At 51.4% G+C, this 57,671-nt stretch carries 52 protein-coding genes and 2 pseudogenes (2 of these 54 only partly in view); 23 read left to right on the top strand and 31 right to left on the bottom strand.

Annotated elements, in window-relative coordinates:
• The 8 genes from PXC00_RS01050 to PXC00_RS01015 all read right to left on the bottom strand — a co-directional run.
• A protein-coding gene (locus tag PXC00_RS01050; RefSeq protein ID WP_275844653.1) for a glycoside hydrolase family 18 protein crosses the window boundary here: on the bottom strand, positions 1 to 103 show its 5' portion. The gene continues 920 nt to the left of window position 1, outside the view; only the first 103 of its 1,023 coding nucleotides appear in the window; its start codon is at positions 101 to 103; its stop codon lies beyond the left edge, outside the window.
• Positions 104 to 124: 21 nt separating this feature from the next.
• Entirely contained in the window at positions 125 to 1,984 is a 1,860-nt protein-coding gene (locus PXC00_RS01045; protein ID WP_275844654.1) for a beta-N-acetylhexosaminidase, read from the bottom strand.
• A gap of 163 nt (positions 1,985 to 2,147) precedes the next feature.
• Positions 2,148 to 3,890 (bottom strand): glycoside hydrolase family 35 protein, encoded by a 1,743-nt coding sequence (locus PXC00_RS01040; protein WP_275844655.1) that lies wholly within the window; start codon positions 3,888 to 3,890, stop codon positions 2,148 to 2,150.
• A 15-nt stretch (positions 3,891 to 3,905) separates the two neighbouring features.
• Positions 3,906 to 4,892, bottom strand: coding sequence for a sialidase family protein (locus tag PXC00_RS01035; RefSeq protein WP_275844656.1), 987 nt, complete (start codon positions 4,890 to 4,892; stop codon positions 3,906 to 3,908).
• Positions 4,886 to 5,887 carry a glycoside hydrolase family 130 protein gene (locus PXC00_RS01030; protein WP_275844657.1) on the bottom strand — a complete coding sequence of 334 codons (1,002 nt, stop codon included), beginning with the start codon at positions 5,885 to 5,887 and terminating at the stop codon, positions 4,886 to 4,888. Before PXC00_RS01030 ends, PXC00_RS01035 begins: the two co-directional genes overlap by 7 nt.
• 103 nt (positions 5,888 to 5,990) lie before the next feature.
• On the bottom strand, positions 5,991 to 7,493 hold the full coding sequence (locus PXC00_RS01025; RefSeq protein WP_275844658.1) for an ABC transporter substrate-binding protein: 1,503 nt from the start codon (positions 7,491 to 7,493) through the stop codon (positions 5,991 to 5,993).
• Positions 7,494 to 7,553: 60 nt separating this feature from the next.
• A complete protein-coding gene (locus PXC00_RS01020; RefSeq protein WP_275844659.1) occupies positions 7,554 to 8,489 on the bottom strand; it encodes a carbohydrate ABC transporter permease in 936 nt (311 codons plus the stop codon).
• Positions 8,490 to 8,510: 21 nt separating this feature from the next.
• Complete coding sequence (locus PXC00_RS01015; RefSeq protein ID WP_275844660.1) at positions 8,511 to 9,434, bottom strand: ABC transporter permease; 924 nt, start codon at positions 9,432 to 9,434, stop codon at positions 8,511 to 8,513.
• A 445-nt stretch (positions 9,435 to 9,879) separates the two neighbouring features.
• On the opposite strand from PXC00_RS01015, the gene PXC00_RS01010 reads away from it, so the two are divergent.
• The 5 genes from PXC00_RS01010 (at position 9,880) to PXC00_RS00990 (ending at position 13,220) form a co-directional block, all read left to right on the top strand.
• Positions 9,880 to 10,797: a dihydrodipicolinate synthase family protein gene (locus PXC00_RS01010; protein ID WP_275844662.1), complete on the top strand. Its 918-nt coding sequence runs from the start codon at positions 9,880 to 9,882 to the stop codon at positions 10,795 to 10,797.
• A 138-nt stretch (positions 10,798 to 10,935) separates the two neighbouring features.
• On the top strand, positions 10,936 to 11,070 hold the full coding sequence (locus PXC00_RS01005; protein ID WP_316935042.1) for a hypothetical protein: 135 nt from the start codon (positions 10,936 to 10,938) through the stop codon (positions 11,068 to 11,070).
• Positions 11,071 to 11,108: 38 nt separating this feature from the next.
• Positions 11,109 to 12,074 (top strand): IS5 family transposase, encoded by a 966-nt coding sequence (locus PXC00_RS01000; RefSeq protein ID WP_316935202.1) that lies wholly within the window; start codon positions 11,109 to 11,111, stop codon positions 12,072 to 12,074.
• Positions 12,075 to 12,150: 76 nt separating this feature from the next.
• A complete protein-coding gene (locus tag PXC00_RS00995; protein ID WP_316935041.1) occupies positions 12,151 to 12,366 on the top strand; it encodes a hypothetical protein in 216 nt (71 codons plus the stop codon).
• Positions 12,363 to 13,220 carry an IS3 family transposase gene (locus PXC00_RS00990; RefSeq protein WP_316935040.1) on the top strand — a complete coding sequence of 286 codons (858 nt, stop codon included), beginning with the start codon at positions 12,363 to 12,365 and terminating at the stop codon, positions 13,218 to 13,220. Before PXC00_RS00995 ends, PXC00_RS00990 begins: the two co-directional genes overlap by 4 nt.
• Positions 13,221 to 13,308: 88 nt before the next feature.
• On the opposite strand, the gene PXC00_RS00985 is transcribed toward PXC00_RS00990, so the two are convergent.
• The 3 genes from PXC00_RS00985 to PXC00_RS00975 form a co-directional block, all read right to left on the bottom strand.
• On the bottom strand, positions 13,309 to 14,520 hold the full coding sequence (locus tag PXC00_RS00985) for an FprA family A-type flavoprotein (protein ID WP_275844822.1): 1,212 nt from the start codon (positions 14,518 to 14,520) through the stop codon (positions 13,309 to 13,311).
• Between the two features lie 18 nt (positions 14,521 to 14,538).
• Complete coding sequence (locus tag PXC00_RS00980; RefSeq protein WP_275844823.1) at positions 14,539 to 16,446, bottom strand: acyl-CoA dehydrogenase family protein; 1,908 nt, start codon at positions 16,444 to 16,446, stop codon at positions 14,539 to 14,541.
• Between the two features lie 141 nt (positions 16,447 to 16,587).
• Positions 16,588 to 16,998 carry an RrF2 family transcriptional regulator gene (locus PXC00_RS00975; RefSeq protein ID WP_275844824.1) on the bottom strand — a complete coding sequence of 137 codons (411 nt, stop codon included), beginning with the start codon at positions 16,996 to 16,998 and terminating at the stop codon, positions 16,588 to 16,590.
• A gap of 230 nt (positions 16,999 to 17,228) precedes the next feature.
• Between PXC00_RS00975 and PXC00_RS00970 the strand changes: the two genes are divergently transcribed.
• From PXC00_RS00970 to PXC00_RS00960, 3 genes are all read left to right on the top strand, one after another.
• Positions 17,229 to 17,840, top strand: a complete 612-nt coding sequence (locus PXC00_RS00970; protein ID WP_275844952.1) for a TetR/AcrR family transcriptional regulator — start codon at positions 17,229 to 17,231, stop codon at positions 17,838 to 17,840.
• Between the two features lie 61 nt (positions 17,841 to 17,901).
• On the top strand, positions 17,902 to 19,695 hold the full coding sequence (locus tag PXC00_RS00965; RefSeq protein ID WP_275844825.1) for an ABC transporter ATP-binding protein: 1,794 nt from the start codon (positions 17,902 to 17,904) through the stop codon (positions 19,693 to 19,695).
• Positions 19,692 to 21,446, top strand: a complete 1,755-nt coding sequence (locus PXC00_RS00960) for an ABC transporter ATP-binding protein (protein WP_275844826.1) — start codon at positions 19,692 to 19,694, stop codon at positions 21,444 to 21,446. Before PXC00_RS00965 ends, PXC00_RS00960 begins: the two co-directional genes overlap by 4 nt.
• A 53-nt stretch (positions 21,447 to 21,499) precedes the next feature.
• On the opposite strand, the gene PXC00_RS00955 is transcribed toward PXC00_RS00960, so the two are convergent.
• The 6 genes from PXC00_RS00955 to PXC00_RS00930 form a co-directional block, all read right to left on the bottom strand.
• Complete coding sequence (locus tag PXC00_RS00955) at positions 21,500 to 22,501, bottom strand: YdcF family protein (protein WP_275844827.1); 1,002 nt, start codon at positions 22,499 to 22,501, stop codon at positions 21,500 to 21,502.
• Between the two features lie 175 nt (positions 22,502 to 22,676).
• Entirely contained in the window at positions 22,677 to 24,110 is a 1,434-nt protein-coding gene (locus PXC00_RS00950) for a glycoside hydrolase family 1 protein (RefSeq protein ID WP_275844828.1), read from the bottom strand.
• A 6-nt stretch (positions 24,111 to 24,116) separates the two neighbouring features.
• Positions 24,117 to 25,463 (bottom strand): 6-phospho-beta-glucosidase, encoded by a 1,347-nt coding sequence (locus tag PXC00_RS00945; RefSeq protein WP_275844829.1) that lies wholly within the window; start codon positions 25,461 to 25,463, stop codon positions 24,117 to 24,119.
• Between the two features lie 31 nt (positions 25,464 to 25,494).
• Positions 25,495 to 26,805 (bottom strand): PTS sugar transporter subunit IIC, encoded by a 1,311-nt coding sequence (locus PXC00_RS00940; protein WP_275844830.1) that lies wholly within the window; start codon positions 26,803 to 26,805, stop codon positions 25,495 to 25,497.
• A 29-nt stretch (positions 26,806 to 26,834) separates the two neighbouring features.
• Positions 26,835 to 27,134, bottom strand: coding sequence for a PTS sugar transporter subunit IIB (locus PXC00_RS00935; protein WP_275844831.1), 300 nt, complete (start codon positions 27,132 to 27,134; stop codon positions 26,835 to 26,837).
• Positions 27,135 to 27,137: 3 nt separating this feature from the next.
• Positions 27,138 to 27,461 carry a PTS lactose/cellobiose transporter subunit IIA gene (locus PXC00_RS00930; protein ID WP_275844832.1) on the bottom strand — a complete coding sequence of 108 codons (324 nt, stop codon included), beginning with the start codon at positions 27,459 to 27,461 and terminating at the stop codon, positions 27,138 to 27,140.
• 271 nt (positions 27,462 to 27,732) lie between these two features.
• Here PXC00_RS00930 and PXC00_RS00925 point away from each other — a divergent pair, with 271 nt between their 5' ends.
• From PXC00_RS00925 to rpoN, 4 genes are all read left to right on the top strand, one after another.
• The gene (locus PXC00_RS00925; protein WP_275844833.1) at positions 27,733 to 30,414 is read left to right on the top strand and encodes a sigma 54-interacting transcriptional regulator; all 2,682 of its coding nucleotides are present in this window, start codon (positions 27,733 to 27,735) and stop codon (positions 30,412 to 30,414) included.
• Positions 30,415 to 30,492: 78 nt separating this feature from the next.
• Positions 30,493 to 30,762: an HPr family phosphocarrier protein gene (locus tag PXC00_RS00920; protein ID WP_275844834.1), complete on the top strand. Its 270-nt coding sequence runs from the start codon at positions 30,493 to 30,495 to the stop codon at positions 30,760 to 30,762.
• 1 nt (position 30,763) lies between these two features.
• Complete coding sequence (gene ptsP, locus PXC00_RS00915) at positions 30,764 to 32,404, top strand: phosphoenolpyruvate--protein phosphotransferase (protein WP_275844835.1); 1,641 nt, start codon at positions 30,764 to 30,766, stop codon at positions 32,402 to 32,404.
• 30 nt (positions 32,405 to 32,434) lie between these two features.
• A complete protein-coding gene (gene rpoN, locus PXC00_RS00910) occupies positions 32,435 to 33,796 on the top strand; it encodes an RNA polymerase factor sigma-54 (protein WP_275844836.1) in 1,362 nt (453 codons plus the stop codon).
• A 174-nt stretch (positions 33,797 to 33,970) separates the two neighbouring features.
• On the opposite strand, the gene PXC00_RS00905 is transcribed toward rpoN, so the two are convergent.
• From PXC00_RS00905 to PXC00_RS00880, 6 genes are all read right to left on the bottom strand, one after another.
• The gene (locus tag PXC00_RS00905) at positions 33,971 to 34,810 is read right to left on the bottom strand and encodes a carbohydrate ABC transporter permease (RefSeq protein WP_275844837.1); all 840 of its coding nucleotides are present in this window, start codon (positions 34,808 to 34,810) and stop codon (positions 33,971 to 33,973) included.
• Positions 34,807 to 35,679 (bottom strand): carbohydrate ABC transporter permease, encoded by an 873-nt coding sequence (locus PXC00_RS00900; RefSeq protein ID WP_407654342.1) that lies wholly within the window; start codon positions 35,677 to 35,679, stop codon positions 34,807 to 34,809. The genes PXC00_RS00905 and PXC00_RS00900 overlap by 4 nt, the downstream gene beginning before the upstream one ends.
• 143 nt (positions 35,680 to 35,822) lie before the next feature.
• Complete coding sequence (locus PXC00_RS00895; RefSeq protein WP_275844839.1) at positions 35,823 to 37,178, bottom strand: ABC transporter substrate-binding protein; 1,356 nt, start codon at positions 37,176 to 37,178, stop codon at positions 35,823 to 35,825.
• A gap of 176 nt (positions 37,179 to 37,354) precedes the next feature.
• Positions 37,355 to 39,154: a sensor histidine kinase gene (locus tag PXC00_RS00890; protein WP_275844840.1), complete on the bottom strand. Its 1,800-nt coding sequence runs from the start codon at positions 39,152 to 39,154 to the stop codon at positions 37,355 to 37,357.
• The gene (locus tag PXC00_RS00885) at positions 39,138 to 40,706 is read right to left on the bottom strand and encodes a response regulator transcription factor (RefSeq protein WP_275844841.1); all 1,569 of its coding nucleotides are present in this window, start codon (positions 40,704 to 40,706) and stop codon (positions 39,138 to 39,140) included. Before PXC00_RS00885 ends, PXC00_RS00890 begins: the two co-directional genes overlap by 17 nt.
• A 381-nt stretch (positions 40,707 to 41,087) precedes the next feature.
• Positions 41,088 to 41,918: a hypothetical protein gene (locus PXC00_RS00880; protein WP_275844842.1), complete on the bottom strand. Its 831-nt coding sequence runs from the start codon at positions 41,916 to 41,918 to the stop codon at positions 41,088 to 41,090.
• Between the two features lie 283 nt (positions 41,919 to 42,201).
• On the opposite strand from PXC00_RS00880, the pseudogene PXC00_RS00875 reads away from it, so the two are divergent.
• Positions 42,202 to 42,318: pseudogene (locus PXC00_RS00875) on the top strand (helix-turn-helix transcriptional regulator); the annotation flags it as partial.
• A gap of 839 nt (positions 42,319 to 43,157) precedes the next feature.
• Here PXC00_RS00875 and PXC00_RS00870 read toward each other — a convergent pair.
• Both PXC00_RS00870 and PXC00_RS00865 read right to left on the bottom strand, forming a co-directional pair.
• Positions 43,158 to 43,571, bottom strand: a complete 414-nt coding sequence (locus tag PXC00_RS00870; protein WP_275844843.1) for a hypothetical protein — start codon at positions 43,569 to 43,571, stop codon at positions 43,158 to 43,160.
• Positions 43,571 to 43,933, bottom strand: a complete 363-nt coding sequence (locus tag PXC00_RS00865) for a PadR family transcriptional regulator (protein WP_275844844.1) — start codon at positions 43,931 to 43,933, stop codon at positions 43,571 to 43,573. The genes PXC00_RS00870 and PXC00_RS00865 overlap by 1 nt, the downstream gene beginning before the upstream one ends.
• A gap of 276 nt (positions 43,934 to 44,209) precedes the next feature.
• Here PXC00_RS00865 and PXC00_RS00860 point away from each other — a divergent pair, with 276 nt between their 5' ends.
• Together PXC00_RS00860 and PXC00_RS00855 are read left to right on the top strand one after the other, a co-directional pair.
• The gene (locus PXC00_RS00860; RefSeq protein WP_275844845.1) at positions 44,210 to 44,944 is read left to right on the top strand and encodes a DUF6973 domain-containing protein; all 735 of its coding nucleotides are present in this window, start codon (positions 44,210 to 44,212) and stop codon (positions 44,942 to 44,944) included.
• A gap of 102 nt (positions 44,945 to 45,046) precedes the next feature.
• Positions 45,047 to 45,754, top strand: coding sequence for a DUF1361 domain-containing protein (locus tag PXC00_RS00855; RefSeq protein ID WP_275844846.1), 708 nt, complete (start codon positions 45,047 to 45,049; stop codon positions 45,752 to 45,754).
• A 37-nt stretch (positions 45,755 to 45,791) separates the two neighbouring features.
• Here the strand turns inward: PXC00_RS00855 and PXC00_RS00850 are convergent, their stop codons facing one another.
• Both PXC00_RS00850 and PXC00_RS00845 read right to left on the bottom strand, forming a co-directional pair.
• Entirely contained in the window at positions 45,792 to 46,001 is a 210-nt protein-coding gene (locus PXC00_RS00850; protein ID WP_316935039.1) for a hypothetical protein, read from the bottom strand.
• A gap of 49 nt (positions 46,002 to 46,050) precedes the next feature.
• Positions 46,051 to 46,413 (bottom strand): hypothetical protein, encoded by a 363-nt coding sequence (locus PXC00_RS00845; RefSeq protein ID WP_275844848.1) that lies wholly within the window; start codon positions 46,411 to 46,413, stop codon positions 46,051 to 46,053.
• On the opposite strand from PXC00_RS00845, the gene PXC00_RS00840 reads away from it, so the two are divergent.
• The 3 genes from PXC00_RS00840 (at position 46,388) to PXC00_RS00830 (ending at position 48,454) form a co-directional block, all read left to right on the top strand.
• On the top strand, positions 46,388 to 47,464 hold the full coding sequence (locus PXC00_RS00840; RefSeq protein ID WP_275844849.1) for a P-loop NTPase: 1,077 nt from the start codon (positions 46,388 to 46,390) through the stop codon (positions 47,462 to 47,464). The genes PXC00_RS00845 and PXC00_RS00840 overlap by 26 nt on opposite strands.
• Positions 47,465 to 47,706: 242 nt before the next feature.
• On the top strand, positions 47,707 to 48,042 hold the full coding sequence (locus PXC00_RS00835) for a helix-turn-helix domain-containing protein (RefSeq protein ID WP_316935038.1): 336 nt from the start codon (positions 47,707 to 47,709) through the stop codon (positions 48,040 to 48,042).
• 1 nt (position 48,043) lies between these two features.
• Positions 48,044 to 48,454 (top strand): site-specific recombinase, encoded by a 411-nt coding sequence (locus tag PXC00_RS00830; RefSeq protein WP_275844851.1) that lies wholly within the window; start codon positions 48,044 to 48,046, stop codon positions 48,452 to 48,454.
• 69 nt (positions 48,455 to 48,523) lie between these two features.
• Here the strand turns inward: PXC00_RS00830 and PXC00_RS00825 are convergent, their stop codons facing one another.
• The 3 genes and pseudogenes from PXC00_RS00825 to rlmD all read right to left on the bottom strand — a co-directional run bounded on the left by PXC00_RS00825 (position 48,524) and on the right by rlmD (position 50,901).
• The gene (locus tag PXC00_RS00825) at positions 48,524 to 48,862 is read right to left on the bottom strand and encodes a VOC family protein (protein ID WP_316935225.1); all 339 of its coding nucleotides are present in this window, start codon (positions 48,860 to 48,862) and stop codon (positions 48,524 to 48,526) included.
• A gap of 66 nt (positions 48,863 to 48,928) precedes the next feature.
• Positions 48,929 to 49,483: pseudogene (locus tag PXC00_RS00820) on the bottom strand (GNAT family N-acetyltransferase); the annotation flags it as partial.
• A 269-nt stretch (positions 49,484 to 49,752) separates the two neighbouring features.
• Positions 49,753 to 50,901, bottom strand: coding sequence for a 23S rRNA (uracil(1939)-C(5))-methyltransferase RlmD (gene rlmD, locus PXC00_RS00815; RefSeq protein WP_275844852.1), 1,149 nt, complete (start codon positions 50,899 to 50,901; stop codon positions 49,753 to 49,755).
• A gap of 202 nt (positions 50,902 to 51,103) precedes the next feature.
• Between rlmD and PXC00_RS00810 the strand changes: the two genes are divergently transcribed.
• Both PXC00_RS00810 and PXC00_RS00805 read left to right on the top strand, forming a co-directional pair.
• Entirely contained in the window at positions 51,104 to 52,090 is a 987-nt protein-coding gene (locus tag PXC00_RS00810) for a FliG C-terminal domain-containing protein (RefSeq protein ID WP_275844853.1), read from the top strand.
• Between the two features lie 10 nt (positions 52,091 to 52,100).
• Positions 52,101 to 52,877, top strand: a complete 777-nt coding sequence (locus PXC00_RS00805; protein WP_275844854.1) for an SDR family NAD(P)-dependent oxidoreductase — start codon at positions 52,101 to 52,103, stop codon at positions 52,875 to 52,877.
• A gap of 445 nt (positions 52,878 to 53,322) precedes the next feature.
• Here the strand turns inward: PXC00_RS00805 and recQ are convergent, their stop codons facing one another.
• On the bottom strand, positions 53,323 to 55,203 hold the full coding sequence (gene recQ / locus PXC00_RS00800; RefSeq protein WP_316935037.1) for a DNA helicase RecQ: 1,881 nt from the start codon (positions 55,201 to 55,203) through the stop codon (positions 53,323 to 53,325).
• 489 nt (positions 55,204 to 55,692) lie between these two features.
• On the opposite strand from recQ, the gene PXC00_RS00795 reads away from it, so the two are divergent.
• From PXC00_RS00795 to PXC00_RS00785, 3 genes are all read left to right on the top strand, one after another.
• Entirely contained in the window at positions 55,693 to 55,908 is a 216-nt protein-coding gene (locus tag PXC00_RS00795) for a hypothetical protein (RefSeq protein WP_275844855.1), read from the top strand.
• 276 nt (positions 55,909 to 56,184) lie between these two features.
• Positions 56,185 to 56,625 (top strand): divergent PAP2 family protein, encoded by a 441-nt coding sequence (locus PXC00_RS00790; RefSeq protein WP_275844856.1) that lies wholly within the window; start codon positions 56,185 to 56,187, stop codon positions 56,623 to 56,625.
• 193 nt (positions 56,626 to 56,818) lie between these two features.
• On the top strand, positions 56,819 to 57,671 hold the beginning of the coding sequence (locus PXC00_RS00785) for a glycoside hydrolase family 35 protein (RefSeq protein WP_316935036.1). Its footprint extends 911 nt past the window's final position; 853 of the gene's 1,764 nt are visible here — the first part of the coding sequence; its start codon is at positions 56,819 to 56,821; its stop codon lies off the right edge, out of view.

The following is a 57,671-nucleotide window of genomic DNA, read 5'->3' as shown; positions in this document are numbered from 1 at the left end:
TACCGGCGGCAATATTCAAGTGGGTCAACTTCTGCGCATCGTCCGCCGTCATATCCTTGACGTTTTCATTGATGCAGTAGCCTGCCAGAATTTCATTCGGCATTTTTTATTTCCTCCTGATTCTTTAAACACAGGCACAGTCCCGTAGGAATGCACACAGGTCCTGTATGGTAGTGCGGATGCGGTTAAGCTCGCTTTCGCGATTGCGCATCCGCCACAACTCGCCGAAACGGCGCAGCCACAACTCCAGCTCCACGGCAAGGGTACCGCAGTCCAGCGCAAGCGGGGTGTCTTCCACATGGTAGGCGTATTTTTTAAGCGCAAGGCAGGCGGCGTTCATCAAAGCAGCGCCGCGCGCCGCGCAGAGAAACTCCTGCAGATCTGTGCGGCGTGACTCCGGCGCGGTGAAGCCGACCAGTTGCTTTTCCAGCTCCCGCATCTTTTTGTAACCGCTGAGTGCTTTGTCCGCGTCCATATGCAGGATGCGTTCGCAGTCCTGCTGAGCACGCGCAACTGAGAGCAGCTGCGACTCCCGCCAGCACACCACATCCTGCCAGGTACCGACCTGCAGCATTTCCAGTTCGGTGAGCAGTTCCATCAGCTGCTCGGACGCCTCGCCAAACTCCAATCGGGCGTAAGCGCGGCCGATTTCCGGCCAGTCGCGCCGGTCGTCCGGATTCCAGGACAGGGCAGCGCCGGTCGCCATGCCGGGCATGGAGCTGCCGAACAGATTGATGTGTCCGAAATCACCCCAGTCGGTGTTGAGCATTCCCTTTGCACCGTAGCGGGTGCCGTACTTTGCCATCTGCAGGATATTTTCATACGCACCGTCCAGAATATTCATCATCATGTTCCAGCCGCACACGCCGGGGCAGACCATAAAGTCAATGCCGGACTCTGCAATGGTTTTGACTTCCTGTTCGTTGATGTTCCGCCCATAGTTCCAGTACAGGCAGGTGGTGCCTTTGGGCAGCTCGCGCAGGTACTGCGGACTTTTCAGAATGATGTCACTCCAGAAAAAGACCTTTTTGCCCTTACTCTGCACATAGGCGATAATCTCTTTGAGAAAATCCACATAAACGCGGTCTTTGCCGACTTTTTCGGCAAGCGCCGCACTTTTGCCGCAGCCAATGTCAAAGGTTTCGTCGCAGCCGATGTTAAACTGCTTGGATGTAAACAGCGGCAGGTACTGGTCCAGCAGGTCTTTCACAAGCTGCAGGCTTTCCGGATTGGAAGCGTCCAGCGTGTGGTGCGCCATGCGGTCATACCACGCGAACGGTGCTGCGTCATCAATTTCCAGTTCGCAGAAACGGCGGAAGGTCTTGGTTTTGAGAATCTCATAAAGATGGCCGAACGTCGCAATGGACGGCACCAGCTCAATGTGGCGCGCGCGGCAGTATTCGTCCAGCTCCAGAATCTCCTCTGCGGTCAACGGGTCTTTGCCTGTCCATGCTTCGCTGAAGCCGCGCCACGCGAAGGTATGCTCCACGTAAATCTGCAGCTGATTGATTTTATAGAAAGAAAGGCGGTCGGCAAGGTCTTTCAGAGTTTGCAGCGTGGGCACCTGGCCGCGCGTCACGTCATAGAAAAAGCCGCGCGTCTGCAGGCCGGGCGCATCTTCCACCACCAGACCAGGCCACTGCGCGCCGCACTGGCGCACCAGCTGGCGCAGGGTCTGCAGCCCCCAAAAAAGGCCGGCACTGCCGCCGCTAAGCTCTGCCCCCGCCGAAGTGACCGTCAGGCGGTACGCACCCGCTTCCCCGCCCTCGGTCAGGCGGAGAAAAAGCCCCGGGCCGACCGGACGCGCCGCTTTCTCAATGGACACTTCCGTGCAGACAGCGGCGCACAGTTCCGTGCGGAATTGTTTTGCCGCGTGAAATTGCTCACTGCCGCAGGCTTCATCCAGCGTAATGACGAACTGTGGGCCTATGAAAAATGATGCACCGGTTTCCGTTATTTTTTTCGGAAGCGGAAGAAATTTCATGAGAATCCATCTCCGTTCATCTTATTAAATTTGTCAACAGTATACCATACTGTCTGTCCTTTTTCGGCTTTCCCGCAGCGGATGCGGGAAAAACCGTTTTCTGCAAAGAATCAGCCGCCTCCGGCGAAAAATTTGGAATCGAAGTGCTGCGCGGCCGCGTCTTCTACCCTAAGCAGCGCTCTCCCGTCAAGTGCAGCACCGGGTGAGCGCCGCCCTCCAGGTCAAACACCAAAATTTCATTTCGTCCCTTGTGCAGCAGCGGCGCAGGCAGATACAGCGTTTTCTGCGGTCCGATGTTCCAGTACCGGCCAAGGGAAAATCCGTTGACAAATACACAGCCTTTGCTCCAGCCCGCCGCGTCAAAGTACGTATCCGCCGGCTCCTGCGTTTCCAGATAAAAGCGATAAAACGTTGGCTCGTGCTTGGAAGCCTCCCCGCGAAACGGAATTTGTTCGGGATTATCCAAAGCAAGCGGATACATCTGCCAGCCAAAGTGCTTCTGGCAGCCAAGCAGAACACCATCAAGAATCCCTTTCCGCTGTGCCGTGTCCGGGCCGTAGTTGACGCGACCCATATTCTCCACCAGAATGTCGAGCGTATTGCTTTCTTGCGGCAGGGAAAGCACAGCAGACTGCTCTTTCCCCTCGCGGTACAGCGAAGCGGAAAATGCGCCGTTTACAAAAAACATTGCGCGGTCGCGCAGACCGCGAATTTTTAGCTCACAGGAAGCGCGCGGGCCACTCACGCGCGTGCGATACAGCACAAAACCAAAGGACTGCCCCAGTGCCTCCATCGAAAGCGGCACCGCGCTGCTGACCGGCGTGGAAAGTGCGTCCAGACAGTGGAAAAGTCCCTGTGCACCATCCAGCGACAGCGAACCGAACGCCCTTCTCGGCAGCGGCGGCGGCAGCGTCTGCAGGGCCGACGCGCCGTGCTTTGCCAGCACACTCTGAAACGAAAAGTATTTCAGTGTCAAATCACCCTCTTCGCTGACCGGCGCGTCATAGTCGTAACTGGTCACATCCGGTTCATAGGCTTCCTGCTGATTGGCGCCGCTGTAAAAGCCGAAGTTGGTACCGCCGTGGAACATATACAGATTGACAGACGCACCGCTTTCCAAGATAGCGTCCAGTTCCTTTGCCGCATCGTCCGACTCGCGCCGGATGTGCGGTGTGCCCCAGTGGTCAAACCAACCGTTCCAATACTCCATGCAGACCAGGGGTGCATCCGGCTGTACACGCCGAAGTTCGGCAAACGCGCCGCAGCTTCCGGAACCGAAATTGACAGTTTTCAGGACGTCGGGCAGGGTGCCGCCACGCAGAAGCTCTTCTGTCGGGCCGTCTGAGGTAAACAGCAGTGTGTCACCGCAGCGCTTTCGCAGCGCATCGCGCAGCCACACCAAATAGGCTTTGTCATCGCCGTAGCTGCCATATTCGTTTTCAATCTGCAGGGCGATGACCGGCCCGCCCTGCCCACAAAGCAGCGGATGCAGGCGGCGGAACAATTCATCATAATAGCTTTCCACACGCTGCAGGAACGGCTTGTTGCAGCATCGAACCTCCATCCCCTCCACGTTCAGCAGCCACGCGGGCAAACCGCCGAAATCCCACTCCGCACAGATATACGGGCTGGGCCGCAGAATGACCTGCAGACCAAGTGAGCCGGCGGTGCGGATGAACGCCTCCAAATCCGCAACACCCGTAAAGCAAAATTGACCGGGCGCAGGTTCGTGCAGGTTCCACGGCACAACGGTTTCCACCGTATTCAATCCGCAGGCAGCCAGCTTCTGCAGGCGGTCTTTCCAGTAGGCGGGTACCACGCGGAAATAGTGAACCGCACCGGACAGGATCCGAAACGGCTTTCCGTCCAGCAAAAAGTGGCTGCCTTCCACAGCAAATCGGTGCATAAGCGCATCCTTTCCTTACTGATTCTGAAATGCCCAGAACGCAATATTTTTTCGTTGATAGGTGTAAGTAACCAGCAGTTCGTGTCCGTCCCAGCAGATGTCGGGGTAGGAATACTCCCCGGGCGCATCTTCCAAAGTAAACACATTCCGCCAGCTTTCGCCGTTGTCTTGTGAGCAGGCAAGGGTCAGCGGTGTGCGGGGGCCACGGTCTGCTCCCACCGGATTATAAACCAGGTAAAGGCTGCCGTCCGGCACGCGCGTCAAGCAGATACCGCTGTTGTTGTTCGGCAGGTCGGTTGCGTAAGCCGGGCACCAGGTTGTACCTTCGTCCTGAGAATCACTGCGGTAAAGGCACCCCTCCGAGCTGCGCATGAGCATATGCACCTGTCCCGCGCCGGACTCCCACAGTGCAGGCTGAATCACACCGCGTGCCCGTCGCTCCTGCTCTGACATCGTGTCCGGAAAGCCAACCCTGATTTCCGCACTTTTGTGCCACGTGCTGCCCCGGTCATCCGAAATATCCGCAAAGCAGCGCCACTCGCCCTCCTCCAAGGACGCAGGCGCCAGCCACCGCCCGCTGGGAAGCACCAACAGGTGGTTGCGCACAGGGCCTCGCCCGCCGACGTCGCCGGTAACCAGTTCGCGCGGCGCAGACCAGGTCTGCCCGCAGTCTGTGGAAACCGTCAATCGTGTCGACCATGAAGGAATACACTTCCCTACTTTATAAAAGAGCAGCACCGCGCCGTCGTCCCGTACAAAAAGCACCGGATTCCAATGTGGCAACCCCGCCTGTGCAGCAATTTTTCGTGGCGCGGACCAGACACCGTTTTCGCAGAATGTCCCCCAGATAGCTACATCCTCCGCGCCCTCATATGCCCCACCGAACCAAACGCACAGCAGCCGCCCGTCCGGCAGGGCAGCAATGCTGGAAGCGTGACAGCTCGGAAACAGCGCCGAATCCGGCACCAGAAGCTGCCTGCCCATGTAGGAAACGTTCAGCATGTTCCCATCTCCAGCGGATACTGCTTCATGTATGCAAGCAGGGTATCGACTGTGGTAAAGGCAAGTCCTGTCACGGTGTCGGCACAGCCGTAATAAATGGCAATGCGGCCGGTCGCCGGGTCAGAAAGCGCCGCGCAGGGGAACGTGACGTTCGGCACATCGCCCACGCGCTCGTAAAGCTCCTGCGGCCCCAAAATATAAAACCGCGAGCGGTGCTTGACAATCCACGGCTTATCCAAATCCAGCAGCGCGCAGCCCATGCGGTACACAAAGCCGTTGCAGGTATTGATAACCCCGTGGTAAATCAGTAGCCAGCCCTCGTCCGTTTCCAGCGGCGTGGGGCCGGGGCCGATTTTTTTGGACTGCCACGCGGTGCAGTCCTGATTCACTGCGCCCATGACGTAGCGGTGCTTTCCCCAAAACGTCAGGTCCGGGCTGAAGCTGCAGAAAATGTCGCCAAACGGCGTGTGGCCCGTATCGCTCGGCCGACTGAGCATGGCGTAATGCGCGCCGATTTTTCTGGGAAACAGCACACCGTTGCGGTTGTACGGCAAAAAGGCATTTTCCAGCTGGTAAAAGGTCTTGAAGTCAAAGGTATAGCCGATGCCGATTGTTGGACCGTGGTACCCGTTGCACCAGGTAATATAATAGCGATCCTCCAAAAAGCAGACGCGCGGGTCGTAACGGTACTCGCGCGCGGTAACCTCCGGGTCGCCCTCAAAATGAACCGGTTCGGGCGAAATGTTCCAGTGAATGCCGTCTTCGCTGAATCCGGGGTAAATGTCCATGCTGACACCGCGGCTGTCGCAGCGGAACACACCGGCAAAGCCGGAGCCAAACGGCACCACGGCGGAATTAAAGACGCTGTTTGACGTGGGAATCGCGTTGCTTTGAATCACGGGGTTGCCGCTGTAGCGCCAAACCGGTGCGGTGCAGCCGGCAGGCCGGTCCTGCCAGGGGATATTTTTCAACTCTGTGCCTATCAATTTACTCATACAGTCATCTCCAGTTGGTTTCTTCACAGAAATTCAGGATACAAAAAGTGTGCAGAGGGAGTTTCTGCACAGCTTTTCGGTTCAAAGGTTATGAAGTTTTGCCTTACGATTTTTTCAGGAATGCGTTGACCTGCGTCTGCTCTTCTTTCAGCAGCTCGTCCACACCATTCTGTTTCATGCCGTTCAAGAAAGTGTTCAGTGTCGTGTTCGGGTCAACCGCACCCAGCACCAACGGGCCTTGGTACTGCTGAATCACATTGCTCAACGCGGCAATCTGGTTCTTCATCTTGCTGTCGTCAAAGGAGTAGCCGAGCAGCGGGTTGTCGATCGCCTGCGCATTCCAGTCTTTGTAGGACTGCGCAATGTCTTTCGGGTAGGTGTTGACCCAGTCCTGGTTAAATACGTTGCCGAACTGCCAGCCCATGTCGTAGCCGTAGGCTTTGCTGGTCTGCTTGACCTGGCCGTTGTCCAGGGTATAGTGCGTGCCCTCAATGCCGTGACGCAGCAGGTTGCCGACGGTCTTGTCTGTATTGACAAGGTTGAGGAACTTCAGCGCAGCTTCTTTGTGCTGGGAGTTTGCGGAAATGCACTGGAAGTTGGAAGCGCCCTGGAACAACACCGGCGTCAGCGGGACGTAGTCCTCGTTGTGACCGACTGTTTCCGAATATGTCTTTTCGTAATCCGGCGCATAACCGATTACCCAGGAGAAGAGGCGGCCTGCTTTGTCGTCTGCGTTGCGGGTATCGTCAGAATAAGTCTGCGGGTTCTGCGGCAGGTAGCCTGCTTTGTACCAGTTGTGCAGTGTGGTGCAGAAGTCTTTAAATTCTGATGTTTCGTACTGGTTAAAGACGGTGTTTTCCTTCTGGTTTGCAAACACGGTCTGACCGGGAATGTTAACCGCGCCGACGTTCGGGCCGGCTGCCATGGTAAAGTTGGCAACGCCCCACAGGGACGCAGGGTCCAAACCGGTGATGCTCGGCGCTTTCTTGTGCAGCTCGCTTAGAACGCTCTCCAGGTCTTTCCAGCTTTTTACCTTGCTGTAATCGATGCCGTACTTGGTGGCAATGTCTTTGTTGACCATCAAGCCATACTGCATACCGTCTTCCTTATAGTTCGGGATGCCATACAGGGTACCGTTGACCTTTGCGCTGTCCCAAACCTTCTGCGGAATGGCCGCAACGGTTTCGGGTGCGTACTTTTTCAGGGTGGCTTCGTCCAACTTCATGAAAGCGCCCGTGGTGGCAGTCTGGGTGTAATTCGGGGTGCCCCAGGTTGATGAGAAGCAGATGTCGTAATTTTGACCGGAAGAAATGATTACCGGCATTTTGGTGCCGTACTCGCCCGCCTCAAAGAAGTGTGCGTTTACCGTCACGTTGATCTTTTTCTTGAGATACTCGTTCAGTTTGTCAATCACCTTGGACTGGTCCGGCTCAATGGAATCCAAATACATATACCACTCCAGCGTGGTGGTGGCGCCGGTGTCCGACGTTTTCGCACCGGAGGCCGACTTGGTGGAACCGCTGCCGCAGGCGGAGAGGGAGAGAACCATCGCCGCGGAAAGCACTGCACTGACTGTTCTTTTCATTCGTGTTGCTGTTCGCTTCATTACTTTTTTCCTCCTTGTAAATTTCTATATTTTCATGTAAAACATAGACTCCAAAAGCACTCAGCCCTTTACGCTGCCGATGGTAATGCCGCGCACGAAGTATTTCTGGAAGAACGGGTACGCAAACAGAATCGGTGTCATAATGAGCACGGTCAGCGCCATGCGAACACTGTCGGTCGGCATATTCAGCGCCATGCGTATGCCGTCCGCCGAACTGGAAAAGGTGGAGTTTGTCGTCAGGAAGTCCAGGTTTGACTGCATCTTCTGCAGCAGCACCTGCAGCGGTTCTTTTGCCGCCGTATTGATGTAAAGCAGACCGGTGAACCAGTCATTCCACAAGCCGACCAGCGAGAACAGCCCGATGGTGGCGAGCGCCGGCTTGGCAATGGGAATGACAATCTTAAAGAAGATTACCCATTCGTCAGCGCCGTCGATTTTTGCCGCTTCCACCAAAGAGTCCGGAATGGACTGCGTGTAAAACGTACGCAGGATGATGGCATTCCACGCGCCGCACAGAGTGGGTAAAAACAGCACCAGAATGTTATCACCCAAGTGCAGAAGGTTGGTGTTTACAATGTAGGACGGAACCATGCCGCCGGAAAACAACATGGTAAAGAACAGATAAAACGTAAGCTGCTTGCGGTACTTAAAGTCTTTCCGGTAAATCACATAAGCAATCATGCCCGTGACCACCACGGTCAGCACAGTGCCGGCCAGCGTAACAAACAGTGAAACCCCCAGGGAGTTTATCAGCTGCTGTGAGCTGCCGAAAAGGTACTTGTAGCCGTCCAGCGACCACGACTGCGGAATGAAGCTGTAGCCGATTTTCTGAATACTTTCGGTGCTGCTGAACGACACAATATATACCAGCACCACCGGTGCCAAAAAAATGAGGGACAAAACAATCATTACGACATTTAAAATGATATCGTGCAAAAAGACCTTCTGGCCAACTCTGGCCACTTTGGCTCCAAATTCGTCCGAATTTCTATCCATAAATGCTTCCACTCCCTTTCGTCAGAACAAAGCGTTTTCGTTGTCGATCTTCCGGATGGCCGCATTGGCCAGCAGAATCGTCACGAATCCGACTGCAGACTGGAACACGCTGGCAGCAGCGGACATATTGACGTTGCCCATCGACTGCAGGGCATTGTAAACGTAAACATCAATGGTTTCCGTCGCCGGATACAACTGCCCCAGATTTAAAGGCATCTGATAGAAAAGGCCGAAATCCGAGTTGAAAATGTGCCCCAGCGCCATGATGGTGGTAATCACCATCATCGGCTTTAAGGACGGCAGCGTAATGTACCAGATCTGCTGCCACTTGGATGCGCCGTCCAGAATCGCTGCTTCGTAGTATTCTGTGCTGATGCCGCAGATGCACGCCAGATACACCACGCTGCTGTACCCGATACCCTTCCACTGACTAACCAGAATTAAAATGGCCGGCCAGTAGTTCGGGTCGGAGTAGAAGTACACGGACTCCTTGCCGAGCATATGCAGCACCGAGTTGATGAAGCCGTTGTTGTTGAGCAGCGCCAGACCGATGTAGGACATGATTACCCACGACAGAAAGTTCGGCATAATAGAAATTGTCTGGTAAATTTTTGATGCCAGTGGGCGGCGGATCTCATTGAACGCCAGCGCCAGCATGACCGGCAGCACAAGCCCCAAAAGGATAAACAGAAAGTTGTACCCCAGTGTCAGCTTGGTAATCTGCCACGCCGTGTTGGACGCAAACAGAAACTTGAAGTTGTCGAAGCCGCACCACGGGCTGCCCAAAAGGCCCTGCATGTAATTATAGCTCTTAAATGCAATCACGATGCCGAACATCGGCAAATATGCAAAGAAGAAGAGCAGGATGACCCCCGGCGTTGCCAGCAGAAACAGCTGCCAGTGTTTTTTGAACTCTTTTCTGAACCCTTGACCAAAATGCAACATTCTCACTCCTCAGGAAACTTTCAGTACTTTGCATCGCTTTCCATTACGGGATTATTTGGAAATTTAATGTGAAAATTGAACAATTCTTTGTCTGTTTGTTCCTCTTTAATAGCAATTGTATCATCTTTCCGTTGAGAATACACCGGTAAGTTTTTTATAATCCGTGTACTTTTTTTCAAAATCGGGCTTTGCGTGCTTCTTTTCGGCACGTGGGTTTTCTGTTTTTGCAGAATGGAAGGTGCTAACCCGCAAATTTTCAAAATGAATTTTTATATATTGAATTATTCAAATTCATTCATAGATCCGTCATAATGCCCCTGATTAGAAGTAGTGGATGCAGCGCCTTTTGTGAAACGCCTCAAACAAGACCTGCACACGTTGACAACCCTGCAAAATTGTGCTAGGGTAAGCCGCAAAGAATGCAACGAGCTGGGAGGCACTTTTTATGAGCCACATCAAAAACGGCACTTGGGCAACCATGCTGACCCCTTTTACTGACGACAACCGCATTGACTTCTATGGAATGGAAAAGCTGCTGGCGTACTACGCGCATAAAGAGATTGACGGTATTTTTGCGCTGTGCCAATCCAGTGAACTGTTCTTTCTGTCCCCACAGGAGAAAGCGGACATCCTGCAATTTGTTGTGCAGCACACGCCGAAATCCATACAGATTATTGTTTCCGGAAATACGGCTTTTACACTTGCGGAACAGACAGAAGAAGCCAACCGCCTATACAATAGCGACTGCAGCGCCTATGTGGTGCTGCCAAACCGCTTTGCTGCACCGGAAGAATCCGACGATGTGCTGCTGGAGCGACTCTCCCGCTTTGTTGATGCCGTGCCCGATATACCGCTGGGGCTGTATGAGTGCCCATACCCGTACAAACGCCTGGTAAGCCCGAAAATTCTGCGGTACTGCGTGCAGACTGGGCGCTTTGTTTTCATGAAGGACACGTGCTGCGATTTGCAGCGGATACGCGAACGCCTCGATCTCCTCTCCGGCAGCGGTATCAGCCTGTTTAACGCCAACGCCGCCACCCTGTTGGAAAGCCTGCGGATGGGCGCAAGCGGATACTGCGGTGTGATGACCAACCTGCATCCGGAGTTTTACGTTTGGCTCTGCCGGCACTTCCGCGATGAGCCAGAGAAAGCCGAGCAGGTGCAGCAATACATCGGCACCTGCTCGGTCATTGAGTACCCGCAGTATCCGGTAAACGCCAAGTACAGCCTTTCGCTGCAGGGCGTGCCAATCGGTCTGACCAGCCGCACAAAGGATGCCGGCAAGTTTACAGCATCCAATAAGCTGGAAGTTGAACAGTTTACAAAACTGTCTGCGCTGGCGCGTGGATGGCTGCAGATTTAAGCTTTACACGAAGTGCCGGATATCAAAAAGAGCCGTCCCGCAAAGCTGCATGGCAGTTTGAACTGCCCCAGTAAAAACGGACATTGCAAAAAAGCCTCCCATCGTAGGATAATTAAACTACGAAGGGAGGCAATTTTTATGAAAAGAAGTTGGACGAATATAAAAGCATTTGAGCCGAAAATTCTGGCGATGAGGGCAGCAGGAAAAACGAGACAAGAAATTGCAGATGAATTAGGATTAAGGCAACACCGCACAGAAAAAAAGCTGCGGTAAGAAGCGAGATATGATAAAATAGGTATATGGATAAGCAGATGAGTATGTCAGCTCTGTGCGATGAACTGGCACAGGCGCGTACGAAGAAAAAAGAATTTCTCGAGCAGATTGAGCGCATCGTTCCATGGGGGAAATGGGTGGCCATGATCAAGCCGTGCTACTACAAAGGAGAGCACGGAAACAAGCCCTATGATTTGGAACTGATGCTGCGGCTGTATCTGCTGCAAAACCTATATAATCTATCCGACGAAGCAACGGTGGCTGAAACGATCGACAGTCGTGCCTTTTCGGATTTCTGCGGCGTGGAATCAAGCAATCAGGTGCCGGACGGGGATACGCTGGGAAGATTTCGTAATATTCTCATACAAAACGGTTTGCAGGAGCAGTTGTTTGCGCAGGTGGCAAATTTGCTGCAACAAAAGGGACTGCTTCTGAAAAAGGGTACCATTGTGGATTCCACCATCATAGCCGCTCCGTCCTCCACGAAAAATCAGGAGAAGCAGCGAGACCCGGATGCACATCAGGTGAAGAAGGGCAATGCGTGGCACTTTGGCTACAAGGCACATGTTGGGGTGGATAAGGATAGCGGGCTTGTTCACACGGTTGAGGTAACGGCCGCCAATGTCCATGATGTCGCCATGACCTCCAAACTGCTGACCGGAGAGGAAAGCGTTGTATACGGAGACAGCGGATATTTGGGAGCGGAAAAGCGCGAGGATGCCATTATAAAGAACAATGCTGGCAAGCGTATCCGTTACAAGTTCAATCGTCGCCCATCGCAAATCAAAAAGGGTTCCAACAGGTCGCAAGCCCAACTCAAGCGCAGAGAGCACGAAAAGTCATCGGTTCGTGCCAAAGTAGAACATGTTTTTGCCGTTGTGAAAGGTCTGTTACGGTACCGAAAGACGCGATACCGAGGTCTGCAAAAGCAGACCGCCAAACTGAATATGATGTTTGCGTTGGCGAATCTGATTCTGGCTGACAGGCCCTGCCTGTCAGTCTGATTGCGTTTGCCTTCGCAGATATAATTGGGAGAGTTCCTCGCTGTTTGCCGCCTTTGGCAGATGGCGTGGATTTTTTATGCCATTGTGCGGTGTTGCCTTAAACAAAATTCAGATAAAGAACTGGATTAACCGACACAACAAAGAAGCAGATCGTGAAGAAGCAGGACTTTCGCCAAAGAGACGGGGGCGTAAGCCTGCCGTCACATTGCAAGAATACAAATACGAGAACAAACGGTTAAAAATGGAGAATGATTTGCTGCGGGATTTTCTTCACGCTGTTGGAAGGAAGTGAAAGCTGCCATAAAATATGAAGTAATCTATTGTCGCAGTGAGAAATATCCGGTAAGAATCATGTGCAAATTCTTTGGGGTATCGCGCAGCGGCTACTACGACTATGTAAAGCGCCGTGAATTACTGCCACGTAATACAAAACTTGCTGGACTCATAGCGGAGTGTCAGAAAAGCTGTGGTAAAACTTACGGTTACAGACGAGTTCAAATTTGGTTGGAACGTAAGAAATCTTTGCATTTCAACCCTAAAACGGTTCTCCGCATCATGAATAAATATGGTTTGCTCTCTGAAATACGTCGTCGTAAGAAGTACAAGCAAATGGGACAGCAACTTCACAAATATGAAAACGTGTTGAATCGAAACTTTGTTGCCGACAGACCTAATCAGAAATGGGTAACAGACATCTCATACATACACACGGCCCAAGGTGTTCTATATCTGTCTATGATTCGCGATCTCTTTGACAACAGCATTGTCGCCTACAAGACCGGAACCGAACAGACGGTAAATCTTGTTTTGAATACAATCAAACTTGCTGTGGAAAAAGAAGCGGCCGCCGGGGAGTTGCACCTCCACAGCGACCAAGGGTTTCAATACACCTCACAAGCATATTTCAACCTAACCAAAGAGTACGGCATCACACCATCTATGTCAAGACGTGGTAACTGCTATGACAATGCATTGGCTGAAAATTTCTTTTCCATTCTTAAAACTGAATGTATTTACCGCCATAAGCTTTCCTCTTTTGATGAAGCAAGACAACTGATCGATGAATACATAGATTTCTACAACAATGAGCGCATCCAAACAAAAACGCACCTGACACCACTTGAAAAGCGGCATCAGGTTGCGTAATCTTACAATATTCTACGACAGGGCTTTTTATTCTTTGTCCATTAACTCTGGGGCAGTTCAGTTTGGGGACGGCTCTTTTCTGTATTTTTTAGTTCATGGAATCCAAAATCGCCGTGACAAGTGCTTCAAGCTCCGGCTCCTTGTCTGCGCTGAGGGAGGAAGCCATGGTTACGCGCTCGTTAAGCACGGTCATGTTTTTCATCTCTTCGTTCAGGAATTTCTGCATCAGGTCACCGGACTCCGCTGCCCAGGTGCCATTCTCGATGATGGCAACCGTACGGTTCTGCACATTCAGGGCTTTCATATCCATCAGATAATTGTGCATGGCCGGGTAAATGCCAAGGTTATAGGTAACAGACGCCAGCACGATGTGGCTGTACTTAAACGACTCGGAAATCAGCTGGGAAACATCCGTAGAGGACACATCATATACTGCAACGTTGGTCATACCGCGCTCACAAAGCCGCGAGGCAAGCGCCTGCGCCGCGGATTCGGTGTTGCCGTACATGGAGGCATACACAATCAGCACGCCTTTTTCCTCCGGCACATAGCGGCTCCAGGTGTCGTACTTATTGATAAAGTACATCAGGTCCTTGCGCCACACGGGCCCGTGCAGTGGGCAGATGAATTTGATTTGATCCAGAATGCCGCCCGCCTTTTTCAGCGCAAGCTGAATGTGCGGCCCGTACTTACCCACAATGTTGGTCAGGTAACGGCGGGCGTCATCCAGCCAGTCCCGGTCAAAGTTGACTTCATCCGCAAACAGCTTGCCGTCCAAAGCGCCGAACGTCCCGAATGCATCGGCAGAAAAAAGTGCGCCGTTGGTTGTGTCAAACGTCATCATGACTTCCGGCCAATGCACCATGGGGGCAAACACAAATGTGACCGTGTGCTTGCCGAAGGAAAAGGTATCGCCCTCCTCAACCTGCACTAGCTCATGTGAATCAATGTGAAAGCCGAACTGCCGCATGAACATGAACGCTTTTTCGTTACTGATGATGGTTACATTAGGCCAGCGAATCAGAATTTCCTCCAAAGAGGCGGCGTGGTCCGGCTCTAAGTGGTTAACCACCACATAATCCAGCGTGCGGCCGCCCAGCAGGTGCTCCGTGTTCTCCAAAAGCTGGCGGCAGCCGGACCAATCCACAGTATCGAACAGCACGGTTTTTTTGTCCAGCAGCAGATAAGCATTGTAGGAAACGCCGCGCGGAATCGGGTAGGCGTTTTCAAACAGGGCAAGGCGGTGGTCATTGGCACCCACCCAATATAAATCCTCGGTTACATTTCTGACACAGTACATAAATTTTCTTCCTTTCCGTTATGCCTGAATAAACTGGTCTTTCGGCTCCGCGCACGCAGGGCAGACCCAGTCTTCCGGCAATTCCTTAAACAAAGTGTCGGGCTTCACTTCACTGTCCTCGTCACCCAGTTCCGGCACATACTCATAGCCGCAGCCGCTGCATACATAGCGGGGGCCGATTGGTTCCGGCTTTGGCATGACGGGACGCTTCATTTTGACCATCGGCGGGGCGGGCTGCTTGTCGCCGGTGCCCAATGCCTGCGTCAGCAGCGGCAGCACCTCCTGCACATCCCCCACAATGCCGTAGTCACAGTTTTTAAAAATCGGCGCATTGGGGTTCTTGTTGATTGCCACGATGACCGAAGCATCCTTAATCCCCTTGAGGTGCTGGCTTGCACCGGAAATTCCACAGGCAATGTACAGATTACCGGTAAATTTCTGACCGGACATTCCCACATAGCGATTGAGCGGCAGATACTTGAGCGTTTCTGCCACGGGGCGGGATGAGCCGACCGCCGCACCCGCCGCTTTGGCAAGCTGCTCAATCAGTGCCATATTCTTTTTCTCTCCGATGCCCTTGCCTGCAGAAACCACGCGCTCCGCCTTGGCAATGGGGGTGTCCAGCGGAACACCGATGGTAAAGTCGAATCCGTCCTTCTGCAGTGCCTCCGCAAGGGCTGCAGTCTGCTCCTTGGCACTGCCCTCGCGGAAAATGATTTTGCGGCGAATACCGGTAATCGGCGCGGGCTTCTTCACCCGTGCGGCAGCGCCCGCCGCTTTCGGCGGTCTGCCCAGAATATGCGAAGCAATGACCACACGCTGAATCTCGTTGGTTCCCTCGTAAATCGTGGTAATCTTGGCGTCGCGGTACATCCGCTCCACCTCCATACCTTTGAGGTAACCAGTGCCGCCGAAAATCTGCATGGCATCGTTGGTAACCTCCAGCGCAATGTCGGAAGCATACTGTTTCGCCATCGCGGATTCCATACCATAAGGCTCCTGATTCTCTTTCAGCTCTGCCGCAGAATAAACCAGGAAGCGCGCGGCGCGCAGTTTTGTCGCCATGTCCGCCACTTTAAAGGAAAGCGCCTGCTGAAACGCAATCGGCTTGCCAAACTGCACGCGTTCCTTTGCGTAATCGACTGCCAGGTCAAACGCGCCCTGTGCGATGCCGAGCGCCTGCGCCGCAATGCCGATTCGACCGCCGTCCAGCGTTGCCATGGCGATTTTGAAGCCCTGCCCCTCTTTGCCCAGTAGGTTTTCTTTCGGAACCTTGACATTGTTAAAAATCAGTTCCGCCGTAGAGGAAGAACGGATGCCCATTTTGTCATAATGGTCACCGAATTCAAAACCTTTCCACCCTTTTTCCACGATAAAGGCGGAAATGCCGTGTGTTCCGATGTCCGGTGTCGTGACGGCAAACACAACATAGGTGTCCGCTTTAGGGGCGTTGGTAATGAAAATCTTACTGCCGTTAAGCAGGTAGTAGCTGCCCTTGTCCACGGCCGTGGTTTCCGTACCGCTCGCGTCAGAGCCGGCATTGGTTTCCGTCAGGCCAAACGCCGCCAGCTTTTCGCCGCGACACAGCGGCGTTAAGTACTTTTGCTTCTGGGCTTCCGTGCCAAACGCAAAAATCGGCCAGGAACCGAGCGAGGTATGTGCGGAAAGAATGACGCCGGTACCGCCGTCTATCCGTGCCAGTTCCTCCACGGCAATGGCATAGCTAATCATGTCCAGCCCCATGCCGCCGTATTCCTTCGAGTACGGAATACCGAGCAGACCCATTTTACCGAGCTTTTCCACGGCTTCTTTCGGAAAGTCGTTTTCCTTGTCCAGCAGGAATGCGATCGGCTTGACTTCCTCTTCTGCGAATTTCCGAACCTTTTCCCGCAGCGCTTCGTGCTGCTGTGTCGTTTTAAATAACATTACATTTCCTCCCTTGGCATTGATATACTTGATAAATTTTGTCCACTTTCTGCGGTAAAAAAACGCGCTGCCCACCTAAACCACATCAAGCTGCAGAATCGCTCCGCAGCTGAACCGCCGCAGTCCGGCACGAAAAGCGCCTTAGTTGCCAAACAGAATTTCCTCAAGAGAATGGGCATTCAGTTCCTCATTCAAGCGCTGCTGAATACCCGCCAGGTTCTGGTGGGCGCAGCACAGCGCACCCCCGTGGTGTTCCTGCCAAGTACACGCATAGCCGGGCTTCATGCAATCCACCACAGAGAAATCCTCGCCCATAACTTGCATCAGCTGATACAAGGTGACCTTCTTCAGCGACGTTTCCAGCAGAAAGCCGCCGCCGGCGCCGCGTAGAATGCGCACCAAGCCGCCTTTTTGCAGCTTTTTCAGGATTTTGTACGCAAACTGCCGGGGAATCTGCTCACCGGCAGCCAACTGTTCCGCAGTCAGCTGGCTGCCGCCGGCCAGTGCCCGCAGGGTGCGCAGTGCATAATCGGTTTCCTTTGTAATCAGCAAGCCATCCTCCCCCTAACAATTCTATTGTAATAAACTGGATTCTGTTTGTCAAGTATGATTTGTAGAATCTTACGATTTCGGCGGTAGGATTTCCTCCTTTTTAGCGACCCTGCCCGTGTTAGCAGCAGAAAGCATCCCCGCTGTGCAAAAAGGCCGTTGACAAAGAGCCGCGCGTATGCTAGGATAGCATTGTCATATAACACTGTTACACTTGGAGGCACCATTTGCCTATGCATGACTCCCCTACCCTGCAGCGTATTTTGGAGGCCGGTAAGCAGGAATTTCTAAAAAACGGTTTTCGCGCCGCTTCCCTGCGGCAGATTGTAAAAGAAGCCGGTGTAACCACCGGCGCATTTTATGGTTATTTTCCCAGCAAAGAGTCGCTCTTTACGGCGCTGGTCCGCACCCCTGCTCAAACCCTGCTCACCCGCTTCACAGCCGCACAGAAGCAATTCGCGGCTCTGCCCCACGAGGAGCAGCTCGGTCAGATGGGCAAAATCTCCGGCGAATGCATGGACTGGATGGTGCTGTACATTTACGCCCACTTCGATGTGTTTAAACTGATTATCTGCTGCGCTGACGGCACAACTTATGCACACTACTTGGAAACCATGACCGAAATAGAAACAGAAAGCACACACCGGTTTATTCAGGTGCAGCGCAGTCTTGGCAAGCCAGTGAAAGAAATTAACTGTGCGCTGGAGCATATTCTAATCAGCGGGATGTTTTCCGCGCTGTTCGAAATGGTTCGGCACGATATGCCGCAAGCACAGGCAGTGCGCTTTGTAAAGGAACTGAAAGCCTTTTATTCTGCAGGTTGGAAAGAAGTTATGGGGTACTGAACCCCATCTTTTTTGACCATAAGTTAGCTAACGCTAACCAAACTTGAAAAGGAGTGATTCCATGAACCGCAATTCCAAAAAGCCGAGCAGTCTGTCGCGGCTGCTCGGCTACGCGGGCAGCCGGAAAAAGCTCACCCTGCTGGGGTGCGCCCTCTCTGGGATTGCCGCGCTGCTTGCAATGGCCGTGTACATCTGCATCTGGTTCACCGCGCGCGGCGTTTTTGAAGTAATGCCGAATTTCTCAAAGGCTGCCGGTCTGGTACATTTTGGGTGGCTTGCGCTGCTCTTTTCCGCAGTGAGCACATTGCTTTACCTCGTTGCGCTGATGTGCACGCACCTTGCCGCCTTTCGTGCGGCACGCAATATGCGCGCCGCAGCAGCGCGTCATCTGGTTGACCTGCCGCTGGGCTATTTTTCTGCGAACCAGTCCGGTCGCCTGCGCAAGCAAATCGATGACAACGCCGGCATGACCGAGACCCTGCTGGCGCACGAATTGCCCGATCTGGTCGGGGCGGTGGTCACACCGCTGGGAGCAATCGTGCTGCTGTTCGTTTTTGACTGGAAGCTGGGTCTGCTCTGCCTGCTGCCGCTGATTGCCGCTGTCTTTCTGATGAAACAGATGATGGGCGGAAAAAACGCCGGATTTTTCAAGCGGTATCAGCGCGCGATTGAAGACCTAAGCGCAGAGGCCACAGAGTATGTGCGCGGTATCCCCGTGGTGAAAGTGTTTCAGCAGACAGTTTTTTCATTTAAGGCTTTTTACGCCGCCATCATGAACTACCGTGATATGGCGGTGGAGTATACCCTTTCCTGCCGGGTCCCTATGACCGGCTTTACCACCATACTGAACAGCACTTTCCTGCTGCTCATTCCCGCTGGTCTGCTGCTTTGCGCGGCATCAGCTGAACCTTGGATTGCCTTAGCAAACGTTCTGTTTTATATACTTTTTACGCCGTTTTGCGCACTGATGCTGATGCGCATTATGTATGCCAGCGAAGCAGTCATGCAGGCAGACGAGGCCGTCCGAAAGCTCGAAGAAATTCTTGCGCAGCCGCCTTTAGAGGAGGCCGCGCAGCCTGTGACCGCAAAAGACAGTTCTGTGGTATTTCAGGATGTTCTGTTTACATACCCCGGCGCTGCGCAGCCGGCACTTTCGCACCTTTCGTTTTCTGTGTCGCCGGGAGAAACCGTCGCTTTGGTCGGGCCGTCCGGCGGCGGCAAAACAACTGCCGCAAGCCTGATTCCGCGCTTTTGGGATGTACAAAGCGGGCGGGTGCTGGTGGGCGGTGCGGATGTGCGGCAGCTTTCCTCTGCCGCGCTGATGCAGCAAATCTCCTTTGTTTTTCAGGACACCCGCCTGTTTAAAACCACGCTGCTGGAAAACATCCGCGCCGCCCGACCGGAGGCAGAGGAAGCACAGGTGCGAAAAGCCGCCCACGCCGCCCAATGCGATGACATCCTTGCAAAGCTGCCGAATGGCCTGCACACCGTTGTCGGTACCAAAGGCGTTTACCTTTCCGGCGGCGAGCAGCAGCGCATTGCGCTGGCACGGGCCATTTTGAAAGATGCCCCCATCGTCGTGCTGGATGAAGCCACCGCATTTGCTGACCCGGAAAACGAAGCACTGATTCAAAAAGCCTTTGAAACCCTGACAAAAGGCAAAACCGTCCTGATGATTGCACACCGGCTTTCTACGGTGGTAAACGCAGACCGGATTTTTGTATTGGAAAATGGCGTAATTGCGGAACAAGGCACGCACCGGGAGCTGACGGCGCAGGGCGGGCTTTATGCCCGTATGTGGCAGGACTACCAGACCTCGGCGCTCTGGAAAGTCGGAAAGGAGGCACACGCATGATTCGCAAAATACAAAAAACCTTTGCCCTAAGCGAAAAGGGCGCCGGGGATTTGGTGCGCGCTGTACTTTGGACCATTGCGGCCAATCTGAGTCTTATGCTGCCGGTGGCACTGCTCGTCAATGTTTTAATGCACCTGACGGAAGCGATACAAAAAGGTCGAAACCCCGCCGCGGGCATCTGGGGCTACACAGCAATTGGCGTGTTCCTCTCAGCACTCATCTATCTGGTACACCACTTCCAGTACGGCAGCCTGTACGTTGCAACTTACACGGAAAGTGCGCAGCGGCGCGTAACGCTCGGCGAAAAGCTGCGGGAACTGCCGCTGTCTTTCTTCGGTCGCCGCGACCTTTCGGACTTGACCGCCACCCTGATGGCAGACTGCAGTTCTCTGGAGCAAGCGTTTTCCCACTTCATCCCGCAGCTGTTCGGTACGATACTCTCCACTGCGCTGATTGCAGTTGGTCTTTTGTTCTTTGACTGGCGCATGGGTCTTGCCGTTTTGTGGGTATTGCCCTTTTCGGCACTGCTGATCTTCGGCTCGCGCCGGCTGCAGGACCGCTTCGGTACACGCAGCATCCTCACAAAGCGCGCCGCTACCGATGGAATGCAGGAACTTTTGGAAACAGTAAAAGATATCAAAGCGTGCAATCAAAAGGAAACTTACCTGTACGGCCTGCAGAAAAAGCTGCACCGCGCGGAATCCGCCGCGATCCACTCGGAACTCGCTACCGGCATTGTCGTTACATCCGCGCAGGCGTTTCTGCGGCTGGGCATCGCCACAACGGTACTGGTGGGAATCCGCCTGTTGGTTGCCGGGCAGATCAGCCTGACGGTGTTTTTGATTTTTCTGGTGGTTGCGGCGCAAATTTATGACCCGCTGAATATTTGCTTTATGAATCTGGCCGCAACCTTTAACGCCAAGCTGCAAATCGAGCGTATGCGCGCCATAGAGGAAGAACCGGTGCAGACCGGCACAAAGCACTTCGCACCCAAGCGCTATGACATTGTATTTGACCATGTGCGCTTCGCTTACAAAGAGGACGAGGGTGTGCTGAAGGATGTCTCTTTTACCGCAAAGCAGGGCGAAGTGACGGCGCTGGTCGGGCCTTCCGGCGGCGGCAAAAGCACAGCTGCCAAGCTGGCGGCGCGCTTCTGGGATGTAAACGGCGGGCGCGTCACCCTGGGGGGCGTGGATGTTTCTACCGTAGAGCCGGAAACGCTGCTGAAAAACTATGCCATTGTTTTTCAAGATGTTGTACTGTTCCACGATACCGTTCTGGAAAATATCCGTCTGGGTCGCCGAGATGCCACCGATAGCGAAGTGCTTGCGGCAGCAAAGGCTGCGCAGTGCGATGACTTCGTACAAAAAATGTCTGCAGGCTACCAAACCGTGATTGGCGAAAACGGTTCCACGCTTTCAGGCGGCGAGCGGCAGCGTATTTCCATTGCGCGGGCACTTCTGAAAAACGCCCCTGTCATTCTGCTGGACGAAGCCACCGCCAGTCTGGATGTGGAAAGCGAAACCGCTGTGCAGCAAGCACTGTCCGAGTTGATTCAAAACAAGACCGTGCTGATTATCGCCCACCGGATGCGCACTGTACTGGGTGCAGACAAGGTGGTTGTGCTCGCCGACGGAAAGGCAGTGGAAGCCGGCGTACCGGCGGAACTATTGCGGCAAGACGGGACGTTCCGCCGCATGGTCAGTCTGCAAAGCGAAAACCAGAACTGGGCGCTGCAGGGGAAGCGCTGACACGCTTTCCCCTAAAACAGATTGTTTCCGCGGGCGGTCTTTTCCCTGTTTGGTCAAAAATTATAGGTTGCCAATTCCCAGAGAATCACGCCAAGCACCCACAGCACCGCAAGAAACACCGGCGCTTTTTTGTACTGCAGCATGATGGCGATATACTCGCGGATAAAGGCGTTCGGCCAGTAATAAAAGGCTGTCTTGCAGCCAACACCCTCGGCATTCAACCCAATCCGGCGCGCATAAGTGCCCGCCCGAAAAACGTGATAGTCATTGGTGACGAAGATGCAAGAATAGGCAGGTAGAAGGCTGTCCATGATTTTTTTTGAGAACTGCAGATTTTCCAAGGTGTTTTTTGACCGCTCCTCCAAAAGGATGCTTTCCTGCGGAATACCGTGCTGCAGCAGATAGTCCTGCATCGCCTGCGCTTCTGAAACCTGCTCGTCACCGCCCTGCCCGCCGGAAACAATGATTTTTGCCTTGCGGCCGGACAGTTCATACACCTGCATCCCCTTGTCCAATCTACCGGCAAGCAGCGGTGAAACCCGGCGCCCCTCCAAAAGGCCCGCACCATGAATGATAATGAAATCACAGTCGCGCTTTTTGGGCACAATCTGGTAAAAAGTCGAGTAGAGGAGCAGCGCGGCAAAAGTGAAAAACACATATACACCTGCCAACACAACCAGAGCGAAAAGTTCCCGTACCGGATTGTTGATTGCATTTGAAAACAGATACCGCGCTGCCAGCAGGAAGAGCCACACACCCACGCCAAACGCAATGGAAAGGACGTGCGCCACCGCAAAGCCTTCTTTTCTGATAGATGTAACGCCCTCTGCCAAAAAGACAAAGGAAATCGGCACAATGCTCAGCGGCAGCAGCACGAACAGAAAAATCAGAATCAGTGCGCTGACAGCCGAGCCTGTAGTTGCATCGGCGACTGCTGTCAGCAGAAAGAACACCGTCAGCGTCAGATAAACCGCGTTGCGGAACTGCCGACGCTCCTTTAAAAAAGACGCCAGGAACAGACCGCCAAAAAGCAAAAATAGAATCCAGAACAGCATGGCTGCTGCCTCCTTTCTGCAGTCCTCTGCGAAACAGAGAAGCTGTTCTTTTATTGTATGCAATCTGCGCTTGGTTTTCAACCCAAAACCCGCTGCGCACGGAAAATTCTGCCGAATCGATACCAATACAGCAAAGGAACCTCTGCAAAGTCCAATCCTGCAGAGATTCCTTTTGTTACAGTGACACCGTCAAGTCTTCCCCATTAGAAGCAATGACTTGTTTGTACCAGTCAAAACTCTTTTTCTTTCTTCGTTCCAGTGTGCCGCTGCCATTGTCCTGCAGGTCGACATAAATAAAGCCGTACCGCTTTTTCATCTCGCCTGTGCTCGCGCTGACCAAGTCAATCGGTCCCAACGTTGTGTAGCCGCGCAGATCCACCCCGTCTTTAACGGCTTCCCGCATTTGCTCGATATGCTGTTTCAGGTAATCAATCCGGTAGTCGTCGCAAATGCTGCCATCCGGTTCCACGCGGTCTTCCGCGCCAAGCCCGTTTTCCACCACCATAATTGGAATCTGGTAGCGGTCATACACGCGATTTAAAACCCAGCGCAGACCCTGCGGGTCAATCTGCCATCCCCACGCAGAAGTCTGCAGATACGGATTCTTTAAACCGCCCATCACATTGCCGGAGGCGGTTTCGCCGGAATCCGCGCCAATGCAGTTCGACATATAGTAGCTGAATGTGTAATAATCCACGCGGCCCTTTTGCAGCGTTTGCGCGTCCTCTGCCGTCATGCCGACATCAATGTGGTTCTCTTCAAAGAAGCGGTTTGCATACGCGGGGTACGCGCCGCGCACCTGCACATCACCCGCCAGCATATTATGAATTTGGTCGAACTGCTGAGTCAGAAGTTCATCCGCTGGATTGCAGGTGCGCGCATAAACCGCCATGAAACAGATCATACAGCCGATACGGAAGTCCGGGCTGATGCGGTGCCCCACCTGCACCGCCTTGGCGCTTGCCACCATTTGATTGTGCAGCGCGCGAAAGCAGTCCTGCCGCATATCCCGCTCCGGCTGCGGCAGCATTCCACCGCCGATGTACGCACCAAAAGGGTTGGTCAGCATATTGATTTCGTTAAAGGTCAGCCAATACTTGACCTGCTTTTGATAGCGCTGAAAAATGGTTTCTGCATAGCGGACATACAAATCAATCAGTGCACGGTTTTTCCAACCGCCGTACTTTTCCGTCAAAGCATAGGGACTCTCGTAATGTGAGATAGTCACCAGTGGTTCGATATGGTATTTCCGCAGTTCTTCAAAAACACGATCGTAAAACGCCAGCCCGGCTTCGTTAGGGGTTTCGTCGTCGCCATGCGGAAAAATACGCGACCACGCAATCGACATCCGGTAAACTTTAAAACCCATCTCTGCGAAAAGCGCAATATCTTCCCGATACCGGTGATAAAAATCAATACCGCGGTGGTTCGGGTAAACAGCGTCCTGTTCCAGTATCGGTGTTACACGCCGGGGCGCCTGCGCGCTGCCCGCTGTGTAGTGGTCATCCACACTGTCACCTTTGCCGTCCGTATTCCATGCACCCTCAATCTGGTTGGCGGCGGTTGCGCCGCCCCAGAGGAAGTTTTTAGGGAATGTACTGTTTTCCATTCCGCATTACTCCAATTCCGCGATTTTGCTTTGAAACTGCGGCAAATATTCCCGGTTTGCAAGCAGCATCTCGTCCAGCAGTTGTGCTGCAATTCTGCCGCTTGTAATCAATGGGTTCATAGTAAATGCCTGCAGCGCCTTGCCGTAATCTCCGGTGACCGCTGCTTCAATCGTGCATTCCTCCATTGCCTTCTGCAGCTGCAGCGGCCCGCGCACATTTGGCGCGAAGCTGCCCCAATTCAGCGGCTCCGGCCCGTGGCTGGTAATGAGGCTGGAAACTTCCACAATGCAGTCATAAGGCAGGTCGCTGATGGTACCGTTGTTGCGGGTGCTTACTACCATCAGATTGCGCTTGTCACTATAAATGGATTCAATCAGCTCACAGGCAGCCTCGCTGTAATAGGTACCGCCGCGCTGCGTTAATTGCTCCGGCTTTTTGTCCATCTGTGGATTTTTGTAAAGTTCAAACAGCTCTTTTTCGATTGCCTTGACCTGCTCCCCTCTGGTTTTATGGTCTTTATATTCTTCCAGTTGATCCTCCAGCATATCCGCCGTCAGGTAGTAATAGTGGTGATAGGAACAGGGCAGCAGCCCCAGGTCTTGAATCTGCTCAAAGTTATAGGGAATCTCCTTGATGTTCTTTACAATCTGATACTTGCCGGCATTTTCCGGACTGTAAACCTGATTGATCAGGTCCCTGGTAATTTCTTTGCCCGCTTTGTTCCAAACGCGGTGCCAGTGGAAGTGATCCAAACCGGCAAACTGAAAGAACAACTCCTGCTTTTCCTCATTTAGTCCCAGTATCTCATAGCACTTCTTCTGGGAAATGACCGGTACATTGCACAGCCCCACGGTTTTTTCCCACTGACCATACCGTATGGCTGCTTCCGTAACCATACCGGATGGGTTCGTGAAGTTGACCAACCATGCATCCGGGCAAAGCGCGCGCATATCCTTGATGATGTCCAAAATCACCGGAATGGTGCGGAACGCCTTAAACAGACCGCCTGCGCCATTGGTTTCCTGCCCTATCAACCCGTGGCTCAGGGGAATGCGCTCATCGCGAATGCGTGCGTCCAGCAGCCCCACGCGGAACTGCGTGGTGACAAAGTCCGCCCCGGCAAGCGCCTCCCGGCGGTCAAGCGTCAGGTGCACTTGGCAGTCCAGCTTTGCCGCTTTGACCATGCGTTTTGCAAGCGCACCGACAATTTCGAGTTTTTCCTTGCCTTCCGGAATATCCACCAGCCAGATTTCCCGAACCGGCAGCGTATCTTTGCGCTTGATAAATCCCTCAATCAGTTCCGGCGTGTAACTGCTGCCGCCGCCAATTGTAACAATTTTAACTCCCTGCATCTTTGTTTTTCCTTTCTGCTAAAAAGCGGTTTCAGGCCTCTGCTTCCTGGGCATTCTGCACGTTTTCATCTGCGTGCTCCTGTTCATAGGCTTTTTTATCAATAAACTTAAAGGGAATGTAATAGACCGCCAGAGAAACTGCAACCAAAACGACCTGCAGTACCGCGATGCGCCAGCTGCCCTCAATGATGCCGGAGGCAATAATCGGCGTGGACCACGGAATCTGCACCCCATTGAGCCGCGGTACCAGCCCGATAGCGGTTGCCGCATAAGCAATGGAGCCGGTCATAATCGGCGCCAGCAGATATGGAATCAACATATACGGGTTTAAGACAATCGGCGTTCCAAAAGTAACTGGTTCGTTGATATTAAAAATGCTGGTAGGCAGGGCAAGCCGCCCCAGCGTCCGGTACTGCTTGCTCTTCGCCTTAAACGCCATCAGCAGCACAAGGCCAATGGTCGCGCCGGTTCCTGAGAAAATGACATAGCAGACAAAGAACTGGTACCCAAGGATATTCGGCAACGCCTGCCCTGCCTGGTAGGCATTCAGGTTTTGCATATCCAGCGCCAAATACAGCGGATACATGACACCCAGCAGCACGATATTGGTTCCGTGAATGCCGAAAAACCACAAAATGCCGATAATTAGATTCACTAAGATAAATGCGCCGAACGTACCGGACAGCCCCTGCAGCGGAATTTGGATGCAGGTGTAAATCAGCTGATCCAGGCTGCCGTAAGGTGTGGCTTTGAAAACAGCCGCCACCAGCAGCGCGATAATAGAAACCGCAAAACCGGGAACCAGACCGGCAAAAGAAGTCGATACAGCCGGCGGCACACTGTCTGGCATTTTAATCGTAAAGCCTTTGTCCATAAACCAGACGTACAGCCGTGCAGTCAAAAGCCCGACCAGCATGGCGGCAAACAGTCCCTTCGCGCCAAGCCAGTCAAACGGAATATAATTCACCGTGCCGTCCTTTGTGGTCTGTTCGCCAAGCGGTGTAATGATGAAAAAGCTGATTAAGGCAAGCATACCCGCCATGGTGCCGTCTTTGTCAAACTGCTTCGCCAAAAAGTAGGCGATGAAAAAAACGGCAAGCACTGCCATAATGTTGGTTGTAAACGTCGCCGGCAGATTTAAAATCGGTGTAATGCCGTGTTGACTCAAAAAGTCCGTGTACGCCTGAATGGGCAGGTTCGCGAGCAGTGTAAAAATGGAACCGATGATGATGGGTGTGATGATGAACATCATCGCTCTGGAAATTGCCTGAATGTACTTGTTCCCTGCAAATGCAGCCGCTATGTTTTGAATCTTTTCCTGTGTCTGTTCATTCATTTTCATAATTCATTCACCCTTTCCGGCCGCGCTCCCTACATCTTCAGCGCGGCTTGCAGCACCTTTTCTCCATTCATCATGCCATAGTCCATACTGCTGATAACCGCCATCTTAATGCCCTTTGCGCCGTACTTTGCCTGCATTTTTTTGAGCGTGTAGCCCACCTGCGGGCCCAGCAGCAGAATGTCCGTGTCATCTGCGTACTTGTCAAATTCATTTTCCGCGATGGCACGGATTTTCACATTCGCGCCGGACTTTACCGCTGCCAGATTCATTTTGCTCACCAAAAGGCTGGTGGACATACCCGCGTTGCAAACCAGTGTAATTTTTGTCATAACTCAATCCGCTCCTTTTTTATGAAAAATCATTTCGTAAAGGTCTACAAACTCCCCCGCCATATCTGAAACCGTAATGGCGTTCATCAAATGATCCTGTGAATGTGCTGTAAGCAGCGAAACGCTTTTGATGTTTCCATCCGCCTCCTCCTGAATCAGGTCTGTCTGAAATTGGTGCGCCTGCGTAAGGAACTTTCTACTTTCCTCCAGCTTTTCTCTGGCAGCGCCGATTTCTCCTTTTTTGGCAAGGGCAATCGCCTCCATTGCTCTGCTTCTCGCATCGCCGCTGTTGACAATCAGCTGCATGGTCATTGTTTCGATTTCCATTTTACCCACCTGCATCTTATAAATTTCTTGCTGCACTTTACCCAGCAAGAAGCGTGCCAAAACACATTTTTTTTAAATTTTTCAGCAAAGCGCCCGCTGCTTCTGCAGAAAAACAGCAGGCGCCCATGTGTTTTGAAAAAAGTCCTTTTTCAAACACATTGCCTGTGTATTTAAAACACATTGCCTATAAAAAGTCTTTGTTCGTTGACTTTTTAATGCACAACGTCTATAATACAAAGTGTATATCATTTCAATGGGGGAGGACTGCGCTTTGAAACGAATAGACACCGTGAAACAACGGCTTGCTGAGCTGACCGGGCAGCGCGGCATTTCGGCAGGTGAGTTGGCAGAGGACTTAGGGCTTTCCCGCGCAAACGTCAGCAGTGACCTGAACGCCCTGTGCAAAGCCGGTCTGGCAGAAAAGTACGGTTCCAAACCCATCTATTATAAAATTGCAGAAGCAACCGTGTGCCAAAGCGGCGAGCTGCTTTTGGATGCTTTTGTACAGAGCAACCACAGCCTGTTTCATTGTGTGGAGGAAGCCAAAGCCGCCGTTCTGTATCCGCCGCACGGTATGCATATGCTCTTTTTCGGGGAAACCGGCGTTGGCAAATCCATGTTTGCCGAGTTGATTTATCAATATGCGCACGAGAAAGGCTGTCTGGCTGCAGACGGCCCCTTTGTCGACTTTAACTGCGCAGATTATGCCGACAATCCGCAGCTGCTTCTCAGCCAGCTAATGGGTGCAAAAAAAGGCGCCTACACTGGCGCGGACAGCGACCGACCCGGGCTGATTGAAAAAGCGGACGGTGGCATTTTATTTTTAGATGAAGTGCACCGCCTGCCGCCGCAGGGGCAGGAAATGCTGTTTACCTTTATGGATAAAGGCATTTACCGACGGCTTGGCGAAACTGATGCCCAGCGCAGCGCCACAGTGCTGCTGATTTGTGCGACAACCGAAGACCCCGGTTCTAACCTGCTGAAAACCTTCGTACGCAGAATCCCGATGGTGATTAAAATTCCCAGTCTTTCGGAGCGCAGCACTGACGAGCGGCTGAACCTAATCAGCACGTTTTTTACCGCAGAATCCGCACGCCTTGGCAAACCCATTTCTGTTTCCGTCAACTCGGTACGCTCCCTTTTAAGCTACCCCTGCCCCAACAACATCGGACAGCTGAAAAATGATATTCAGATCCTGTGCGCCCGCGCGTACTCTGACTATGTTTCCGGAAAAAAGGACGAACTGTGTATCGTCAGCCTTGACCTGCCGGACGCCATTCGCAAAGGTCTTTTCAGCGAAACCTCTCACCGTGACATCTGGAAGCGTTATATCGGCATGAACAAACGCTTCTGCGTGTTTGATAGCACCGCCAAAACACCGCTTTTCACCCGCGATGAGAGCAGCGAAACCATTTACGACATGATTGACGAACGTATGCGGGAACTGAAAAACGCCCATGCCAGCGAGCAGGAGATTGAAAAGGAACTGAACAGCGATATTGAACTGTACTTTCAGAAGTACATTTCACAGGAAGCAGGCACGCAGAGTTTTTCAAACCTTAAAAATCTGGTCGGTATGAAGATTATTTATGCCGCCGATGAAATTTTATCGCAGGCTTCTAGAGAACTGACACGAGCCTTTCAGGATGATGTGCGCTATGGGCTGTCCATCCACATCTACAACTCGATTAACCGCGTACAGCGTGGGCGAAAAATTGTAAACCCGCAGCTCAACAATATGCGCAAACGCTATCCAAAGGAGTTTTCGGCAGCGCTGAAAGGACTCGCCATCATCAACGACCAGTTTGACGTGGAAATGCCCATCGACGAAGCCGGGTTTTTGGCCGCTTTTTTTAACATTGACTGCTTGGGGAAGCGAGCAAAGGTGCGCGTCATTGTCATTGCGCACGGATCTTCCACCGCCGCCTCCATGGCGGAAACCGCCAACCGACTGCTTGGATTTCAGGATGCCGCCATTGGCATTAACGCGCTCTTGGACGAAAGTCCGCAGGCGGTTTACCACCACCTAAAGGACTATCTGCACCAGCACCCCGCGGAATCCGGCCTGCTGCTTTTAGTCGACATGGGCTCCCTGCTGAACTTCGCACCCGCCGTTCAAAAGGAACTTGGTACTCCTACAAAAGCCATTCCACTGGTCAGCACCCTGCACGTGGTTGAAGCGGCGCGCAAAGCCTCTCTGGGGTATTCCCTGGAGGAAATTTACCGCGCCGTTATGCGTATTCAGGAGCTTTCTCCGGAAGGCGCGCCGGCGCTGCCATCCAAAGAACGGCTTGCGCGGATTTTCATCATTTCCATCTGCACCACCGGTGAGGGCAGCGCTGCTTTAATTAAAAATATTCTGGACAGCCAGCTTAACTACCACGGCGGAATCTGCGAGACCATTGCGCTCAAGCTGACTGACTTTGAAAACATCCGGGAGCGGCTTGAGACCATCTCAAAAATCGGCAGAATCATCTGCATCATCAGCTCGTTCGATGTCGGTTTTCCGGTCGCTCACTACCGCCTGTCGGAAGTGATTGACGGAAACGCCCTGACAAAAATCCAGAAAACCGTGGATCAGGAATGTACACTAGAAAACATCAGCGGTACTTTCTCCACCATGCTGAAAAACGCGGATGGGCCAAGGCTCTTAGCCGCTGTGCGGAAAGCAGTGGAAGGCATGGAGCAAAAGTCCGGCTGCACCCTCACGCCGGATGTAAAAATCGGTTTGTACTGCCACATGGGCTGTATGGTAGACCGCCTGCTTTCAAACGGTACACTGCGCGCTTTTCCCGGAAAGGAAGCTTACCGGAACCAAAACGAAGCACTTTTGCACCAAATCAAGGAAGCCTGCGTGCCCTTGACCTCCGCCTTTCAAATCTCCATTTCCGAGGATGAGTTTTGCTACCTTTCTAAATTTTTTACAGAACCGAACTGTGTGCATCCTGCCTGAGTTTTTCAGGGCGGCACATTTTGGCACGGAATATGCTTGTTAAAGTTCATCAAACACTTTTCAAGGGGGAAATGAACCATGACATCACAAACCGTCAAAATTATGAATAAGATTGGGATTCACGCGCGGCCGGCTTCCCTGCTGGTAAACACGGCGGGGCAGTTTGCGTCGGACATCCGCATAAAAAAAGGCGACCGCATCGCCGCTGCCAAGTCGATGATCAATCTGCTGGCACTGCGTGCCAAAATGGACGACACCGTGACCGTTGAAGCAGACGGTGAAGACGAAAAAGAAGCGGTGCAGGCTTTGGTTGAGCTGATTTCCACAAAGTTTGGCGGTGAAGAATAACATGAAAACGCAAACCCTGTTTACCGGCATTGGCGTTTCCAAGGGCTATGCCATCGGCACCGCTCTGGTACTGGAAGCGTTTGAGCAGCCATCGGAAATCCACGCGGCACAGGATGCCGACACCGAAACGGCACGCCTGCAGGCAGCAGCTGACCTTGCCAAAGCCCAAATCCTGCGGATTGCAGGAAGCAGCAAAGCAAACGCCGCCATCATAGAAAGCCAAACCGCCTTTTTAAAAGACCCTGCTTTCCTTGGAGAGGCTTTTTCTGCCATCCGCAGCCAGCACCTTTCCGCAGAAACAGCGATTTCTGATATCACGCACACGCTGTACCAGACATTTGCGGAAATGGACGATGCCTATATCCGCGAACGCGCCACCGATATTCAAGATATCGGTGAGCGCATTCTGCGTAATTTATCAAAAAAAGGAAGCGGCCCTGACTTCAAGAATCTTCCGGAAAACACCATCTTGATTGCCGATTCTTTGAAGCCCTCTGACACGGCGCAGCTTGATAAATCCAAAGTTTCCGCCTTTGTAACCGAAATTGGCGGGCAGACCTCCCACACCGCCATTCTGGCAAAGGCACTCGGCATTGCGGCGGTTGTTGGCTGCCGGGATTTTCTGCAGAATGTGCAAAGCGGCGACCAAGTGATTGTCGACGGCGTTTCCGGCGATGTGCTGGTCAATCCCGACCGGCAGACACTTGAAAACTACCGTACACTTGCAGCGGAGTTCATGCGGCATAAAAGCGCAGCCGTACAGACTGCCGGTTCCTGCAGGGAGATTTTCACGGCAGACGGAAAGCGCATCCTCGTTGCCGCAAACATCGGCGGCATAGACGACCTCTCCCTCGCTCTGCAAAACGGTGCGGAAGGTGTCGGTCTGTTCCGCACCGAGTTTCTTTACATGAACCGTGAAAAAATGCCCACCGAAGAGGAGCAGTTCCGCGTCTTTCGGCAAGCCGCGCAAATGCTGAACGGCAAGCCGCTGACCATCCGCACGCTAGACATCGGCGGCGACAAAAGCCTGCCGTACTTTCCGCTGCCAAAAGAAGCCAACCCGTTTCTGGGGCTGCGCGCCATCCGCCTGTGCCTGAAGCATCCGGCATTGTTCAAAGTCCAGCTGCGGGCTATTCTGCGTGCTTCCGCTTTCGGAAACATCCGCATCCTGTTCCCCATGATCAGCAGTTTTGGTGAGCTGAATGCCGCGAAAAAAGTACTGACACACTGCAAGTCCCAGTTGGATGCAGAGGGAAGCCCGTATGACCGCAACATCCAAACCGGTATGATGATTGAAATTCCCTCCGCTGCGGTTTTGGCAGAGGAATTTGCAAAGCAGGTGGACTTTTTCAGCATCGGCACCAACGATCTGACGCAGTACACCCTTGCCGCCGACCGCATGAACGAAGCGGTTTCCGAACTTTACGACCCTATGCACCCGGCAGTGCTGCGTCTGATTTCCGGAACCATCACAGCTGCACACCGAAACGCAATTCCGTGCTGTATGTGCGGCGAGCTGGCTTCTGACGAACGGGCAGCAGCGACCCTGCTGGCAGACGGTCTGGATGAGTTTTCCGTCAGTCCCGGTGCAATTGCCGATACTAGATGCCATCTCATTCAGGCGCTGGGCGAAAAGCGCTGAGCAAGCGCCGCTTACAGGAGGTACCGCAAAATGGAACTTTCCTTGAAAGCCGGGCAGACTTTAAAGCAAGGGCAGCAGCTCCTTTTGTCCGCGCAGCAGCGGGAATCCCTCAAGGTTCTGCAAATGCCGCTGCCGGATCTGCGGGCGCACCTGGCGGCAGCCCTTTGTGACAATCCGGTTTTAGAAGAAGGCGAGCCTGATGCAGCGCCTACTGACGGTGTCCCGGACTTTTTGCAGCAAGCTTTCCAACCGGATTGCCGCAGGGGGCTCCCCAAAGGAGAGGAAGAACGCGATCCATTTTATGCTGCCGCCGCACAGCCGGATTTTCATGATTTTCTGGAACAGCAGTTACTGGAAATTCAGGCTGCACCGACCTTGCTGAAAATCTGTCGCTACATTCTTGGCAATCTGGACGACCGTGGCTACCTGTGCTGCTCTCCGGAACAAATTGCCGCCGACCTGCGGGTCAGCGCCGCCCAAACCCAAAAAGCGCTTGCACTGATACGGCAGTTTGAACCGGCCGGTGTCGGCGCCTATGACTTACGCGACTGCCTGCTGCTGCAGTTGCAGCGGCTGCCTGCCTGCGAACCCTATGTTTTGCAAATTGCAGACAGCTGTTTGGATTTACTGGCTCAAAATCAAATTCGCGCCATTGCAAGCAGGCTGAAAATTTCCGTGCAGCAGGCGCAGGCAGGTTGCCGCACAATCCGCTCCCTGAACCCCATCCCCTCCAGTGGATGCCGCGGCTCCGCGGCAGAAACGGTTTACGTCATTCCCGAAGCACAGATTTTTAAGAAACCAGACGGCAGCTGGGCCGTACAGAGCAACCGTACTTATCTGCCGAAAATCTATATCAATCCGTTCTATTTGCGCCTGTACGAGCACCCGGACACACCGGAAACCAAAGCCTATCTAAAAGAAAAAATACAGGCGGCTTCCCGCTTACTCACTGAACTTTCTGAACGGGAAAGCACCATTTCGGCAGTCCTGCAGGTGATTGTAAAGCTGCAGGAACTTTATTTTTCACAAACCGCAGATGCGTTAAGGCCGATGACCATGCAGGAAATCGCGGAGCAATTGCGCCTCAATGAATCAACCGTATCCCGTGCCGTACAGGGAAAGTACATTTTATGCCGGCACGGTGTTGTCAGCATACGTTCGCTTTTTACCAACGGACTGGGGCATACGAATGTTTCTGTCGCGCAAGTAAAAAACCGGCTTCAGGATATCTTTCACAGGGAGGATCCGTTCCATCCGCTCTCCGACCAAACGGCAGCGGCGCTGCTAAACCGGGAATGCGGTCTTGAAATTTCCAGACGTGCCGTTGCTAAGTATCGACAGAGTCTCGGCATTCCTGCCTCCTCCAAGCGAAAGTGCTTTGTGCAGGCATAGAAAAGCCATTGAGGCTCCGATAAAATGAATGGTGACGGAAACATTCAAAAAGGAGGTAACCCCAATGGCAAAAAAGAATAATACAAATCTCACGGAATTGTTCCTGAAAAGGCTCATACGCAACTGATGGCTATTTTTTATAACTATATTGCTTTTATGCCGAACCATTTGGCTCTATTTGACAGAACCGATCATTCCGGCCACAAACTGCTTCTGCATGAGGAAGAAAATCAGCCCGGTGGGCAGGGTCGCAATTACAATACCAGCCATGATCATACCGTAATCCGGCGTGTAAGAAGAACCCATTGCAGACAAAATCAGCGGTACTGTGCGCATTTTCGGATCCTGCAGCGCAACCAGCGGCCACAGGTAGTTGTTCCAACTGCTCATAAAGGTAATGATGGCGCCGGCCGCATATGAAGACCGCATAACCGGAACATACATATGGAAAAAAATCTGCGGTTCGCTAAGGCCGTCCAGCCGAGCCGCTTCGAGAATATCTTTTGGAAAGCTCTTTGTATTCTGACGGAAGAAAAAAATCAGGAAAGCCGTGCAAATATAAGGTACCACCACGGCAAACAATGTGTTCAGTCCAAAGGTTCCGAAACCCGCCCGGCCAACCGTGCTGAACATACGATACAGTGGAATCATCAGCGCACAGAACGGAACCATCATAGAAACAAGCAGAATATGAAACACCCGGTCGCGAGCCTTGCTCCGGAATATTTCAAACCCATACCCGGCAATCGAAGAGATCAGCAGAGCAAGCACCGTGGTAATAACGGAAATCAGTGCGGAATTCCAAACCGATCTGCCAAAGTTAAGGTCGCTGGTAAACAGGCTGTGCAAATTTTTCAGTAACTGCGTGCCGAATGTCAGTTTCGCGGAACTGACGTCAACAGCGGAGTTGGTCGCGGAAATAATCATCCAGACAAACGGGAAAATGGAAAGCAGCGCAACAATGGACAGAAAAATGTACTTTATTACCGAAAGCGCTCCGTTCTTCTTTTTCAAGAGTCTTCCCCCCCTATCTTCATCTGCGCTATGGAAAGCAGCACAATCAGCACCACAACAATGAAAGCAACCGCACTGGCGTAACCGAAGGTGGGCGTGTATTTAAAGCAGAGATTGTAGATGTACTGCGAAATTGTCACCGTGCCGTTCGCGGGGCCTCCCTGCGTAATGTTTTGCACCTCATCAAAGAGCTGCAGCGTGCCGATTGTCGAAGTGATCGCCGTAAACAGAATAATCGGCTTCAGCAGGGGAACTGTCATGTAAAGGAACTTCTGTACCGCGTTCGCGCCGTCAATATCTGAAGCCTCATAAATACTGGGCTCAATATTTTGTAAGCCGGAAAGGTAAAAGATCATGTTGTAGCCAGTCCAGCGCCAGGTAATGGCAATGATGATAAGAATCTTCGCCCAAAACGCATCCGTTGTCCACTGGATAGGTGCCAATCCGAATTTACCTATCAGTTGATTAAATAGGCCTGAGTTAGAAAAGATACTCTTCATAATCAGGGAATAGGAAACCAAAGAGGTGATGCAGGGCAAAAAAATCGAAATGCGGAAAAATGTACGGAACTTCAGATGCTGGTCGTTCAAAATTACGGAAATAATGAGCGCCAGCACCAACATGACCGGTACCTGAACCACCAGGTAGATCAAAGTGTTTCCCAGCGCCTTTCCCACTGTTTCGTCATGAAACAGCCGCACATAATTCGTTACACCCCCGAAATGCATATTAACGCCTTTGCCCGTCTGGAAAGACATAATCAGAGCGCCAATCATAGGGATGAAAACAAATACGCTGATTAAAATTACACTGAGGGATACGAACCCCCAGCCCCAGCGATTCAGCTTTTTTTCCAGTGAATGCCGAATCGGTTTTCGCGGGGCGCCACCCTGGGTTTTTACCGTCCGAATTCGGTTCTCAGTCACGAAAATACCTCCTTTAAGCAATCGACCGCCGCCGTATCCCGGCAGCGGCCGATTTTTCGCTAACAATTCCGTATGGGAAGTTCCCTTTAACCCGCTGCGGAAATAACGCCTTCCACCTCGGTTTGCGCATTTTTAAGCGCATCGTCGACAGAAGTCCCTTTTAAAACACTCTGTACCGTTTCAGTAATTTTGCTTTCAATGTCATAAGTAGAAGTGCCGTAGTTCACTGCGGGAATCTTGTCGGTCCAGTTTGCAAAATCCTTGTAAATTGTCTGGTTGCTGAAGAACGTGTCCGGTGTGTTTACGTTTTTGTTGGAAACTGTATCCTTATAGGTGCTTACCAGACTGATGTCTTTGCACAGGCTGCCAAGTAAATCCGTATCGGAAGCAAAGGTCTTGCTCAGAAAATCTTTTGCCGTATCCTTACCCGGAACTTTATCAATGACATACCAGCTTGCACCACCGCAGTTAGAAGCATTAACGGAACCAGAAACATCTGCCATGCGCGGAAACTCTGCCACCGCCCATTTTCCGGACTGGTCGGCAGCCTTCTTAATACTGGAAGCATACCAGCATCCATTTACAGCCGCCGCAACTTTGCTCTGATTCATGGCCGCTACCGCGGGGTCCCAGCCGGAAACCGTCAGGGTTAAACCATCATCATGCAGTTCTTTGTAAATAGAAAGCGCTTTTTTCAGTGCTGCGTTGTTTTGAATATCCGCCTTCCCGTTTGCATCCACATACCACTTGCCGGCAGACTGCATCATCATGCGGATCAGACCCAAGTCACTTGGGTCTGTGGTAATCATCGGCTTGCCGGTCTTTGCCTTAACAGCCTTGCCAATCTCTATAAATTTGTCCCAAGTAAGATTCTGCATATCGGAATCATTGTAGCCCGCCTGTTTCAGCAGATCGGTGCGGTAAAATGTGCAGGCAACGCCGCTGTCAAACGGAACACCGTAAACCTTACCGTCTTCCGTCATCGTTTTAAGCTTGTAGGACATGAATTTGTCTGCTTTGGTCACATCGGAAAGATCGCTGAGCACACCGGGATAAGACTTGAGATAGTTCTGAATCCGGTAGTCCTCGATTAAAACGATGTTCGGCATTCCATCCATACTGCCGGATTCAAACGCTGTGTTCAGCTTTGCCACAATGTCGTTCTGCGCCATGCTGACTACGTTTACCGTGACATCCGGATTGTCCTTTTGGTAAACGGCCTTCGCTTCGTTGGCTGCTTTAACATTGAACGTGTCGTCCCACGCCCAAATCGTCAGTGTCTTTTTTTCGGAAGATGACGATGCCGACGCGGCGGTAGTAGATGCCGCGGCACTTGAACCCGACGCCGTGGAAGAAACGGAACCGTTTCCTCCGCCACACGCTGTCAAACTGAACATTGCGGCGGCACTCAAAACGGCTGCCAGAACTCTTTTCCCTTTCATACTGCAACTCCCCTTTACAGATTTCGTGTAACTTTGCACACATTTGTTTTATAGCACAATGCAATTTTAGCATATATTGCATAAACTCTGTAGGATTTTTTTCAGCCTATCTTTTTAATTTCTTCAGGAGTTGCACAGTACATATTGGTATATTTTATTAAATTTTTTTGATGTTTTTAAATTTTTTCAGGTTCCCGCTTCTCGCTGCTCTGCGAAATTACGGGCAGGGTGACCCGCACCAGCGTGCCGTGACCCGGCTCGCTGAAAATTTTTACCCCGTAGGGTTTGCCGTACAGCAGCAAAATACGCGCATTCACATTCCAGATACCGATGGAATGCCCATTTTCGCCCGGTTCGCTGGTCAGCAGCGCATCCGCAGCCGCCTGCGTCATCCCCACGCCATCATCAATAATCTCGCAAATCAAGTGGTCGCCGTGCCGGTCGATAAAAGCGGAAACGACCCCCTCGGTTCTGCCGGTAAAGGCGTGAAAAAACGCATTTTCCAGAAGCGGCTGCAAAAGCACTTTCGGCAGGCAGCACTGTGCAGATGCGGAACTGTAAGAAACGTTGGTCTGTATCTTCTCCCCGAACCGTATTTTCTGCAGAAAAATGTAGTTCTCCAAATTCTGGACTTCCTCCGCCACAGAAATCACCTGGTTGCTGTTGCTCAACACGCCTCGCAGCAGTTGTGTAAACGTGTCGATGCCCTCTACGGCTTTTTGAGGTTCATCCTGCCAAATGAGCCACTTGATCGATATCAATGTATTGTAAATAAAATGCGGATTAATCTGCATCTGCAAAGCATGGATTTCCATACGGCGTTTTTCCTCTTCAAGTCCCAGAAGCCGGTGGACGTATCCGTTCAAATTCCCGACCATCACGTTGAATGCCTTTGAGAGTTGGCGTGTTTCGCGCCCTCCTCCAGTGGTATTCACCTCTTTGGGTAATCCTTGTTTTGCGGTATCCTCCATCGCGGCGGCAAGGCGGCTGATGGGTCTGGTGATTTCGCTGATAAAATAGAAAACGGCAATCAGAACAGCTGCCGTAACCAAAAAACAAACCAAAAAGATATAAATGCCGCTTTCAAATTCGCGGGCGGCCTTGGTGTAGTCAAACAAACTGACCAGGTGAAGGTTCCAGCGCGGAATATTCACCTGCAGAATCAGTGTCCTTTTGCCCAGAACATTTGCGTACAGACTCGCCTTTCCCTGGGACTGCATTTGCCGCAGTGTTACGGCAAGCTGCGAATTATGCCCGCCCGCAGGTATTTTGCCAACCGACGAAACCACATTCCCAGATTGATCCATCAGCAGCAGATTGTTTGTGGTGTTTCCCAGTTTGCCGAAAAACGCCTGCAGATCCCCCTGGCTGAGCACCACACAAGCAAAGCCGAAGGGCTTTTGGGCTCCCTGGTGAGTAAGCGCCTTAATCGCCATAAACGAAGCTGCTGAAGCAGACCCCTTTGTAATTCCATGCGATACAAAACAGTACAGGATGCGGTTCGGCTGCTGCCGAGCCTCTTTCACCGCCGCACTGGATAGGAACCTTTCTGCCGTCAGGGACAAGCTGGAGCCGTTGCTGACAAAAACGCGGCCGTTTTCTCCTACAACGGCAACATCGTAGAATGTCATGGGAAGAACTGTTTTCAGTTCTTTCTGCATGATATAGACCTGATTGTAAGTGTCCGGCAGCTCCCCCTGTGACTGAAAGTACCGAGAAAATGCCTCGCTTCCGTTTACGGTTAACTCCACATTGGTAATCTTGTCATTGACAGATTCCATATTCGTCTTTACAGTGGAAAGAATCTGCTGACTGGAACGGCTCATCGTATCCACATATCCCATACGGGTCGTGTGCAGCGCCACACCAAGGGTGGAAGCTGAAACCAGCAGTACCCCCGGTACAACCACGGCGGCAATTTTCAAAAACAGACCGCCGGAAAAACCATGCCCGCGGCTTTCACTCTTCTTCTTCATTGCGTCCTCCCTGTTTGCAGCGCTTCCGATACTCACCGGGAGGGATTCCTGTCATTTTTTTAAATACGCGGGTAAAATAGCTCTGATCCGCATACCCCACTTCTGTGCAGACGTCTGCAACAGAGAGCTTTCCCTGTCTTAGAAGCTCCGAAGCATGCCGCACGCGCTCCCGATTCAGGTATTCACTGAACCTCTCCTGATAGTGCGTATGAAAATAAGACGACAAATAGGTGTAATTGAAATTAAACCGCTGGGCAAGATCCGCCAGCGTCAGCGGTTCATTATAATGCCCATTTATGTACTGCAGAATCTTTCGGCTGATGCTGTCGCCGGCGTTAATTTCATACCTACCGACAATTGCCTTGAAATCAGACTGCACCACAGCAAACATATCGGTAAAATCCTCACAATACGAGCAGGCATAGATTCGATTTAAGCAGTCCCGTTTCAGATTGGTTAGCGCAGCCGGGTCCAGTCCTTGATCCTCCAGCATGGAAAGGATGGGGTACCATGCATTTTGAACCAGCGCCTTGAGCTCCATTTCCCCCAATGACCGTTCTTTCAGCACCTTGCCCACATAGTCCTCCAGCATCTCAAGAGCTTCTGTTACCTGAAGGCTGCCGAGATACCACATATAACTGTCCATATTGAATTTTTCTGCAGGCGCAGCAAGATAAAAATCCTGAGGCTCCATAAAATGCTGTCCTTTATAATAAAAAAAGCTGTCCGCTTTTTGCTGAAACGACCCTGAAAGCAGCTGCTTTAGTGCAGAAAGTGTAGACACGGTAGAAGTGCAAATGTAAAAAGTCCGGGGCTCCTTTCGGGCAATCTGTTCTGCGCAGCACCGCAGGGACTTGCGGACAAAATCTTCCTGCTCAGCGGAAAAATTTACAATTAAAAGGAGGAGGGATTCCTCCAGAACAAGCTGCACATACGGAATATCCGCAAGAAGCGCGTTCACCTGCAAGGTGAGCAGGCCCGACTGGTACTCCAGCGATTCTGTACCGCGCCCAAACAGCCTTGCACGATCCATTCCCATCATTATGAAGCAGGGGCGGGTAAATACCTTTTCCAGGGTTTCCCTGTTATGCTCATCAGAAAAGCCGGAAAGGTATTTTTCGGCACACACTGCCAGTGAAAGGTCACACGCGCCGTGGTGTGAAATGCCCGAAATACCTGCGGCGGCTTTTTTCATGACCATCAGAAGGTTTTCCGGGTTAAGTGTCGGCTTCAGGATATAATCCACCGCACCGCTTTGGAACGAATCGTGTACATAGTCAAAGTCACTGTAACTGCTCAGAACCACCACGCGAACCTCCGGGTACCTGCGGCAGATCTCCTTTTCCAATTCCCGCCCGTCCATGACGGGCATAATAATATCCGTCAGCACAATATTCGGGTGGCACTTCTCCAATTGTTCCAAAGCCTCCGCCCCATTGGTTGCTTCACCGACAATTTCAAATCCGTTCGATTCCCAATCCACCATATTGCGAATTCCCCGTCTGGTCAGGTATTCATCCTCCACCACCAGAACTTTGCAGCAACCATCCAAAACGATTCCTCCCCATCGATCGTTTTTTGCACGCCCAGTCAGCAGCGCTCCCCGCCGCTCCTAGACACAACCATTATAATCCCGCCCCTTTCAGTTTACAACCCTGTTGAGTTGTGTAAAAAGCGTTTGCAATTTGGGGATTTCAGAAAATGAATGAAGCGGCATTTCGCAGAAGCGTCTGCCTGTCGGACATTGTCTACTGCGACGGCTGCGGGGAATTTTTCCGCCGGATTTACCGGTATACCTAGAGAAAGAAAACCATCATCTGGCGGCTAATTGAAAAGGTCACTGTCTACAGCGGCAAACAAGTTGCCGCGGACAAATTTACCGTGGAGTTTAAGGCCGGCGTGGCAGTCGGGTTGCCGGGATGAGCACTGTTATTTACTGTACAAATAATACAAGCTCGTTGTATATCTCCCCATTGTTTAGCTGTGCCAATTGTTTAAGGCTTTGTTTGCACATAAGGTGCTTAACGAACTCACAACCCAAATAATAACCAACAGCAGAATATCCTTGATAAGCACACCAATCGCCGAAAAAATCTTGAATACGGATTCCGTTTTGAACTCTATACAGATATTCCTGTTGTATTTCTCTTTTATGCAGTTGGCACCATGATAGCCATCCGTCTTTATCTTGGTGGTAAAATTGGTCGTCACCGCATAACATTTGTTCGCAACGCATGGCAATTCCCTCACTGAACAATTGAAATACCGCCTTTTCTTTTTCTGTATTTTGTTTTCCAAAAGCGCCCCCTGCTTCCTCGTGCCAAATATGACCCAGTTCATGAGAAATGAGAGAGAAGAGTGTGGTTTTATCGTACCATTCCAGTTCAATAATTTTTTCAATGCCAATCAGCACAACTCTTTGCGTTCCTAAAGAAGTAGCCCATCCTGCTCCGTTGCATAAGCCCAAGTATAAAATGACATAGGCATCCAATGTTTTCCTAAAACAAGATCTAAATTTGGCATTTAAATTTTGCGTCACAATCTGATAATTCTCGTGGATTGTGTTGATGAGGTCTTTGTTCATCATCGCTTTTTTCACAACCGGCAGCACTTCAACTTCAAAATCGTAATCTTTCACATCACCAACCACTTTGGAATACAAATAAGGCGAGATTCGGTCGGCATACTCTTTCCAAACATCCATATCAAAATGATCCAATGCACAGAGTCTTACTACATCAAGATATGTATCAACGAAACGCATTTTTCAACTCCTGTTCAGTTTATACGACACATGATTTTCGAAAAGCTTTCTAAGTTTCATTCCGTTCACAAAACCCCGCCAAATCTAAAAACATCTATTTCGCCCACTCGCAAAGCCCGAAAGCGCCAGTCTTCCTAAGAAGTATCTGGAGTATTTTCGGGTGCCATATGCGGAATGATAAAGCGAAGTTGACAAGAAAATTATAAATGTTAATATGCGTTGCTTGCCGCAACGGGCAGGTTTTCATATAATTGTGATAACAACTGAAAGGTGGTTATCCCTAATGTTAAACGAAAACATAAAGGCAATTAGAAAATCAAAAGGACTTTCGCAAGAAGAACGTGCTATCAAGCTGAATGTGGTGCGGCAAACAGTTTCCAAATGGGAGCAAGGAGTTTCCCAAAGCTAAGGAAACCAACAAGTACTCACGCTGACCTTGCCTGTGCAGTACAGCCCGAAGGGTTTCTAACAACAAACCGGCGGTATTCAACCCATGAAGGGGCTGAATACCGCCAGTTGTTTCGCGGGGTTTCCAAAGGGGGCACCCCCTTTGGCACACGCACTTTGCGAAGCAAAGTGTAGTGTGTTATACGCTCTGGCAGCGTTTCCGTTTCAAATGCCAATGCCGCCGCGAAGGGCGGGGACGTTTGAAGCAGAAAGGAAGCGGATATGAATTTGCGGCAAGAGCGTATATGAAAAATGTGAATTAGGAAATTTGTCCGGTTGGAGAACAGGTAATAGATACGGAGGGATCAACTGTTGTGATAGGAATAAATCCCAATTTTTTAGACATGGAAGCTGACATGTTTGCGGTTCCGCCACTTTTCCAAGTACGTTCATTTTTATAAGTCCAGCCACTTGCAATCCTATGGCTGGTGCTCATCCGATTTACCCACGCGGAAGATCTGTTGTAACCAAAATTTGCAGTTAGCGTTATTGAGCCGACCCAAGTGCCATCGTGTCTAACGGTACTTGTTGCACTGGCGGTTTTTGTCTGTGTCTAAGTATTAGAATGTATACTTTTGCCAGTTTTCGGGATGGAAATGACTGTTCTCATTGTGAATCCATTGCCCAAATCTTTTTCAGACACGCTGACGATTGTTTTATCGTTCTGTTGTGGAACGGTCTCGGCAGCAAAAGAGGGTACGACAAAACACAGGCATAGGGCACTCACTAACAGAAAACTTAAAATCCGTTTCATTTGAAATCTCACCTTTCCTTGTAAATTTATGGATTTATCTATGAAGGCACTGCCTTAGATGGAACGCTGGGAACAGAAACATCTGACGAGGTATAAACCGTCACCTTAGTTTCTTCGGTGAATCCCGAATGCATGCGGCCTATGTAAATGACTAAAGCGATTAGTAATACAAGTAAAACGGTGCCACTTACAATGCCAATCCATATTTTCCTTTTACGTTTTCGCAAGTAGGTGTTTAGTACATCAGGTGATATTTCTTCTAAATAAGATTTTGCTACTGATTGCGGTGAACCGAGGCAGGTTTCCAAATCACGAAAGGAAGCGCCGGGGTTTTCCTCCAAACATGCGTCTAAATCATTTTTCAAAACCTGTAGATATTTCTGTCGGTATTTCTTAGGATACATCAAATGCTTTTTTACTGCTTTTCTATATTTCTGGGCAATGGTTTCCATTATTCTATGCCCCCGTCCGAATGTAAAATTGCAGAAATCCCCTTGTTTATCTTGTCGTAACTATCCAACAGCTCCGCAAGATAGCTGCGGCCCTTGTCCGTGATCTCATAAAACTGTCGCAAACGGCCATCTTTTGCGATATGTTTATCTTTGAGCTGCACATACCCATGCCGTTCCATTCGATAGATCACGGCATATGGGAATGAAATAGTAAACACCCCGTTGCTGAGACTTTCTAACTCTGTTGCAACCTCATTGACAAACATTTCATGTTTCTCAAAAAGAAATAGAGTTAGCATCTCACAGGTTGCCTTTTTCATCTTTTCTTCCAAACCTTCTACACTACCGCTGATTTGTTCCATATTAAAACCCTTTGAACATATTTTATACTCATATTTTATACTTATATCAAATAAATATCAAGAAAAATAAATTTGCTATTGACAAATTTATTTTATGATATATAATCTTTTATGAAGAAAAATATTATGCGTATGTTTGGACAATTTTGGAAATTAGGATTGAGCCCCATGTTTTATTAAAAAGGGTGAAAAATTCCCAAGTCCATAATGTGGTGTGAAATAGGAGAAGAAACCTAAAATTCACGGCCAGTTTTCCTGTAAAAGGAGGTTGTTCAAATGAAGAGGACAGTTTTATCACTTCTGGCAGTAAGTGCACTTCTCTTTAGTGTAGTTGGCACATCGCTTCCTGCAAAAGCGGCTGAGATTTCTTCTACATCTCAGACCGAAACTACATATTCTTTTGTTGGCGAAGTGAACGATTGGAACGACATTGCAATCATGTCCAAGGCATGGAAAGACTTTGTCTCCAGTTACCCAGAGAGTACGGAAGCTGAGCAAAATAAGTTTTTACTTAACTTTGTTGAAAGCGGACATCTGCGTCAAGCAGAATCTTCTGAGATAACTCAAAATGGAATTAACGCTAACATTCTTGGATATGGATACGGTGGCGACCTAAATGCTGAAGAAAAGAAACTTGCACTTAGGCATCCGGTTCAAGCTGTGAAAGTTTATAACGCTGCCCAAAGAGCAACGGATCTAACTGTTTCAAATTATGGGCATAATGGATATCAAGACAATAGTGATGCATTTAGGCATTGCCTTTGGAGTGCTCTAATGAAACAGTCGATTGGAACGGCGGCAGCTAAAGAATGGGGAACGGCACATGAAGCCGATTCAAGCGGCGTTGATAAACAAATGGATTTATTTAACAACAATGTTGGGAGATCAATAAATGTGTCAGGGAGTGAATCGAGCATTGTTAATTCTGTTAAGTCATTAGTCAAGTCCGGGAAATTAAGACGAATAGTGAAAAATAAATTGGTTCCAACGTACAAGGCTGGATTAAGGTAGTCTATTTTTATAATTTCAGGAGGTCAGTGGATTTATGATCCTCTGACCTCTTTACTATATATTTTTTAAGTAGTAAAATGAAACAAATAAGGAGAGGTCGGTATGATAAAAGTTCAGCATTCAAGGCCGCATTTAATTTTCTTTATACTGTATTCGCTATGCAATTTTGTACTATGGTATTTATCAGATAATGGCGGCCTTTTTATTATGTTAGTTTGGAATGCCTTTTTATCATTTTTACCTGTGCTTTTTTCACAATTTACTGTTTCTTCTTTAAGTAATCATAAGCGTTTTTGGATATTATGGGCATTACTTTGGATTATTTTCTGGCCCAATACGTTTTATATGGCAACTGATATTGTTCATTTTACAGGAGATGCTTTTTTTCAAGTCGTAAAAGGTATTCCCTATGTTGAACAGCCTCAGATCATATATTCAGATAATCTTCTATTATGGTCAAAAGGAGTTATTATCGTTTTAGGGATTTTATATGGAATTATGAATGGAATCAATTCAGAAATGATTTTTGAAAACATCCTCATAGATAAATATGGGAAAGGTAAAAATCTACTATTACGTTTTATATGCTCAATTTTGGGTGGAATAGCAATTTATATAGGACGATTTCTGCGATTCAACTCATGGAATATTTTTAATCCGATCAGAATAGTGACCGGTTTCCAGCTTTCTGGGCATGAGTGGAGATTCGTCTGTGGCTTTGTAGGAATATTTGCTGCATTTATACTGTGCATATTGAGTTTTGCAAAAGCCTTTTACCGGCAAAAATACAAAATTGATACATTAAGTTGAGACATTTTCTCATCAAGTATTTCTTGACTTTGATTTTTCAATCGTCCTGTTTCAGCTCGTCAATAATTCCGCGCTGTTCCAGCAGCCAGCCGATGAAATCCCGTTCCGCCATTTTCCCGGCCTTGACCTCGGCCTTGCGCCGTTTTGCCTCGATGCGAAAGTCCTTCATAGCCTGCTCCGCCGCCGCGATCCGTTTAGGATCGGCGGCATTCTTTTTCATGTGATCCACACCGCGCAGCCAGAACATATACGTGTTTTTGTGCTCCTTCTCATAATCCAGTTCCCGCGCCTGCTCGTCAAACTTCTGCTTGTTCAGCCGTCCCTGTTCCCGCTTGCATTTCTCGCTGCAAAAGGTGGGGATGTTGGCGGTTCTGGCAAGGAACAGTTTGCCGCACAGCTTGCAGTGCTGGAAGTACAGCTTGTTCGCGTAAAGCTAGCTGTTTCAGGCTGTACGTGAGAAGCGGCATCAGCGACACGGTGCAAAAGGCGTATTCGGAGGTTTCCGTGTCCCCCGCCCATAGAAAGCCGCCCGGAAATTCGTAATACTCCCGGTCAAAGAAGTGCATGGGGAATTGCGGGTGGTCGCATTGCCATTTCATAATATCGTTCTTGATGGAGGAACGGAAAGGCAGCGTGGGGAAATCCTCGGTCAGCGCCATGCTGGCGGTCACGATGCGGCGGCTTGGATACAAGGTCGGCGTATTGGACGCAGATGTCACGGGGCCGTCCATTCCCAAAGCCTTTGGCATCCATGGAAAAGCTGAGGGAAGCGATTTAGGGCTATACCCTAAGCAAAGCAAGACCGGTATTGAAATCATGTCTGTCAATCTGCTTTTGGAAAATGACACCGACCCGGTCATCTGGCGCGGCCCGATTCTCGGGAACACCGTCAAGCAATTTTGGACGGATGTAATTTGGGGCGATTTGGACTTTCTGTTCATAGATATGCCCCCCGGAACCGGCGACGTGCCTCTGACCGTTTTCCAGTCCATCCCCGTGGACGGCATTGTGATTGTGACCTCACCGCAGGAACTGGTTTCTATGATTGTTTCCAAGGCGGTAAAGATGGCGGAGATGATGAAAATCCCCGTACTGGGGCTGGTGGAAAATATGTCGTATTTTCGGTGCCCGGACAACGGGAAGGACTACAAAATTTTCGGGGAGAGCCATATTGACGAGATTGCCCCAAAACACGGGCTGCGGGTGTTGGCGAAGCTCCCTATCGACCCCAAGATTTCGGCCGCCTGCGACGCCGGGATGATTGAGCTGTTTGACGGAAGCTGGTTCGACACCATCGGTAAATTGCTGGCAGGACAAATCAATCCATTAAATGAATCGGAGGAAAAAAGTATGTTTAAAATCGCGGTTGCCGCCGAAGGCAAAAAGGTGACGGAGCATTTCGGTCACTGTGTCAATTTCATGCTGTTTGATGTGGAAAACAATCAGATTACGAAAGAGGAATCCGTGGACAATCCCGGCCACAAGCCCGGCTTTCTGCCCAATTTCCTCGCCGATAAGGGCGTAAAGGTTATTATCAGCGGTGGCATGGGTCAGGGCGCTGTGGATATTTTCAATGAGCGAGATGTGGAAGTCGTGACCGGTGCTTCCGGCGATGCGAAAACAGCGGCGGAGCGTTACTTGAAAGGCGAGCTGAAATCCACCGGCAGCGTCTGCCACGAGCACCAGCACCACGACGAGTGCGGGGAATAATATGAACGAAAATAAAATATGGGTTGTGCATAGATGTGTGTGCCCGTATTGAGAAATGATTCACGTTAATCAATCATGAAAAGCCTTGCACATGGGACTTTTCTCTTCGTCATCACAGCCTGCAGGCTTCTCTCCGGAGCGCCTGCGGGCTGTTTTTTGTGTGCCATAACGATGGGGGTTGAATTTTTCGGTAGACAGTGAGGGAGGCAAAACAAGACCGTTCCCTTGGAAGGAGCCAAAAAATGATGACCGAGTATCAGAAAGCACAAATCATAAAACTCCGCGCGACCGGAAACGGATACGAAAAAATTGCCAAATCGCTTGGCATATCGCTGAATACTGTAAAATCCTTCTACCGCAGGAACGATATTGTCAACTTCTCTGACGAACCTGCCATGACATATACAGGCGAAACAACTTACTGTGAAAACTATGGGCAGCCCATCCGGCAGACAGCCAAGCAGAAAAAACGCTTTTGCTGTGACAAATGCCTGTGTGGCGCAGGATCAGGACGAGTATTAGAAACGCTACGACGAGCTGGTTCAGCGATACGAAGCGGCAGAAGCACGGTACGATGAGGTGCTGCCCGCCATTTCCGCAAAGCAGGCGCAGGATGAGCGGCTGTCAGACTTTATCAAAGCCGTCCTCAGCCACGGGAACAACCAGGCGCTCGCCGACATTGAAAGGCGCTTGAAGAAACTGCAGGCGGAGCTTTTGAAGCTGGCCGCGTCCAATGCGGATTATGAGAAGGTGGGCAACGAAATTTACCGCCTGCGGGACGAAAAGCAAAAGGTCCTGATGGAAAGCGCCGGGCGGGACGAGGTCAAGAAGCGTATCGCCGACATGAGTGCTTTCCTGCGGGAGCCGCCCACAGAAATCACGGAATACGATGAATCGCTGGTACGGCGGTTGGTTGAAAAAATCACCATATACGAGCATAAATTCACCGTGGAATTTAAGTCCGGCGTGGCGGTGGATGTGGATGAATAAGGGTAAAAACGAGCAAGGCACCCTACAAGATTACATCGTAGGGTGCCTTGATTGTTGTCTTAAAACGATTTATTTCCTGCACAAGCAAAATGGATGCCCTTCAGGATCAATCATGGTTACAAAATGTTCTCCACCATATTGTGCGGTGGCCTTAACCGCACCGAGCTGAATAGCTTTCTCAACTGCACCCGGCAAATTATCAACTTGAAAATTGAAATGCATTTGTTTTTGCTGTTTCCCGGATTCTTCCGGCCAAATAGGTGGTGTGTAATCAAAATCACAGCCCATGAACAATATCAACAATCCTTTATCATTCACGACAGCAGGGCAACCGTACGCCTCCCGAATTTCCCATCCGGTGAGCGCAGCGTAAAAGTCGCGTGTTTGAACCGGGTTTGCACAATCTATTGAAAGATCGCCGATACTTATCTTTAAGGTTGTAGGTATAAAAATGGACTTAACAACAGTTTGTGTATTACTGAAATACTCTTCAGCAAGAATAGCGTAATAAGCTGCGTCACAAATTCCCTGATTGTTATAATCCGACCTTTTCAAAATACCTTCATATTTCAAACCTGCCTTGAGCATTACCTTGCCGCTGTTTGGGTTACGCGGGTCATGACGGGATTCAATACGATTTACGCCAACTTCCTTAAAGAAAAAACTAACGAGGCGGGTCAAAGCTTCGGATGTATAGCCCTGATGCCACCATCGTGCGCCTATAGCATATCCGATGTGAACCATTTTAACTGCGTCGTCAACTTTCACTGCTGCAATTGAGCCAATTGGCTTCCCCAAATACTTAGGGACAATTGCCCATTGGTAATATCTATTGTTTTTATAATTTTCAACCCATTCATTTGTAATGGTTTTACTTACCTCAATGTCAGCGTGCGTCTGCCACATCAGAAACTTGGTGACTTCTGGGTCACTTGCCCAGTTGCAAAACATGGCTTCTGCATCTTCCAATATGAACCGCCGCAGAATTAACCGCTCTGTTTCCAGTGTAACCGTACCTTTATGAGTCATTGATTTATCCTCCCTATATAAAAAATCTATTCTGTTCACACAACCCCGCCAAAATTCCAAAAACATCTATCTCGTACACACACCAGCCCCGCAAACACCGAAACATCAATCCCGTTCACACGCGAACCGCCAACATCAATATCGTCCACTCGTGCCCGAAATCCGCCCTCTGGACTTGTTCCCTCAAAGCGATATTCCGCCGTTTTCGGCGCACCGGATTTTTGCCCGCAAACCCCGGAAGCACCAGTATTACTGGGCTTTTCGCACACTCACTTTTCAACCCTCGACATCAATACCACGCACTCCACGTGATTTGTGTGCGGAAACATATCTACCGGCTGTATTTTCCGCACCGCGTAGCCGCGGGCGCAGAGGTACGCAAGGTCTCGCGCCTGCGTTTCCGGATTACAAGAAATATACACCACACGCGCCGGGGCAAGCTCCGAAAGGGACAACAGGAAGCGCTCGTTGCTACCTGCGCGCGGCGGATCCATAAACACCACGTCAGCGCGTTCGCCTGCTTCTGCCATTTGGGTAAAGCACTCTGTCGCGTCTGCACACAGAAAGCGGGCATTGGCAATCCCGTTGCGCTTTGCGTTTGCGGCCGCATCATGCACCGCGTCGCGGTTCACTTCCACACCCAGCACCGTACCGGCCTGCCTGGCTGCCACCAGTCCGATGGTGCCGATTCCGCAGTACGCATCCAGCACGGTTTCGGTGCCTGTCAGCTGTGCAAACTCCATCGCCTTGCCATACAGCACCTCGCACTGCACCGGATTGATCTGGTAAAAGCTCTTCGCGGAAATACGGAACCGGCAGCCGCACAGCGTATCCTCAATAAAGCCTGGTCCATACAGCACCTTCTCCCGCTCGCCAAGCACCATGCTGGTACGGCGTTCGTTCAGATTCAGCACAACCGTAGTAATTTCCGGATGTGCCTGCCGCAGTGCGGCAACAAATTTTTTAGCGGGAAAAATCGGATTGGCCGCTACCAGCACCACCATAACCTCGCCGCTTTGAAACCCACGCTTCACCAGCACATGGCGCAAAAAGCCGCGGTCTGCTCGCTCGTCATACGGCTTCAGTTTGAAGCTTTTCATCAGTCCGCGCACGGTCGCCATAATGCGGTCTGCCGTTTCGTCCTCCGTCAGGCAGGACTCCACCGGCACCACATGATGCGTACTGGACTGGTAAACACCGGAAACCACCTTGCCGTGGCGGTCTTGCGTAAACGCCGCCTGCACTTTGTTGCGGTAATGATACGGATGCTCCATGCCCAAAATGGGCAGCACTTCCCCGAAGCTGCCTAGCAGCCTCTGCACACGTTTCTGTTTCCATGCCAGCTGCTGCGGGTAATCCAGATTTTGCAGCTGACAGCCGCCGCACTTTCGGTACAACGGACATTGTTTTGTTTCCATTTTATATCTCCTAAAGTTGAACCCGATTTTTCCTGCAAACGCATTTTCATTTTATTGTAACCCAAAACCGGTTTGGGCACAAGGTTTCCGCACAAAAGCCCGCTTTTTTCGCTGTCTTTTCTCTATGTGGGAAAAAAGCTTGTTTCCTACAGTGTTTTTGCGCTATACTGAAAGTAATTCCATTTTTTGCGGGAGGAACGTCATGGACAACTTTGCATACATCACCAGCCGCCTGCCGTGCGCAGACGAAGAGAAGGAAACCGCCTTTCTGGCGGCGCTGCGCATCTGCGAGTACGCCGCCATGGCACGCGCAGAGGGCCCCCTTTCCCTGGAACCATTTCTGGAAACCGAAGCAGACCCGTTTCTGCGGGACGGTCTGCAGCGCGTTGTTGACGCGGAAAATCCGGAAAGCCTGCGGGAAGCCATGCAGATTCACATTCTTGCCGCGAATGCAAGCGGAAAGCGCTTTTTAGAACTCATGGTGATTGCAGACGGTGTGTACCAGCTGCAAAAGGGAATGCGCCCCCACACACTGCTCTGCCGCCTCGGTGAGTGGTTCGGGGAATCCTTTGCGGCGCGCTTTGCCACGGCACTGCAGAATCTGGACGCAGAGGAGCAGCAGCGCGCCCTGCAGGCACGCGCCAAGCGCGAAGCTGCCGCCACACAGCTGGCGCGCGCAAAGATGGCGGCACAGGAAGAAGTGCTGGTTCAACAGGAAGCGGAGTCGGGAGCTGCGCCCAAACCGGCCGCGCCGCCAGTGAAACCCACGCCGGAAAGCAGCCCCGTCGCCGACGCCCCTGCCGCTGCTAAAGAAACACCGCCGGCTCCACAGCCGCCGCACACCCCCCATGCATCCGTTTTGAACGTGATGGAGTTCCACCAGCTCGGCTCCTGCCGGGTTACAGCGATTGAACGACTGCTGCAGGACGTGGATGATCAAACGCTTGCCACTGCTTTAAAAGGCGTAGACAAACCCCTGTTCTCCCTCTTTTGGTCTGCACTGCCGCGGGAACGCTGTGAGAAGCTGTTGGAGGACATGAGCGCTGCCTACAACATCCACACACAGGATGTGGAAAAGGCACAGACGGCCATTCTGGAAACTGCCAAGGAACTGGAAACACAGCAGGAACTGACGCTGGACCTACCGGACGGAGAACTACGAAAACCGCACTGGGAAGTCATCTTATAAGGAGGAAACCATGCAGATTGCGATTGTAACCGGAGCATCCAGCGGACTGGGCCGTGAATTTGTACGTCAAATCAGTGCGCAGGAGTCGCTGGACGAAATTTGGGTTCTTGCACGGCGCAAAAACCGGCTTGACGAACTGGCGGAAGCCGTCCCTGCCACACACGTGCGGCCTGTTCCGCTGGATCTGACCAAGCAGGACGACATCCGCGCGCTGCGGGAGCTGCTGCAAAAGGAGGCGCCGGATGTGCGGCTGCTGGTCAATGCCGCAGGGTTCGGCAAAATCGGCACCTACGCGGACATCTCCCAAAGGGACTGCGACGATATGATTGACCTGGACTGCCGCGCGGCAGTCGACACCACCATGCTGGCGCTGCCCTATATGCGGCAGGGTGCGCGCATTCTGGAAATCTGCTCCACCGCAGGTTTTCAGCCGCTGCCGGGACTGGGCGTTTATGCCGCCAGCAAAGCCTTTCTGCTGCGGTACAGCCGCGCTCTGCGGTGGGAGTTGTTTCCGCGTGGCATCCATGTGACGGCGGTCTGCCCGTACTGGGTCAAAGACACCGAATTTATTCCGACCGCGAAAGAAACCAAAAACGATGGTGCCGCTGTGCGGCATTTTCCGTTGGCAAGCCGCTCGCACAGCGTTGTCAAGTGGGCGCTTTGGGACAGTCGGGCAAACCTGGCAGTTTCGACCCCCAGCCCGGTCAGCTTTCTCCACCGGGTCACAGCGAAGTTCATTCCGCACTGCGTGATGATTGCGGTTTGGGAGCTGCTGCGCCGAGTTTAAGGTATCTTTATAAAGAGACACAGCAAGACACCCGCAAAGCATTTCTGCTTTGCGGGTGTCTTTTTTTGAATTGATTTTATTTTTTGTTTTCCCCAATGAGCCCATTCGGGAAAATCTTTCACTCATACGGACACGGAGAGAACCTCCGGATTCACGAAGTCATGGGCAACAGTCCTTTCGCCGAAAATATGTTGCTGTGATGGTTCGCTTTCCTGTGCCATTGGACTCACCCTTTCTTTTAGATTCCCCTGTCGGGGCGCGCATCCATCTGCCTTACTCCATTGGACTCGCTCCTATCTTCTTGGGATGTTTGTATTATAGCACCTTCCCTTTTAAAGCGCAAGCCCTTTTTGAAATATTTTTATAGAATCTTGCAAAAAACATATTTATTCATCAAATTATCACGGTTATTTCACATTTTCCGCAAGAACAATTCATGATTCATTCAAGATTTCTCTTTTTGCGCAGCCCCCTCCTGCTTGTAGGCGCGAATGCACGCCAAAAATGCCTCCCCATAGCGCCGCAGCTTCTTTTCGCCGACACCGTTGACTTTGCCGATCATCTCCTGCTCGGACACCGGCATATACGCGGACATGGCACGCAGTGTGGCATCGGTGAAAATAACAAAGGCCGGAACACTCTGCTTTGCCGCAATTTTCTTGCGCAGGGCACGCAGGCGCTCAAACAGTTCCGGATTCACAATTTCCGCACCCGCCTGCTGCCGTTTCTGTGACGGTTTCTTTTCTTCGCGGACTGTGCGCAGCGTCACCTTTTGCCCGTGGAACAGCACTTCCTCCGCCTGCGGGCCAAGCAGCAGCACCGGATACTCGCTGTCACTGCGCTGCAGGCATCCGCTTTCCAACAGCCACTGGATGCGCGTGCGCACCGCATCGACTCGCAGCCCGGCAAGCGCGCCGTAGGTGCTCTGGCGGTTCAGTTCCAACCGTTCAATCCGCTCATTCTGCGCACCCACCAGGATGTCGGTAATCAAAGCCACGCCGAAGCGCTCGCCGGTGCGGCGGACACAGCACAGAATCTTCTGCGCATCCACGGTCACATCCACCTCTTCCGCCGCTGCTGTGCAGTTGCCGCAGGCATTGCAGAACATCGGGCTTGACTCGCCGAAATACTTCAAGATGAAATGCCGCAGACAGTGCTGCGTCGTGCTGTAAAAGGTCATCTGCCGCAGGCGCTCCCGATCTTTTTTGCGCACTTCCTCGCGGGTTTCCTCATCCAGTGCGTCGTCCTGCCCGCCGTGTTCAATTAAAAACTGGTTGGTGCGCACGTCCTGCCCACTGTACAGCAGGATGCACTGCGCCGGCGCGCCGTCACGCCCGGCGCGCCCCGCCTCCTGGTAGTAGCTCTCCAAATCTTTGGGCATATTAAAATGAATCACAAACCGCACATTGGACTTGTCAATGCCCATGCCAAACGCGTTGGTCGCGACCATCACGGAAACACGGTCATACAGAAAATCCTCTTGATTCTTCTGCCGCTCCTGCTGGGAAAGCCCCGCGTGATACCGCGCGGCTGGGTGCCCCTGCTCATTCAAAAACGCACACACATCCTCCACCGCCTTGCGGGTAGAGCAGTACACAATGCCCGCATCTTCTGGAAAGCGGCGCAGCAGCGTCAAAAGCTCCGCTTTTTTGTCACGCGGGCGGCGCACTTCGTAAAAAAGATTTTCCCGGTCAAAGCCGGTGACCACCTGCCGCGCGTCGCGCAGCTGCAGCAGCCGCACGATGTCCTGCTTAACCGCCTGTGTCGCCGTTGCGGTAAAAGCCGCCACCACCGGCCGCTGTGCCAGCCCTGCCACAAAGTCGGTCACCTGCAGGTACCCGGGGCGAAAGTCCTGCCCCCACTGCGAAACACAGTGGGCTTCATCCACCGCCACCAGCGAAACCTGCACTTGGCGCACAAACGCCTGAAAGCGGTCTGTCAGTAGGCGCTCCGGCGCGGCGTAGATAATCTTATACTTGCCTGCGACGGCATTGCGCAGTGCGTGCGCATACTGTGCATCGGTCAGCGCGCTGTTAAGGTACGCCGCCGGCACGCCGGCCTCCACCAGCTCGCGCACCTGGTCCTGCATCAGGGAAATCAGCGGAGAAACCACCAGTGTGATTCCCGGCAGCAGCAGTGCCGGCACCTGAAAGCAAACCGATTTGCCCGCGCCGGTCGGCATGACCGCCAGCACATCCTGCCCTGCCAGCAAGGCATCCACCACTTCCTCCTGCCCGGTGCGGAATTTGTCGTACCCGAAGTATTCTTTTAAAACCTTTGCTTTGTCCACCATCGCCCGTACCTTTCCCTGTGCATTTATAATCACTATACCATCTGCACTGGAAAAAAACAAATGCCACCGACCCGCGCGGTTCCACTTCTGTCCGACTTGGGATTTTACTTCTTTATTTATGCTTATGTTCCCATTTATTTTGCTAATAGAAGCAATTGAAAATAATAGCATTATTCTCTGTGAAGCTCTGCCCATGCCTGTAAACAAAGCTTTTTAGATTCCTTTACTTTTCTGAAAGCGGCATAATAGTCCGGTTTTTCCATGCCTATCTGTTTGCACACCAATGCGCCGGCATTCTCTGCTTTACACAATCTGAACAGAAAATACTTTTTTCATAAGTCAAGAAATCCATGTATAATTTACAGTTTTCTATTGACTTTTGCGGGGAATATGTTAGTATTTAGGTAAAGAGATGCCCTTAGTCTTCCAAAAATGACTGTGTGAATTTTTTTCTACAGGATTTTCATCCGCTTTCCCCATCCTTTCTTCGTTTAGGGAATATCCGCATAGGAAGGTGAGCTTATGAGCGAGGATGCCGCATTGCTGGAAGCGCTTGCGCAGCAGACCAGCGGAATACTGTCCGATTTACGAACCTATCCTTTTTTAAGGGAAACCCTACTGCATATTCCGGATGAGGAATACACCCTGGCGCAGTGGCTGTACGCGCTCTCCTATCTGCAGCAATTGCCGTGCCACTACACATCTGTCAAACAGCTGAAAGCCGACCTGCGCCGCTGACAGTGCCTGTGGCAGCACAGCTTGGTTTCGTCCGAGCAAAAGAAGAAGCGCCGCCGGCTGCTCCTTCTTTTTTTGTATAAATTTTTTGCAGGAAGCCAATCCTTGCAGCGGAACACACACCCGCAAATTGTTCCTTTACATTATCTGCCCGGCAGGGTATAATGCAAAGAGAAGATTTTTTTACAAATACGCAAAATAGGGGCAAGCCTGCCGCTGCGGTTAGGCTTGCCTATTTTGGCCGAAGCCGGCAGCGCCGGCTTTACAGGAGGAGACTGTATGAACTGGATCATTGCATCCGCGGTGATGGCATGGCTGCTTGCCCAGCTGATTAAAGTGCTGCTTTGCCACGTGCACGGCGGAAGGGTCACGCTGCGGGTGGCAGTCGGCACCGGCGGTATGCCCAGCTCTCACACGGCGTTTGTCTGCGCGGCCGCTTTCAGCTGCGGCATGGTACGCGGCTTTTCCTCCGTGGAATTTGCGCTCGGCTTTACCATGGCGGCTGTTGTCATCTATGACGCACTGGGTGTCCGCTGGGAGGCGGGGCGCCACGCCGCAGTCATCAATGCACTGGAAGCTCGCCTGCAGCCGTCAGACACCGCCTTTACGCCGCTGGAAACCAGTCTGGGGCATCGGCCCATCGAAGTGATCTGCGGCGGGCTGCTGGGCATTCTCATGGCGATTCTGGTGCAGGGCATTTTCGTCCATCGCTTTTTGTAAAGGACTCACTGCATATGTACAACGAACCGGCACTGCAGCCTGCGGTGCCGGCTTTTTCAATTTGTGTGCGTTTTTATTTGGCAGATTGCCGTATTGACGCGCCGAAGGGAACGTGCTATAGTTAACATACAAAAAGAAACCGGTTTCATTTTAAAATTTCCCGCACTGACCAGATGCAGAAAGGACGCTTGCTATGACTGCCGCAACGCACACGCTTGCAATAAAAGACCAGTTTTACTTAGACAGCCGACCCTTCCAAATCATTTCCGGCTCTATTCACTACTTCCGCGTCGTTCCGGCTTACTGGCGCGACCGCCTGCGAAAGCTGCGCGCCTTGGGCTGCAACACGGTAGAAACCTATGTGCCATGGAATCTGCATGAGCCGCGCCCCGGTGAGTTTTGCTTCACTGGAATGCTGGATCTTGCAGCCTTTCTGAGAACCGCGCAGGAAGAGGGGCTTTACGCCATTGTGCGCCCCTCCCCCTATATCTGCGGGGAGTGGGAGTTCGGCGGTCTGCCGGGCTGGCTGCTGGCAGAGGATGGCATGAAGCTGCGCTGTTCCTATCCGCCGTTTCTGGAACGGGTGCGCAGTTACTACCAAAAACTTTTTTCCATCTTAACGCCGCTGCAGGCAGACCGCGGCGGTCCGGTCATCCTGATGCAAGTGGAAAATGAATACGGTGCTTACGGAGATGAAACCGGTTACCTAGCTGCACTGCGGGACTGTATGCGTGAAAACGGCGCAACCGTGCCGTTCATCACCTCCGACGGCCCGTGGGGCGATTATCTCAACGGCGGCAGCATTGACGGCGCTTTGCCAACCGCTAATTTTGGCTCTAATGCACCGAAACAGTTTCCGGTGCTGCAGCAGCATATCGGCAGCGGTCCTTTGATGTGTACCGAGTTTTGGGTCGGTTGGTTTGACGCCTGGGGCGACGCGGCACACCACACCACAGACGCCGCGACCTGTGCACAGGAACTGGATGAAATCTTAAAGCGCGGCAGCGTCAACATCTATATGTTCCACGGCGGCACCAACTTTGGCT

The organism is Caproicibacterium argilliputei, assembly GCF_029211325.2.
Classification (GTDB): domain Bacteria; phylum Bacillota; class Clostridia; order Oscillospirales; family Acutalibacteraceae; genus Caproicibacterium; species Caproicibacterium argilliputei.
This window is presented reverse-complemented; position numbering and strand designations above follow the sequence as displayed.

What these genes read in the sequence shown, in the direction of transcription:
- PXC00_RS01035 (WP_275844656.1), bottom strand. Translation starts at nt 4,892, where the DNA reads ATGCTGAACGTTTCCTACATGGGCAGGCAGCTTCTGGTGCCGGATTCG.
- PXC00_RS00895 (WP_275844839.1), bottom strand. Translation starts at nt 37,178, where the DNA reads ATGAAAGGGAAAAGAGTTCTGGCAGCCGTTTTGAGTGCCGCCGCAATG.
- PXC00_RS00920 (WP_275844834.1), top strand. Translation starts at nt 30,493, where the DNA reads ATGACATCACAAACCGTCAAAATTATGAATAAGATTGGGATTCACGCG.
- rlmD (WP_275844852.1), bottom strand. Translation starts at nt 50,901, where the DNA reads ATGGAAACAAAACAATGTCCGTTGTACCGAAAGTGCGGCGGCTGTCAG.
- PXC00_RS00985 (WP_275844822.1), bottom strand. Translation starts at nt 14,520, where the DNA reads ATGTACTGTGTCAGAAATGTAACCGAGGATTTATATTGGGTGGGTGCC.
- PXC00_RS00860 (WP_275844845.1), top strand. Translation starts at nt 44,210, where the DNA reads ATGAAGAGGACAGTTTTATCACTTCTGGCAGTAAGTGCACTTCTCTTT.
- PXC00_RS01015 (WP_275844660.1), bottom strand. Translation starts at nt 9,434, where the DNA reads ATGTTGCATTTTGGTCAAGGGTTCAGAAAAGAGTTCAAAAAACACTGG.
- PXC00_RS00960 (WP_275844826.1), top strand. Translation starts at nt 19,692, where the DNA reads ATGATTCGCAAAATACAAAAAACCTTTGCCCTAAGCGAAAAGGGCGCC.
- PXC00_RS01000 (WP_316935202.1), top strand. Translation starts at nt 11,109, where the DNA reads ATGAGTATGTCAGCTCTGTGCGATGAACTGGCACAGGCGCGTACGAAG.
- PXC00_RS00950 (WP_275844828.1), bottom strand. Translation starts at nt 24,110, where the DNA reads ATGGAAAACAGTACATTCCCTAAAAACTTCCTCTGGGGCGGCGCAACC.
- PXC00_RS00890 (WP_275844840.1), bottom strand. Translation starts at nt 39,154, where the DNA reads ATGAAGAAGAAGAGTGAAAGCCGCGGGCATGGTTTTTCCGGCGGTCTG.
- PXC00_RS00980 (WP_275844823.1), bottom strand. Translation starts at nt 16,446, where the DNA reads ATGTTATTTAAAACGACACAGCAGCACGAAGCGCTGCGGGAAAAGGTT.
- PXC00_RS01005 (WP_316935042.1), top strand. Translation starts at nt 10,936, where the DNA reads ATGAAAAGAAGTTGGACGAATATAAAAGCATTTGAGCCGAAAATTCTG.
- PXC00_RS00805 (WP_275844854.1), top strand. Translation starts at nt 52,101, where the DNA reads ATGCAGATTGCGATTGTAACCGGAGCATCCAGCGGACTGGGCCGTGAA.
- PXC00_RS00930 (WP_275844832.1), bottom strand. Translation starts at nt 27,461, where the DNA reads ATGGAAATCGAAACAATGACCATGCAGCTGATTGTCAACAGCGGCGAT.
- PXC00_RS00835 (WP_316935038.1), top strand. Translation starts at nt 47,707, where the DNA reads ATGATGACCGAGTATCAGAAAGCACAAATCATAAAACTCCGCGCGACC.
- ptsP (WP_275844835.1), top strand. Translation starts at nt 30,764, where the DNA reads ATGAAAACGCAAACCCTGTTTACCGGCATTGGCGTTTCCAAGGGCTAT.
- PXC00_RS00870 (WP_275844843.1), bottom strand. Translation starts at nt 43,571, where the DNA reads ATGGAAACCATTGCCCAGAAATATAGAAAAGCAGTAAAAAAGCATTTG.
- PXC00_RS00810 (WP_275844853.1), top strand. Translation starts at nt 51,104, where the DNA reads ATGGACAACTTTGCATACATCACCAGCCGCCTGCCGTGCGCAGACGAA.
- PXC00_RS01010 (WP_275844662.1), top strand. Translation starts at nt 9,880, where the DNA reads ATGAGCCACATCAAAAACGGCACTTGGGCAACCATGCTGACCCCTTTT.
- PXC00_RS00795 (WP_275844855.1), top strand. Translation starts at nt 55,693, where the DNA reads ATGAGCGAGGATGCCGCATTGCTGGAAGCGCTTGCGCAGCAGACCAGC.
- PXC00_RS01030 (WP_275844657.1), bottom strand. Translation starts at nt 5,887, where the DNA reads ATGAGTAAATTGATAGGCACAGAGTTGAAAAATATCCCCTGGCAGGAC.
- PXC00_RS00970 (WP_275844952.1), top strand. Translation starts at nt 17,229, where the DNA reads ATGCATGACTCCCCTACCCTGCAGCGTATTTTGGAGGCCGGTAAGCAG.
- PXC00_RS01025 (WP_275844658.1), bottom strand. Translation starts at nt 7,493, where the DNA reads ATGAAGCGAACAGCAACACGAATGAAAAGAACAGTCAGTGCAGTGCTT.
- PXC00_RS01020 (WP_275844659.1), bottom strand. Translation starts at nt 8,489, where the DNA reads ATGGATAGAAATTCGGACGAATTTGGAGCCAAAGTGGCCAGAGTTGGC.
- PXC00_RS00965 (WP_275844825.1), top strand. Translation starts at nt 17,902, where the DNA reads ATGAACCGCAATTCCAAAAAGCCGAGCAGTCTGTCGCGGCTGCTCGGC.
- PXC00_RS01045 (WP_275844654.1), bottom strand. Translation starts at nt 1,984, where the DNA reads ATGAAATTTCTTCCGCTTCCGAAAAAAATAACGGAAACCGGTGCATCA.
- PXC00_RS00845 (WP_275844848.1), bottom strand. Translation starts at nt 46,413, where the DNA reads ATGGCGCTGACCGAGGATTTCCCCACGCTGCCTTTCCGTTCCTCCATC.
- PXC00_RS00790 (WP_275844856.1), top strand. Translation starts at nt 56,185, where the DNA reads ATGAACTGGATCATTGCATCCGCGGTGATGGCATGGCTGCTTGCCCAG.
- PXC00_RS00880 (WP_275844842.1), bottom strand. Translation starts at nt 41,918, where the DNA reads ATGCGTTTCGTTGATACATATCTTGATGTAGTAAGACTCTGTGCATTG.
- PXC00_RS01040 (WP_275844655.1), bottom strand. Translation starts at nt 3,890, where the DNA reads ATGCACCGATTTGCTGTGGAAGGCAGCCACTTTTTGCTGGACGGAAAG.
- PXC00_RS00945 (WP_275844829.1), bottom strand. Translation starts at nt 25,463, where the DNA reads ATGCAGGGAGTTAAAATTGTTACAATTGGCGGCGGCAGCAGTTACACG.
- PXC00_RS00995 (WP_316935041.1), top strand. Translation starts at nt 12,151, where the DNA reads ATGCCATTGTGCGGTGTTGCCTTAAACAAAATTCAGATAAAGAACTGG.
- PXC00_RS00940 (WP_275844830.1), bottom strand. Translation starts at nt 26,805, where the DNA reads ATGAAAATGAATGAACAGACACAGGAAAAGATTCAAAACATAGCGGCT.
- PXC00_RS00865 (WP_275844844.1), bottom strand. Translation starts at nt 43,933, where the DNA reads ATGGAACAAATCAGCGGTAGTGTAGAAGGTTTGGAAGAAAAGATGAAA.
- rpoN (WP_275844836.1), top strand. Translation starts at nt 32,435, where the DNA reads ATGGAACTTTCCTTGAAAGCCGGGCAGACTTTAAAGCAAGGGCAGCAG.
- PXC00_RS00935 (WP_275844831.1), bottom strand. Translation starts at nt 27,134, where the DNA reads ATGACAAAAATTACACTGGTTTGCAACGCGGGTATGTCCACCAGCCTT.
- PXC00_RS00850 (WP_316935039.1), bottom strand. Translation starts at nt 46,001, where the DNA reads ATGTTCTGGCTGCGCGGTGTGGATCACATGAAAAAGAATGCCGCCGAT.
- PXC00_RS00855 (WP_275844846.1), top strand. Translation starts at nt 45,047, where the DNA reads ATGATAAAAGTTCAGCATTCAAGGCCGCATTTAATTTTCTTTATACTG.
- PXC00_RS00955 (WP_275844827.1), bottom strand. Translation starts at nt 22,501, where the DNA reads ATGCTGTTCTGGATTCTATTTTTGCTTTTTGGCGGTCTGTTCCTGGCG.